Source organism: Variovorax paradoxus (assembly GCF_024734665.1).
Taxonomy (GTDB): domain Bacteria; phylum Pseudomonadota; class Gammaproteobacteria; order Burkholderiales; family Burkholderiaceae_C; genus Variovorax.
Genome location: NZ_CP102931.1, coordinates 2,278,920 through 2,333,938 on the forward strand (window position 1 = coordinate 2,278,920; position 55,019 = coordinate 2,333,938).

The window sequence follows — 55,019 nt, forward strand, 5'->3', positions numbered from 1 at the left end:
GACGAACACGCTCTGGCCCAGCGTGCGCGAGAGCTCGGCGGCGGTCGAGCGCGCGACGATCTCGGAGCTGCCGCCAGGGGCGAAGGGCACGACGAAGCGGATCGACTTGCTGGGCCAGGTGTCCTGGGCGGAGGCCAGCGAGGGCAGCAGCCCGCCGAGGGTGAGGGCGCCGCCAGCCTGCAGCCAGTGGCGGCGGTTCAGGCGGGCGTCGTTCGGGGAAAAGAAGTCGGACATGGTGCTTGTGTCTCCAGCGCTTTTGGATTGAAAGCGCGCATCGTGCCCGGTGGATGCTGTCGGAAAGCTGTCAGTCAGACGGTCAGATCAGATTGCGCATCGCCTGCGCCGTCTCCCGCAGCACAGGCAGTACCCGAGCAACCGCATCTTCCGAGCTCTCGTGCCCCATCGGCATCGTGATGTTCAGCGCGCCCACCAGCGTGCCGTGCCGGTCGCGCAGCGGCACCGCAATGCCGCGTGAGTTCAGGTCGAGCTGCTGCTCCGACAGCGCCCAGCCCTGCGCCCGGATACGCGCGAGCTCGAGCTTCATGCGCTCCATGCTCGCGATGGTGTGCGAAGTGAAAACCGTCAGCTGCCGGGTAGTGAGCCATTCGCTCAGCTCGGCGTCGCTGCGCAGCGCCAGCATCAGCATGCCCGAGGCCGTGACCTGCGCCGGCACGCGCGCGCCGAGCACATAGCCGGTGCTCATGCTGCGGTTGGGGCCGTTGCGCGCGATGTAGACCACCTCGTCGCCGTCCATCACGCTGAGGTACGCGATCTCGTTGGTGCCCGCCGCCACCCGCTGCAGAAAGGGCTGCACCACGCGCGGCAGCCGGGCCGACTCCAGGTACGACTGGCCCAGCCGCAGCACGCGCGGCGTGAGCCAGAAGAGCTTGCCGTCGCTCGCCACATAGCCCATGTGTTGCAAGGTCAGCAGATAGCGCCGCGCGGCGGTGCGGGTCATGTTCGTGCGCTGGCCGGCCTGGCTGGCGGTGAGGCGCGGGTTGGCGTCGTCGAAGGCTTCGATGATGCTCACACCGCGCTCCAGGCCGGCGATCCAGTCGCGCTTGTCCAGGCCGGGGGGCGGCGCCGGGTCGTCCTTGCTGTCCTTGCTCATGGGCGGAAGTGTGCCTGTGTGGATGGGTTCGGAGTTTGCATTTGATGACAGTGAAAACCCTTGAATTGAACGATCAGTGATTTTTTCAGTTCGATAATCGAACGTTTTAAGCTGTCGAAGGCTGCGTGATTCAGGCGAAGCGACTATAAAGCTCGGCATCCGCCCTCGAAAAGAGCGATTGACGAACGGAAGCACGCACATGAGCCATTCCATCCGCGGCAGTACCCAGGCTTACCTGATCCCCGGCGACCCGGTTCGCAATGTGCGGCTGCCGCGCATGTTCAACGCCGCCTTCGAGCGCTTCGGCATCGACGCCGTGTTGCTGCCCATGCAGGTGCCGGTGCGCGACTTCGCGGTGTTCTTCAAATCGGCCTTTCTCGCGCGCAACGTGCGCGGCATGGTGATCGCGCCGCCGCACAAGCCGCTGGTGGTCGACCTGCTCGACGGCTGCGGCCTCTTCGGCCGCGTGGCCGGCTCGGTCAACGTGGTGCGCCGCACCGAGGGCGACCAGCTCGAAGGCGACCTGTTCGACGGCGAAGGCCTGATCGGCGCGCTCGACCACTACAACATTCCCTTTCGTGGCAAGCGCGTGCTGATCTTGGGTGCGGGCGTGAGCGCGGCGGCCATCGGCGTTGCGCTCGCCGAGGGCGGCACCGTGAATGGCGCGGCGCACATCGCCTTCTACGACAGAGCCGCTGGCAAGGCGGCAGGCGTGGCGGCCAAGCTCGACGCCTTCTTCGACGCAACTGTGGTTGCCGTGGACAGCAACGCGCCCGAAGGCTACGACCTCGTCATCAACGCCACGCAACTGGGGCTGGTCGAAGGCGATGCGTTGCCCCTCGACGTGTCGCGCATGGACGGCCATGCGGCACTGTTCGACATTCTTCTGCGCAACCAGCCCACGCCGCTGGTGCAGGCAGCGCGAGCGCGCGGACTCAACGCGCAGGCGGGCTTCGAGATGCTCATCCAGCAGATGCCGCACTACTTCCGCTATTTCGGCCATCTGGACGCTGCCGCCGCGATGCAGGCCGACGCCGATTTCCTGCGCGAAATCATCTACCCACCGGCCATGCAAGCCGAAATTGCGCAGCCCCTGCGCTACCACTCGCCCAGCGTCGCCTGAGCCCCGATTTTTCAAAGAAACAACCGACATGATTTCCGGCAAGACCACGCTCATCGCCCACATCGGCTATCCCACCGAGGCCTTCAAGGCCCCGATGATCTACAACCCCTGGTTCGACAAGCACGGCATCGACGCTGTGGTGGTGCCCATGGGCGTGAAGCCCGAGGACTACGCGGCCTCGCTGCCGCAGATCTTCAGGTTCAGCAACCTGCGCGGCGCGCTCGTGACCATGCCGCACAAGGTGACGACGATGTCGTTGGTCGACGAGGTGACGCCCACGGCGCGCGTCGCGGGCGCCTGCAACGCGATCCTCAAGCGGCCCGACGGCACGTTGCTGGGCGACCAGTTCGACGGCGCGGGCTTCGTGCGCGGCGTAGAGCGCAAGGGGCGCCTGTTCAAGGGCGCGCGCGTGCTGGTGTCGGGCACGGGTGGCGTTGGCTCGGCCATTGCCGCATCGATTGCTGCCGCCGGAGCCGCGGAGTTGATGCTGTTCGACATGAGCGAGGCCTCGGCCGGCGCATTGGCCGCGCGGCTGCGCGAGCACTATCCGCAGATGAAGGTGAGCACGGGCTCGAAGGACCCGGCCGGCTACGACGTGGTCGTCAACGCCACGCCGCTCGGCATGAAGGAGGGCGATCCGCTTCCCTTCGACGTGGACCGCATCGACCCCGGCACTTTCGTCGGCGAGGTGGTCATGAAGACCGAATACACGCCACTGCTGCAGGCTGCAAAAGCCAAGGGCTGCCAGGTGCAGGTCGGCACCGACATGCTGTTCGAAATGATCCCTGCGTACCTCGAGTTCTTCGGATTCGGCACAGCCTCCCCGGAGGAATTGCGTGCCGTGGCCCAATTGAAATATTGAAAGGCTAGGTCATCGCATGAGTATTTTTGAAGGCTTCCTCTCCACGTCCGAAACGCTAGGCGCCTTCAGCGACCGCGCCTTCGTCGACGCCATGCTTCGCTTCGAAGCGGCACTCGCGCGCGCACAGGTGGCCGAAGGGCTGATCCCCGAGAGCGCTGCGCATTCGATCGTCAGCAGCTGCAAGGTCGAGCTGTTCGACGTTGCCAAGATCGTGCGCGAGAGCGGCCGCGCGGGCAGCGTCGCGATTCCGCTGGTGAAGGCGTTGCGCGAGGCCGTCGGCCTCTTCAATGCCGACGCCGCGCCCTTCGTGCACTTCGGCAGCACCAGCCAGGACGTGATCGACAGCGCAATGGCGCTGGTCACGCGTGAAGCGGTCGCGCTCATCGAGACCGACCTTGCCAAGGCGGCCGACGCGCTGCTGCGCCTGGCCGTCACGCATGCCGAAACGCCGATGCTCGCGCGCACGCTGATGCAGCCGGCCTCGGTCACCAGCTTCGGCTTCAAGTGCGCGGGCTGGGCCGCGCCGCTGGTGCGCAGCCGCATTCGCCTGCGCGACGCCGCGAAGCACGCGCTGCAATTGCAGCTCGGCGGCGCCGTCGGCACGCTGGCGCAGATGAAGGGGCAGGGCGCTGCCGTGCGCAAGCGCATGGCCAAGGAGCTCGGCCTGGGCGACCCCGGCGCAACGTGGCACACGCAGCGCGACGAATGGGTGGCGCTTGGCTGCGAACTGGGCCTAATCACCGGCAGCCTCGGAAAGATCGCGGTCGACATCGCGCTGCTCGGGCAGTACGAAGTGGTCGAAGTCGCGGAGCCCAGCGAGCCGGGCCGCGGCGGCTCGTCGGCAATGCCGCACAAGCGCAACCCGGTGGCTTCGATGGTCGCCATCGCCGCCGCGCACCGTGCGCCACAGCGCGTGGCCGCCTTGCTCGGCGCCATGCCGCAACAACACGAACGCGCGCTCGGCGCCTGGCAGGCCGAGCTGGCCGAATGGCCGCAGCTGCTGATGTCGGCGCACGGCAGCGTGCGCGCAATGGCGGGCGCATTGCCAGGCCTGCAGGTCGACGCCGCGCGCATGCGCGCCAACATCGACCGGCTGCGCGCCGAACTCCCACGCGACGCGGCCGACGAATGGTTCGACCCCGCGCTCGCTCACAACGCCGGACAGACTGCCCTCGCCGAAGTGAAGGCGCTGCAGGCCCGGCTCACAGACAAGGAACTTGCTCAATGACCGCCCCCGAAACCCCGGCCGACGACTACGAATCCGGCCTCGTCAACCGCCGCCGCGTGCTCGGCGATGCCTGGGTCGACAAATCGCTCGCCAACCGCAACGGCTTCAACGCCGAGTTCCAGGAACTCATCACGCGCCACGCGTGGAACGACATCTGGGGCCGCCCCGCACTGGGCGACAAGACGCGCCGCTACATGGTGCTGTCGATGATGCTGGGCATCCACGCGTATGAAGAATTCGCCATGCACGTACGCGCCGCACTCGACGGCCCGCCCGAGTCGCGCCTCACGCCGGACGACATCAAGGAAGTGATCATGATGGCCGCCATCTACTGCGGCGTGCCGGTGGCCAACCATGCCTTCGGCATCGCAACCGGCATCCTGCGCGAAAAAGGCCTGCTGCCTGCGCTGCCCCAGTGACCGCGCCGGTCGCCCGCAAGAAGGGCCGGTTCGACGTCTCCTTCGCCTTGCTGCTGCCGCTACTGCTAGCGGCGCAGCCGGTGGCCACCGACAGTTATCTCCCCGCGCTTCCCGCCATTGCGAAGGAGCTCGGTTCGGCCAGCACCAGCCTCACGCTGTTCGTGCTGGCCTTCGGCTTTGCGCAACTGCTGTGCGGCCCGCTGGCCGATCGCTTCGGTCGCAGGCCGGTGCTGCTGGCGGGGCTCGGCTGCTATGCCATTGCCGCGCTGGGCGGCGCGTTCGCGGGCAGCGTGGCGCTGCTCGCAGGCTGGCGCACGCTGCAGGGCTTTTCGATGGCGGCGATTCTCGTGTGCTCGCGCGCGGCGGTGCGCGACCTGTATCCGGCGCACGAAGGCCCGCATGTCATGGCGCGCGGCCTCACCGGGCTGGGCGTGGTCGGCCTGATGGCGCCGCTGCTCGGCGCATGGCTGGTGCAGGGCGCGGGCTGGCGCTGGGTGATGGTCGCGATGGCGGTGTATGCCACGCTGCTGTTTGCACTGTGCTGGCGCTCGTTCGGTGAAACGCGCAAGCCGTTGCTGAGCGAGGGGGAATCGTCTGCGCCGCGCGGCAGCACGCGCGCCGTGTTCGCGAGCCGGTCGTTCCGCGCCTGGGCCTCGGTGGCCGCGACGACCTACGGCGGACTGTTCTGCTTCCTGCTGCTGTCGCCGATGGTCTACATCGGCTATCTGGGCTGGTCGCCCGCGTGGTACGGCTGGATCCCGGCCGGCGGCTCGCTGGTCTACATCTTCAGCACCACCATGTGCCGCACGCTGTTGCGGCGCTACGGGCCGGTGCGCACCGTGCGGCTCGGTGCTTCGCTGAGCCTGACCGGTGCGGTCATCCAGGCGCTCGGCTGCTGGCTGATGCCGCTGAGCGCCGTGCCGCTGCTGTTCGGCCATGCCGTGTACTGCCTCGGCCATGGCATCCACCAGCCCTGCGGGCAGGCGGGCGCGGTGGGCGACTTGCCGCATCTGGCGGGCCGGGCCGTGTCCTGGTCGGGCTTCGGCATGATGATGGTCGCGTTCTGCGTGGGGCAGCTGGCAGCAAGATTTGTCGATGCCGATTTTTCCAACGGCGCCTGGCCGATGGTCGTGCCGATGCTGCTGGCCGGCTGCGTGCTGATGGCCATCGCGTTCCTCTGGCTGCCGCGTCTTCAACATCCGAAAAAGGAAACCACACCATGACCCGTTTGAATGTCGTTCGCGAGGGCGAAGGCCCGATCGTCGTGCTCAGCCATGCGCTCGGTTGCGACCTGAGCATGTGGGACGGCGTGGCCGCGCAGCTCTCGCGCGCCCACACGGTGCTGCGCTACGACCACCGCAACCACGGCGCGTCGGAGGTGGTGCCCGGCGCGCTGCGCGTCGAGACGTTGGCACAGGACGTGGCCGAACTCATCCAGCGCGAGGCGGACGGCGAGCCCGTGCATTTCGTCGGCCTGTCGATGGGCGGCATGACCGCGCAGGCGCTGGCTGTACGGCACCCCGAGCTGCTGAAGACGATGGTGATCGCCAATTCGGCTGCCTACTACCCCGACCAGGCCCCCTGGCGTGCACGCGTCGAGACGGTGGCTGCGAGAGGCGTGGCCGCCATCGCCCCGGGCGCCGTGGCGCGCTGGCTCACGCCGGCCTACGTGGGTACGCCAGAAGGCGCAGTCGCCGCGAAGACGCTGCACGACGTGCTGGTGCGAACTGACGCGCAGGGCTACATCGAGAGCTGCAACGCCGTCGCGGCCATCGATTTTCGCGAGAGCAACCACCGCATTGCTGTGCCCACGCTGGTGATCGGCGGGCTGCAGGACGAGGCCACGCCAATGGCCATGTCGCAAGCCATGGTGGGCGCCATTCCGGGTGCACGCCTGGCCACCATCGATGCCGCGCACCTGAGCGCGGTCGAACGGCCGGTGGAGTTCACACAGCTGCTGATCGATTTCTGGCGCAGCCTTTGAGGGCTGTTGGCCTGGCAAGCGGCCTAGGTGTATCCCGTATTTCGTGCGAATACTGCACGTATGTGATCGATCATCGATCATTTGCCTTCTGAATTGATTGTGGCGAGGGCCGGGTGTTCCTAAAGTCCACCCCCATGCATCGCTCCATTGCCACCGTCTCGCTCAGCGGCACGCTCCGCCAGAAGCTCGAAGCCGTCGCCGCCGCCGGTTTCGATGGCATCGAGCTGTTCGAGGCCGACTTCATCAACTTCAAGGGCACGGCCTGCGAGCTGCGCCGCATCGCGGGCGACCTTGGCCTGACCATCGACCTGTACCAGCCGTTCCGCGATTTCGAAGGCATGCCCGAGCCGCAGTTCCGCCGCAGCCTGGAGCGCGCCGAGCGCAAGTTCGACCTGATGGAGGCCATGGGCGCGCCGATGGTGCTCTGCTGCTCCAACACTTCGCCGCTGTCGGTGAACGACCCGGCACTGGCCGCCGCGCAACTGCACGAGCTGGCCGAGCGCGCTGCGCGCCGCAACCTGCGCGTGGGCTTCGAGGCACTCGCCTGGGGCCGCCACACCTCGCTGTACGGCCAGGCCTGGGAGATCGTGAAGCAGGCGAACCACGCGCACCTGGGCCTGATCCTCGACAGCTTCCACACGCTGTCGCTGAAGGACGATCCGGCTGGCATCGCCAAGATTCCGGGCGACAAGATCTTCTTCTTGCAGATGGCCGATGCGCCGCTGCTGTCGATGGACGTGCTGCAGTGGGCGCGCCACCACCGCTCGTTTCCGGGACAGGGCGACTTCGACGTGGTCGGCTTCTTCGAGCAGGTGCTGCGCGCGGGCTACACCGGGCCGCTGTCGCTGGAGATCTTCAACGACATCTTTCGCGAGACGCCGAACCGCCGCACCGCGGTGGATGCGATGCGCTCGCTGCTGTACCTTGAAAGCGAAGCGCGGCAGCGGCTGGACGACGTTGAGCCCGTGCAGCTGTTCAACCCGCCGCCGTTGCCGGCGCTCTCCGGCCTGTCGTTCATCGAGTTCGCGGCCGACGAGGCATCTGCCGTCACGTTGGCCACGCTGGTGAAGCAACTCGGCTTCCGCCGCATCGGCAAGCACCGCTCGAAGGCCGTGACGCTGTACCGCCAGGGCGAGATCAACCTGATCGTCAACGCCCAGCCCGATTCGTTTGCGCGCGGCCGCTTCGAGGCGCACGGCACCTCGGTGTGCGCGCTGGGCGTGCGCTGCGACGATCCCATCGCGGCCGTGGGCCGAGCCACCGCCATGCGTTCGCAGCGGCATGACAGCCCGGTCGGCCCCAACGAACTGCGCGTGCCGGCCATCGTTGCGCCGGGCGGCAATCTCATTCACTTCGTGCCCGAAGCGCTGGGCGACAACGGTTTGTACGAAGCCGACTTCATCCTGGAAGACGATGGCACCGGCGCTAACGACGCCGGCCTGCAGCGCATCGACCACGTGGCGCTGGGCCTGGCCGTCGACCAGCTCGACACCTGGGTGCTGTTCACGCGCGCCGTGCTCGGCCTGGAGCCTGGCGAGAGCCTGGAGCTCGCCGACCCCTTCGGCCTGATCCGCAGCCGCGGCGTCGCCAACGCCGACCGCAGCCTGCGCCTGGTGCTCAACGTGTCGCTGAGCCAGCGCACCCGCACCGCGCGCACGCTGAGCGTGACGGGCGGTGGCGCGGTGCACCACATTGCGCTGAGCTGCACGGATATCTTCGACACGGCCGCCAGGCTGCGTGCAAACGGCACGCGCTTCGTGCCCATCTCCGACAACTACTACGACGACCTGGCCACGCGCATCGACATCGCGCCCGAACTGCTGGCGCGCATGCGCGAAGCAGGCGTGCTGTTCGACCGTTCGCCGGCCGGCGACTACCTGCATATCTATACCGAGAGTTTCGAGGGCGGACTGTTTTTCGAGGTCGCACAGCGCGTGGGCAACTACGACGCCTACGGTGCCCTCAACGCACCGGCGCGCATGGCTTCGCAGGCGCAGGATTGATTTGATTTCTTGATCTGATTTTTTTCGTCAACACTGGAGACAACACATGGCAACCAACACAGCCCATGAGCCGCAAGGCAGGCACCAGTCGAAGAAGGCCGCAGCAAGCGGCTGGATCGGCTCGGCGCTGGAGTACTACGACTTCTTCATCTACGCCACCGCGGCGGCGCTGATCTTTCCGCAGATCTTCTTTCCGAAGGGCGACCCCCAGACCGCCATCATCGCGTCGCTCGCGACCTACGGCGTGGGCTATGTCGCGCGCCCCATCGGCGCCTTTGTGCTCGGCCACTGGGGCGACACGCACGGGCGCAAGCAGGTGCTGGTGCTGTGCATGTTCCTGATGGGCTTCTCGACCGTGGCCGTCGGCCTGCTGCCTACCTATGACCAGGTCGGCCTGCTGGCACCGGCGCTGCTGGTTCTGCTGCGCCTGGTGCAAGGCTTTGCTGTGGCCGGCGAAATCTCGGGCGCGAGCTCGATGATTCTTGAGCACGCACCGTTCGGCCGCCGCGGCTTCTTCGCGAGCTTCACGCTGCAGGGTGTGCAGGCCGGCCAGATTCTGGCGGCCGCCGTGTTCCTGCCGCTGGCGCACTACATGCCCGAGGATGCCTTCAACTCGTGGGGCTGGCGCATTCCGTTCCTGCTGAGCTTCCTGGTCATCGTGGCGGGCTACATCATCCGTCGCGAGGTCGACGAGACGCCGGCCTTCGCCGAAGTCGACAAGAAGGGCGAAGTGGCCAAGGCGCCGATCGTCCAGGCCTTTACCGACAGCTGGGGCGACATGCTGCGCGTGGTCTGCATGGCGCTGATGAACGTCATTCCGGTGGTGGCCACCGTGTTCGGCGCGGCCTATGCCGTGCAGGCCGCCTACGGCATCGGCTTCCAGAAAGACGTGTACCTGTGGATTCCCGTGCTCGGCAACATCCTCGCCGTGATCGTGATTCCGTTCGTGGGCAACCTCTCGGACCGCATCGGCCGCCGCCCACCGATCGTCGTCGGCGCGCTGCTCTCTGGCCTGCTGTCGTTCGTGTACCTGTATGCCATCAGCATCCGCAACGTGCCGCTGGCCATCGCCATGTCGCTGCTGATGTGGGGCATCGTGTACCAGGGCTACAACGCGACCTTCCCCAGCTTCTATCCGGAGCTGTTCCGCACCCGCAACCGCGTGTCGGCCATGGCCATCTCGCAGAACATCGGCACCACCATCACCGCGCTGCTGCCCGCGCTGTTCGCCGCCGTTGCGCCTCCCGGCTCGACCAACGTGTGGTTCACCGTGGGTGCCATCACCTTCGCGGTGACGGTGCTGGCGGCCCTGGCCGCGCTCAGCGCACGGGAGACCTACCGCATCCGGATGAACGACCTCGGCAAGCCCGACGCTGTGCCGGTCGACAAGCAGGAGTACGACCGCCTGCGCGAGAAGACGCTGCACGACGCACGCCTGGCCAAGGCCGCGGCCTGAAAACCTTTCGTGCACCAAGGGTTGTGGCGCCGTGAAGAATGGCGCCATGACTACCCCTACCTCTTCCCACCTCAAGATCGACTTCGTCTCCGATGTGTCCTGTCCCTGGTGCGCCGTAGGCCTGAGTGCGCTCGAGGCGGCGCTCAGGAAGGTGGCGCCCGACGTCACTGCGGAGCTGCACTTCCAGCCCTTCGAGCTGAACCCGCAGATGTCGCCCGAAGGGCAGGACACCTTCGAGCACCTGAACCAGAAGTACGGCTCCACGCGCGAGCAGCAGGCAGAGGCGCGCGAAATGATCCGCCAGCGCGGCGCGGCAGTGGGCTTCGAGTTCAGCCCCGGAGGCCGTCCGCGTGTCTACAACACCTTCAACGCACACCGCCTGCTGCATTGGGCCGAGCTGGAAAGTCCGGCCAAGCAGGCGGCGCTGAAGAAGCTGCTGCTGAAGGCCTACTTCACCGACAGCCAGAACCCCTCGGACTCCGAAGTGCTGGTGCGCGCGGCGACCGAAGCCGGGCTCGACGCAGCCCGTGCCCGCGAGATCCTGAACAGCGACGAGTTCGCACAGGAAACCCGCGAACGCGAGCGCATGTACACCGACGCTGGCATCCACTCGGTGCCCGCGATCATCATCAACGACCAGCACCTCATTTCGGGCGGCCAACCCGTCGAGGTGTTCGAGCGCGCCCTGCGGCAGATTGCAGGCGCTGCGCCGTCCAGCCTGTCTGCAGCCTGACTTAGCTGGCGCTTAGGCGCCACCTTTGCGCTGCGTTACGAGGGTAAAGAGCGTCAACGCGGAGCGGGTCCGGATGGTTGAGGAGGCGTCCTTGACTCACCATCACTCCCAGGAGCTCCGAAGATGAAGAAGAAAAGCCTAATTGCCGCACTCGCCCTCATGGCTGCGGCTTCGTTGCCCGCATTGGCCGACGAATACGGCAAGCATCCGTTCTACCTCCACGCCCTGTCCGACCTGCAAGCGGCCGCCTGGAAGGTGGAGCACCGCCGCCCCGAAGACGGGCTGATCTCGCGCGACGAGCAGGTGGTGGTCGACGAGATCCACGCCGCCATCGGCGACCTGCAGCGCGCGGCATGGCTAGACGGCAAGCCCCTCGAATGGCGCGAGCCCACCGATGCGTGGCTGCCGCGCGAAGGCCGCCTGCATGCCGCGGTCGACCTGCTGCGCAAGGTGCGCTCCGATGTGGCGCGCGAAGAAGACGACCCGCGCTCGAGGCCGTTCCAGCAGCGCGGCCTGGCGCACGTAGACCTGGCGCTCAATACTGCACAGCACGCCATCGGCGACGTGCGCCATCACGACATGCGCATGGAATGATCGTGATGCCGGTCACTGCGTCGATCTTTTCGGTGCGCCGCGCGTCAATGGCGCTCGGTGCGTGTGCGCTGGCCTTGCTCGCGGCCTGCGCAAGCGCACCGGGCGATCAGCGGCCCGTGGTGTCGGTGTCATTGCCTTCAGCACCGCTCAATGACGCCGCCCGCCTGCGCTGGCTAGACCGCGTGAGCTGGGGCGCCAACGCGAGCAGCGATGCGCAGCTTGCAAAGCGCGGCCTGTCGCTGTGGATGCGCGACCAGCTCAACCCGCGCCCCGTGCCGCTGCCACCCGCGGCGCAGGCGCAGATCGACGCGATGAGCATTTCGCGCACGCCGCTCGACCAGCTCGTCACCGAACTCGACGCGCAACGCAAGGCGGCCGATGCGCTACCCGACGAAGACCAGAAGAAAGCCGCGCGACAGGCCTACCAGCAGCGGTTGAACGACCTGGTACGCGAAGCACAACAACGCTTCGTGCTGCGCGCGCTGTACTCGCCCAACCAGCTGCAGGAGCAGATGACGTGGTTCTGGATGAACCACTTCAACGTCAACCTGCGCAAGGACAACATTCGCGCGATGGTGGGCGACTATGAAGAGAACGCGATTCGCCCGCACGCACTCGGCAAGTTTCGCGACCTGCTCGGCGCCACGCTGCACCACCCGGCAATGCTGCGCTACCTCGACAACGCGCAGAACGCCGCCAACCGCATCAACGAGAACTACGCACGCGAGCTGATGGAGCTGCACACGCTAGGCGTGGGCGGCGGCTATTCGCAGGGCGACGTGCAGGAGCTGGCGCGCGTGCTCACCGGCGTGGGCGTGAGCAACCAGCCACTCGACGCGCCGCCGCCGAACGTGCGGCCGGCCGTGCGCGCCGACTACGTGCGCAAGGGCCTGTTCGAGTTCAACCCCAACCGTCACGACTACGGCCCGAAGACGCTGTTGGGCCAACCCATCAAGAGCAGCGGCCTGGCCGAGGCCGACGAAGCGCTCGACCGCCTGGCGCGCGCGCCGGCTACCGCGCGCTTCATCTCGCGCAAGCTCGCCGTGTACTTCGTCTCCGACGATCCGCCGCAGGCATTGGTCGACCGCATGGCCGCTGCCTTCACCCGCAGCGACGGCGACATCGCCATCACGCTGAAGGCGCTGTTCGAGTCGCCCGAGTTCACTGCATCGCTGGGCCGCAAGTTCCGCGACCCGGTGCACTACGTGATGGCCGGCGTGCGGCTCGCCTACGACGACCGCGTGGTGTCGAACGTGAACCCGATGCTCGGCTGGATCAACCGCATGGGCGAACAGCTGTACGGCCACGAGACGCCCGATGGCTATCCGCTCAACGAGGCAGCCTGGGCGAGCGCAGGGCAGATGAACACGCGCTTCGAGATTGCGCGCGCCATCGGCGCGAATGGCGCAGTGCTGTTTCGTACGGACGACAAGGCGCCGCTGGAGAAGCCGGCCTTCCCGCAGCTGGCCGATTCGCACGCGGTGCGCGCGATGCAGGTTGGCATGAGCACGGACACGCGCGAGGCGCTGGCGCAGGCGAAGAACCCGCAGGAGTGGAACACCTTCCTGTTGGCATCGCCGGAGTTGATGCGCCGCTGAGGTTTTGGTTTTTCTCCCTCCCCCTTTGGGGGAAGGGGCAAGACAGAAGAAAGGACAACCGTCATGCAACGTCGAGAACTCTTGAAGCTCATGGCCGCCGCCCCGTTCGCGGGCGCCGCTGGCCAGTTGATGGCCGCGCCCGCGGCCGAAGGCGCCAAGCTGCTGGTCGTGTTCCTGCGCGGCGCGTACGACTGCAGCAACCTGCTCGTGCCCACGAGCAGCGACTTCTACTACGCCTCGCGCCCCAACATCGCCATCGCGCGCCCCGGCACGCCCAACGGCGCGCTGCCGCTCGACAACAACTGGGGCCTGCACCCCGCGCTGGCGCAGAGCGTGATGCCGATGTTCCAGCAGAAGCAGGCCTCCTTCATTGCCTTCGCAGGCACCGACGACCTCACGCGCAGCCACTTCGAAACACAGGACTCCATCGAGCTAGGCCAGGCGCTGGACAAGCGCCGCGACTACCGATCGGGCTTCCTCAACCGGCTGGCCGGTGTGCTCGGCGCAGGGCCCGTTACCGACGTGTCGCCCATCGCCTTCACCGATCAGTTGCCCATTTCGATGCGCGGCAGCGCCAAGGCGGCCAACATGGCAATCGCGGGCAACGCACGCTCGGGCATCGATGCGCGGCAGAGCCAGATCATCACGGGCATGTACCGCAACACCGCGCTGGCCCAGCCGGTCGCCGAGGGCTTCCAGGTGCGCGACGAGGTAACTCGCGCGGTGCAGGCCGAGATGGACGCCGCCAGCCGCAACGCCATGACCGCCAAGGGCTTCGAGCTGGTGGCGCGCCGCATGGCGCTGCTGATGCGCGACCGCTTCGACCTGGGCTTCGTCGACGTTGGCGGCTGGGACACGCACGTGGGGCAGGGCGGTGCCACCGGCTACCTCGCCAATCGCTTTGAAGAACTGGGCCGCGGGGTAGCCGGCTTCGCGCAGGAGATGGGCGACGACGCATGGCGCCAGACCGTGGTGGTCGTCATCAGCGAGTTCGGCCGCACCTTCCGCGAGAACGGCAACCGCGGCACCGATCACGGGCACGGCACCGTCTACTGGGTGCTCGGCGGCGGCCTCTCGGCGCAGGCCGGCGGGCGCGTCGTGGGCGAGCAGCAGGCGCTGACGCAGGCCACGCTTTTCCAGAACCGCGACTATCCAGTGCTCAATGAATACCGGGCGGTGTTCGGCGGGCTGTTCAAGCGGATGTATGGGTTGTCGCCCGCGCAGCTTGCACGGGTGTTCGATGGCGTGGCGCCGAAAGACCTGCAACTGGTCTAGCGCGCGAAGGCCAAGGCCGAAGCCGAAGTACGGTCAGGCGATCATCGATTCGAGGTCCGCGGCAAGCTCACGCGGCGCCGGCATTTCCTGGACCATGTCCTCGGTGATACCGACGGCCAGCGCCGACTGGCTCGGCCAGAAGCCGCCGATATTGCTCAGGTCTACGCCCTGGCGCTCCAGTGCCACGCGCCACACGGCCAGATGAAGAACGCCGCCGAGCGCATCGGCATGTTCCGACTTTGCCGGGCTCACGAAGCTCGAAAGCCCACCGACCAGGTCGGGAGCGAAGCCCCAGCGCTGCGCCAGAGAAGCACTCACGTCGCCGTAGTGATATCCGAACTCGACAAGCTCGAGTTGTGCGCGCCCCAGCGCATCCAAGGGGTGGACGGCATTCAGCGCGGCCATGCGATCGGGCATTGCCTGCGCCATGATCAGGTGGCCGATGGCATGCATGCTGCCCGCGGTGAACGCCAGGTTGGGGTCGACGTGCCGGGTCTTGGAAGCCAGGTACCTCGAGACCGACGCCACGCGCAGGCTGTGGGCCCAGAACGCCGGAAGGTTGACTCCGTCCACCTTCCTGAAGGCGCCCGACAGACCCGAACTCACCACGAACGACCGGATGGCGGAGAGGCCGAGCATCAGGATCGCGCCCTGGATCGAGGAAATCTTTCGCCGAAGGCCGAAGAACGGCGAGTTGACCATCTGCAGCACCCTGGCCGCGAGCACCTGGTCAAGCTCGATCCGATGCGCGATGGCCGCGAAAGGCACGTCGTCGTCGCGCAGCATCTCAATCAGGTCGGACACCACCTTCGGCACGGTGGGGAGCGACTCGTCATTGGCAAAGAGTTCGTCGAGTGTCATGGCGTTATGGGCGTATTGCCTTTGTATGCAATGGATTTTCCTCCAGCGCAGGGCCTGCCAGAGCCTCTATCGGCGCGAATGTGTAATTTCTACGGATTCCGGTGGGGTCGAGAATCGGCGCATGCCCCACGCCCTCTCCCTCCTTCGCGCCGCCCGCCTGGCGCGAAGCGCCAAGCCTTTTCTCGCCCGTGGTGGCTTCAAGCGCGAGCGCTGCGCGGGCTGCCGCCTGGTGCCCAGTCATTGCATGTGCGCCGTGCGCCCTTCGGTGGCAACGCGCGCGGGGGTGTGCCTGCTCATGGCCGACATCGAGCCGCTCAAGCCCACCAACACCGGTTGGCTGGTCGCCGACGTGGTGGCCGATACCTTCGCCTTCGGCTGGGCCCGTACCGAAACCGATCCCGCGCTGCTGGCACTGCTGAACGACCCGCAATGGCAACCCTACGTGGTGTTCCCGGGGCAGTATGCGGCGCCCGAGCGCGTGGTACTGACCGTTCCGTCGCCTGAGGCGACCAGCAGCGGCACCGCGAAACGCCCGCTCTTCATCCTGTTCGACGCGACATGGGCCGAGGCACGCAAGATGTTTCGCAGGAGCCCCTACCTCGACCGGCTACCTGTGCTGAGCCTGCAGCCGGAACAGATCACGCAATACAAGCTGCGCAACTCCGGCCGCGATGACCATTTCTGCACCAGCGAGGTGGCCGCGATGTGCATGAACCTGGCAGGCGAGCATGCCGCCGAGCAAACGCTGGATGCCTACCTGGTGGTGTTCACGCACCACTATCTGAGCGCGAAGAACCAGCAGCCCGTGGCTTGGGATGGTGCGGCGCATCAGCGCCTGCGCGAAGTGTCCGCCTCGCGGCCCTGAAGACTCTGCCCGCCGCCGCGGCGCCGCGCGGGTGGGCGCCGCCGTGCCTCGCTCCGCCATCTACCTAGTTCCGGCGATGGCGAAGAAACAAATAGTTAACAAGAATCAACGATCTGAAACCGCCGGTAGCACTTCGGCGCGGAGCGCGGGTTTCTTTTCGTGAATCGACAAAACCAAAGAGGGCAGTGGATGTTTTCCAGTCAAGTGAGTTTTTACGGGCGCTGCGGCGTCGTGGCCAGTGCGATCGTGTTGCTGGCTTCCTGCGGCGGTGGTGGTGGTGGCGGCTCGGGCTTTGTGCCGATTGCTGCGCCGGTGCAGACGCCACCGCCCCCCGTCGTCGTGACGCATACGGTCGGCGGCACCGTCACCGGTCTCACTGGCAGCCTGGTGCTCCAGAACAATGCGGGCGACGACCTGAAGCTCACGGCCGACGGCAAGTTCACTTTTGCCACCGCGCTCACCGAAGGCTCGGCCTACGAGGTCAGCATACGCACCCAGCCCCTGTGGCAGTTCTGCACCGTGACCAAGGGCAGCGGCAAGGCCTCGGCCGACGTCGGCGACGTGGCGGTCGCCTGCTCGGCGGAAGTGGCGCAGGTGTCCACGTTCGCTGGGTCCGGCGCTATCGGCTCGGTCAATGCCAACGGCAGCGCGGCGTCGTTCTACCTCCCGTACAGCGTGGTCGTCGACAAGAGCGGCAACCTGCTCGTGTCGGATACGGCAACGAACCTTGTGCGAAAGATCTCGCCCGCTGGCGATGTCACGACATTTGCGGGCGGTGGCAGCAGCGGTACTTCGCAAGACGGCAACGGCACGGCAGCTTCGTTCTCGGGCCTGTCCGGCCTTGCGCTGGACTCCACGGGCAATGCCTATGCTGCGGAATTCGGCGGCAACCGCATCCGCAAGATCACGCCCGCAGCCGACGTGACCACGCTCGCAGGCAGTGGCGCCATCGGCTCGCTCGATGGCCACGGCACCTCTGCCACGTTCAATACCCCTTCATCGGTGGCCACGGACGCCGACGGCAACATCTACGTGCTCGAATTCATCGGCGCCGTTGTCCGCAAGATCACGCCTGCCGGCGACGTCACCACGCTGGCCGGTTCGGGCACTGCAGGCTTCGCCGACGGCACGGGGACTGCGGCATCTTTCGGGCAGGCCTATGGCATTGCGACTGACGTGGCCGGCAACGTCTACGTTGCCGACAGCGGCAACAACCGGATCCGCAAGATCACGCCCGGCGGCGTGGTCACGACGCTGGCCGGTTCAGGCCAGATTGGCGCGACCGACGGGGCCGGCAGTTCGGCATCTTTCAGCATGCCAGGCGGCCTGACGGTGGACAGCGACGGCAATGTCTACGTGGCCGACACAGGCAACAGCCTGCTGCGCAGGATCACGCCGGCAGGCGTCGTCTCCACGATCGCCGGCCAGCGCGGCGTGCTGGGCGCGCAGAACGGCATCGGCGCGGCCGCCACGTTCAAGCAGCCTTACGGGGTGACTGTGGACGCCGGCGGCACCCTGTACGTGGCCGACACCTTCGGCAACCTGATCCGCAAGGTCACGCCGGTTCGCGCACCCTGAGGTCGCCGCAGACGCAGGGTCCACCGTCGGTAACGGAATGAAAAGGCTGCATCCGGAGCATCGGCATATGTCTCCTGGAGTGCGGGCGCGCAGAATCGCGCTCGCACTCCCGAGGACTTGACCATGACGATTCCGTACTTTGTCTTGACGCCCGACCGGCGTGAACTTCCTCTGAACGTGCTCGGCACGAAGGTGACGGTGCTGGCATCGAACGCGGCGACGCAGAGCTATGGCATCACCCTGCAGCGGGGTGACGAAGGAACCGGGCCGCCGCCGCACAGCCACGACTGGGACGAATCTTTCTACGTGCTCGGTGGCGAGGTCGAGTTTCTCTGCGACGGTGCTGCCCACATGTGCCGGCCCGGCACGCTCGTGCATGTACCGCGCGGCACGGTGCACGGCTTTCACTATGGCAAGGGTGGCGGGCAGATGCTCGAGATCACCGGGCAGAACGCGCTGGCCGCCCAGATGTTCGCCGCCGTCGACCACGAGATCCCGGCCGGGCCGCCCGATATTCCAAAGCTGCTGGCGGTGCTCGAGCGCAACGGCGTTACCGTCGCGACCTGACATCGCGCCGGTCGCCGACAGGCGTGTGGCGTGCCATCAGCTCGACGACCCAATCGATGAACACCCGCAGCTTGGCGCTGACATGCCGGTTCGGCGGGAACGCCACGTACAAGGGCATCGGATCGAGTTGCCAGTCCTCGAACAGGGGCACCAGCTCGCCGCTCGGCAGGTGCGGCTCGGCCATGTAGTCCGGCAGCCAAAGCACTCCCATGCCTGCCAGCCCGGCCGCGAGGTAGGCGTTGCCGTCATCAACTGACAGCACATAGCGGCCTTGCACTTCGATGCTCTCGTCGCCGAGGCGCATGGCGTACGGAAAGGTCTTGCCGCTGCGCGACCACAGGAAGCCCACGATGCGGTGATGCGTGTCTTCCAGCTCCCGCGGGTGTGAAGGCATGCCCGCGCGTTCCAGATAGCTCGGCGCCGCGTAAACCCCCAGCTGCAGGTCGCCCACGCGGCGCGCCATCAGCGACTGGTCGGTGAGCTCGCCGCCGCGCACCACGCAATCGACGTTCTCGCCGATCACGTCCACCATGCGATCGCTCACGCCCATGTCGAGCTGGATGTCGGGGTAGCGGGCATGGAACGCCGGCATTGCCGGCACCAGGATCATGCGAGCCAGCGGGCTCGGCACATCAACCCGCAGCCGTCCGCGGGGCAACGCCGAGGCGCTCGACAGACTGGTCTCCGCATCGTCCATGTCGGCCAGCAGGCGCACCACGCGCTCGTAGTAGGCCGCCCCGTCGGCCGTGACGTTCACCTTGCGCGTCGTGCGGTTGAGCAGCTTCACGCGCAGCCTTGCCTCCAGTTGCTGCACCAGCTGCGTCACGCTGGTCTTGCTCATGTGCAGTGTCTCGGCCGCCTTGGTGAAGCTGCCGGCTTCCACCACGCGGGCGAATGCCTGCATCGCATCGAAACGGTCCATGTCTGCTGTTCCTGGTTCGAGGATTGTTTGGGTTCTGCAAACAGTGATTGTTGGCTTTGCCCGTTTATCGGGAAAGCACGGCTGCCTAAAGTCCCTTCATCGTCATCAAAGAAGGAAGAAGCAACTCATGGCCAAACGCGACGTCGTTTTCCCGCCCGGGCGCCAGGCGCTCTATGAAAAGAACCGCTACTCGCCGGCAGTCCGCTCCAACGGCTTCCTGTTCGTTTCAGGGCAGGTCGGCAGCCGCGAAGACGGCTCTCCTGAGCCCGAACTTGAGGCGCAGGTACGGCTCGCGTTCGAAAACCTGAACGGAATCCTCGGGGCTGCGGGCTGCACCTTCGACGACGTGGTCGACGTGACCGTCTTCATCGTCGACCCGGAGTCGAACTTCGACACGGTCTGGAAGGTGCTGCCGGACTATTGGGGCAGCGCGCCGCACCCGACGCTGACCGGCATCGGCGTGACGTGGCTCTACGGCTTCAAGTTCGAGATCAAGGTGATTGCGAAGCTCCCATAGAAGCCGCTGAGCGGCTACTCCTCGTCGAGTCGATCCCGTCGCATGGCACGCCAGAGCGCAAGGTCGTAGGAAATCTTGAGCAACCCGCATGCGACGAGCGGCAACGAGATCCATCCGGCTGCGAACAGCGCGCCGCTGAGCGTCGGGCTGATGGCTGCGGCCAGACTCCGCGGCACGGCGGTGAAGCTCGCCGCGGCGCTGCGTTCCGCTGGCGTCACGACCGCCATCACGTAGGCCGTTCGCGTGGGCACATCCATCGACGACAGCGCGCTGCGGATCATCAGCAGGCCCAGCGCGACAGGCAGGCTTGGCGCCACCGCTGCCAGCACCAGACAGACGTTGGCCGGCAGGTGCGTGAAGACCATCGTGTTCAGCAACCCGATGCGTCGAGCGACCAATGGTGCAGCGAGTTGCGACGCCGCGCTGAGCAGGCCGGTCCAGAAGAAGAACACGCCGGCCTGGGTCAGCGAGAAGCCGAATCGCTCCAGCAGCCACAGCGACATCAGCGCGTTGACCGTCAGTCCGCCGGCAAACGCGTCGACGCTGAAGAGTGCGGCCAATCGCACCACGACGCGGCGCGACGGCCCCAGGGGTGTTGGCGCGACAGGCAGGCTGTCCGCGTTGTTGGCGCCAGCGTAGGCCGGCAGATTCCGATAGAGCCAGAAGACGATCAGCCCGATTGCCGCGTAGACCACGAACATCCCGCGCAGCGCGTCGAGCCGCGCGAACTCGCTGTGCCGAACCAGCCAGTCCGGCACAGCGGCGGCGAGCGCACCCAAGGCTGCGCACAGGGCACCCAGAAGGCTGTAGCGTGCAAACAATGCGGTTCGTGCATGGCCTTGTGCCGCCGCTGCCAGGCGGGCGTGCTCAAGCGGAAGAAACACGCTGACGTCGCCGGAACTGGGGTTGAGCGTGCCGACCAGTGCGACCACCAACAACGGCCAGAACGAGGACAGGCCCGCAAAGCCCAGGCCCGTAGCGGCCATCAGCAAAGCAGCGCCGCGCAGCAGCCGACCGCCGGCAAAGCGGTATCCCCAAGCACCGACTGCGAGCGTGGCCAGCGCCGAGCCCAGCATCGTCGCGGTACTGACGATGCCTACCTCCAGCGTTCCGAGCCCGATCGACAGAAGGTAGGCCGGCAGCAGCACCGCCATGTACCCGTCCCCGAAGGCGCGAAGCCCCCGCGCCGCGAGCAAGGGCAAGGCGCCTGGATCGACTCCGGAAGGCAGCAGGCGCGCGAGGCCCATGCGTGGGCGAGATGCGGAAGTGGCGCTCATCGGGTTTTCACAGCCAGAAGCGCAGGGGCTTCGATGAAAGAGATGGGCTGGGGTGGCGCGGTAAGCGCAATGGGTGCGTCAGGAAAGGCGGTGTCCACGGATAGCTCCGTTGTGAGTCACCAGCGCTTGGACGGGACACCGTCTGACTTTGCAGAACGGGAGGCTGTTTTCCCGCGAGCGGCATCGTAGCAGACCCAAAACCACATTGCGTGGTTCTACGGCTTCCAGTTCGGGATCAGGGCCGCACCCACAAGGCAAAGACAGGCGAGCATCGCGAAAGCAGTTCTTGCCCCTTGAGTGAATGCAACGACATCGACGCCCGAGAGCCCCGAACCGCCATTCCCGAGAACCATGAGCTGCGAGCTGTACGGCAGCCCGGCCATCGCCACGCTCAACGCCAGGGCCGTTCCCATCATGATTCCGGTGTTCTGCAGCGTCGAGCGCACGCCGTTCGCAATGCCCCGGCGCTGCGGCATCACGCTTTGCAGAATCGACGCGTTGTTGGGCGTCACGAAACTGCCGATGCCCAGGCCCAGCATCCACAGGCATGCGGCCAGTTGCCCGGTGCCGATGGCCGGCTGCAGCATGGCCGCCAACAGCGACAGCGCGCCTCCGGCCAGGAGCATGCCCGCCACGCAGATGGCTTCGGGTGTGAAGCGCCGCATCAGGCTGCCGGCCGTAGGAGCGGCCATCAGCATCCCCAGTGCGACCGGCGCTATGCGCATGCCCGCCTCTGATGGCACCAGGCCCGCGCACGCCTGGAGATACAGGGCCACGAGCAGCAATGGTGCGGCCTGCGACATCGACAGGAGCAGGATGCCCGCGTACGCCGTGCGACGCCCTGAGTCCCGGAACAGCGCCGGATCGACCAAGGGGCTCGCCACGCGCTGCTGCACCCTGGTGAAGACGAGCAGCGCGCAGACACCGGCGAGCATGAAGGCCCACACCGGCGTGCTCGCCCAGCCGCGCGTTCCCACCATCGAGAGCGCATAGATCACGCCACCGATCCCGGCGAGCGACAGCAAGGCGCCAGCCAGGTCGAAGCGCTCGGCCTTGGCCGTTGCCGCGCTCTTCGGCAGAACCCGCCACGACCACGCCAGCACGCAAAGCCCGACAGGCATGTTCAGCATGAAGAGAACGCGCCAGCCCCACCACGACACGACAAAGCCGCCAGCCAGCGGCCCCACGACCTGCGCCAGCGCGGCCACCATGGCGAGCACGCCGAGCGCAAGGCCCACCTTCTTGCGGCCGAAGGCATCGCCCACCAAGGCACTAGAGTTGGCCATGACGCCAGCCGCACCCACCGCCTGGCAGATGCGAAAGAACAGCATGGCGCCGAAGCTCGTCGCGGCCGCGCAGGCTGCACACGCAACCAGAAAAAGCCCCAGTCCCGCAAGAAAGAGTCGCCGCCGCCCCCACAGATCGGCCAGCCTCCCGAAGCTGAGGATGCAGACCGTGCTGACCAGCATGTAAGACAGCAAGATCCAGCTTGCCTGCGATGGCGAAGCGTTCAGGCCGCGCGCAACCGAGGGCAGCGCCACGTTGAGCGCGCTGAGATTCAAGAAGCAGAGAAACGCACCGAGGCTTGCAACAACAAGCACCGCCCACGCGGCCCTTTCCTCGTCTTCCGCCGCCGCTTCACTCATCGCTCTTGAAGCCCGAGGCCTTGACGATGGGCCGCCAGTACTCGCGGTCTTCGTTCATGATGCGCGTCACTTCGGCGCCGGGCAGCCCGGTCGCGTCGAGCCCCATGCGTTCGAGCTGGCCGCGCACCTGCGGGCTGCGCATCGCTGCCAGGAAGGCTGCTTCAAGCTTCGCGACAACATCCTTCGGCGTGCCCGCCGGCACGAAGGCGGCATAAGACGCGTTGGCACGATCGAAGGCGTCGTAGCCCGCTTCCTTGAAGGTCGGAACATCGGGCAGCCAGCTCAGCCGCTTCGTGCCCGCCACGCCGAGGATGCGCAGCTTGCCCGAGCGATGCAGCTCCAGCTGGCTGGCCAACGCGTCGGCGCCCAGCGGCACGTGGTCGCCGATGATGTCTGTCGCCAGCGGCGCGCCGCCCCGGTAAGTAACGGCCGTGAGCGGCACGCCAATGGCCTTCGACAGCTGCAGCACGCTGAAGTGCAGGCCGCCGCCAAGGTTGGTCATACCCACGCTGCCTTGGGCGGGGTTCTTTTTGATCCACGCGACGTATTCGGGAATCGTCTTGTACGGCTGGTTCGCGCCGGTGGAAACGACACTGGGCACGTTGGCCAGATGCGCGATGGGAATGAAGTCTTTGTCGACGTCGTAGTTCAGCCGCGCATAGGTCATCGGAAACAGCACGAAGGGCGGCGTGCCACCGATGAGGATCGTGCGGCCGTCGGGCCGCGCGGCCTTCACCGCCTCGATAGAAATGCGCGTGGACGCACCGGGTCGGTTTTCCACCAGAACGGGCTCCTTGAGCGAGCTGCGCAATTCCTCGGCGATGGAGCGCGCCAGGTTGTCGAGCGCGCCGCCCGGCGGAAAACCGATGATGAGACGAACGGGCGCGTTGTCGGCGTGCGCGGCGACGCCGGCCAGGGCAATCGACGCGCCGAGCACGAGTGTCTTCAGGAACGAGGTCATGGTGGCTACCTGATGGTTGAAAAATCGGAAGAGAGAAAGGGCGGCGACTTCAGAAAGCCACGACCGGCAGCGGATTCGCCGGCCAGTGCGCAGCCTCGAACGAAGCGGCGGCCTGCAGCAGCAGCCCGTCTTCGCGGAAGCGGCCGACCAACTGCATGCCGATGGGCAGGCCCTCGCGGTCCGCGCCGCAGGGCAGGCTGATCGCGGGGTGGCCCGTGAGGTTGAACGGCATCGTCCAGGGGAACCAGTTCGCGCGCACCTCGGCGTACTCCTTGCCGTCGATCTCGATGCTGCCGAACAGGTCCTGGTCGATGGGCAGGGCCGTGCGCGAGAGCGTGGGCGTGAAGATGAAGTCGTGCGTTTCCAGCCGCGCCTGCACGTCGCGGAACAACGCAGTCCGCGCGAACATGGCCTGCTGGAACGCAATGCCGTCCACATGCTCGGCCAGCGCCAGCTGCTTCAGCAGCGACGGGCTCATCTGGTCGCCATGCGCCGCGGCCATGGGCGCGAAGCGGCCACGCCAGCTGGTGTGGTTGATCACGCGCCACACCGGCTCCACGTCGAAGCCCTCGCCGGACATCGGCTCCAGCACGGCACCCATCGACTCCAGCGTTGCCAGAGCGGCTTCGAAGGCAGATGCAACGTCCGCCGCAATCGGCCGCCCCGCCGGAGCGGCGCAGAAAAGAATGCGCTTGCCGCGAAGGTCGCCACCGGCTTGCAGGTCGTCGAAGTAGCGCTGGGCTGGCATGCCCAGCGACCACGGGTCGGACCCGTGCGCACCTGTCATGGCCTGCAGCATCAGTGCCGTGTCTGCCACGTTGCGCGTGGTGGGCGTCACGTAGGTGTAGTTGCCGAACGCGTCCTGCACCTGGCTGTGGGGCACCACGCCCAGGCTCTGCTTCAGGCCGACTACGCCGTTGCACGCGGCGGGAATGCGCGTGGAGCCGCCACCGTCGGTGGCAATGGCCAGCGGTGCGATGCCCGCCGCCATCGACGACGCCGCGCCGCCGCTGGAGCCGCCGCTCGTGCGCGACGCATTCCACGCGTTGCGCGTGCTTCCGAACAGCGGCGCATCGGTCAGGCACTTGGCGCCGAATTCAGAAGAGGTGGTCTTGCCGATGAGGATGGCGCCGGCCTCGCGCATTCGCGCCACGGCCACCGCGTCTTTCGTGGGCACATGGTCGCGGTGCAGCAAAGAGCCGTAGGTGGTGCGCACGTTCGCCGTGTCGACGATGTCCTTCACCGTGAAGGGCAGGCCATGCAGCAAGCCCAAAGCCTCGCCGCGCATCAGCGCCTGTTCGGCCTCCTTGGCCTGCTGCAGCGCCTGCTCATGGCACAGCGTAATGAAGCAGTTCAGGTGCGGCTGCAGCGCATCGGCCCGGCGCAGCACCTCTTCGACGATCTCCACCGGCGAGAGCTCGCGCTGCGCAACCAGCTTGCGCATGGTTGTTGCTGGCATCTCGCAGATATCGGACTTGGGAAGAAGGACGGGAGAGTTTTTCATGGCGCAAATGATTGATGCGCCGCAACAAGTCGTCCAATACTGTTTTCCAGAAAAGGCATATGCACAGCGTATGGCTACCCCAGACCTTCGAACCCTTCGCTATTTCGTGGCCGTTGCCGAGGAGCGCAGCGTCGGCAAGGCCGCGCGCCGCCTCAACATGGCGCAGCCGCCGCTGTCCGTTCACATCAAGAACCTGGAAGCGGCGGTGGGCACACCGCTCTTTCGCAGGGCCGCGCACGGCATGGAAATAACCGATGCGGGCAATGCACTGTTTCGGCGCGCGAAAGAGGCACTGCTGCTGGCCAACGAAGGCTTCGACGCCGCGCGCGCCGTCGGCTCGGGCAGCCGGGGCCGGCTCACCATCGGCACGATGGTCGTGCTGTCTTACCTCGTGCTGCCGCGGCTGGAAAACGAATTGCGGCGCAGGTTGCCCGAGGTGGAGATCCAGTATGCGGAGTTGAACGCCGTCAACAACGTATCGGCCCTCACCAACTCCGACGTGTCGGTGGCCATCTGCATTCCTCCCATTGCGCAGGCGGGCATTGCGGCAGAGCGCATCGGCAGCCAGCCGCTGATGCTTGCGGTGCGCGCCGATTCACCGCTGGCGCGACTGCCCAGCATTCCGCCGGCGCGCCTCTCGGGCCTGCCGCTCATTGGGCTGCCCGCGCCCGAGGGCGATGTAGACAAATCGGTCGTCGCGTCGCTGCTGCGACGGCACGACGTGAGCATGCCGATTGCGCAGCGGGTCGAGACGATGGTGTCGGCACTGGCGCTGGTGCTGGCGGGGAAGGGCGTGGCGATATTGCCTGCCTGCGCGCAGATCGGGCGGCCGCCCGGGGTGGTGTTCAGGGCTTTGCGCAATGTCGATGCGCGGATGGAGATTGCGGCTTGCTGGCGGAGTGATTGGGATAGTCCGTTGATTGAGCCGTTTTTGGTTTGTGCGCGGGCGGCGTTGCGGGAGTTAGCTTAAATGAATAAGAGAGTCTGTTCGGCGGACCGTCGTAAGTCGCGCTTAGACTTCCGAAGTCGGCCAAGACCGGCCCTCGAGGAAACGGCGGAATGAATTCAGTCAGAACTGAACCTTCAGCCTCACCGAAGCATTTCACCGAATGAACTCTTCCGCCGCTCCACTTGCAGCGATCCGAATCGCGATGATGCTTCCATTGACGTTGGCGTGTTCCGTTGCTCTTGCGACGACCCCGCTACACATGACTACCGATGTCTGGTTCAAAGAAAACAGTTCACTGCTAGAGCCAAATGCCGTCGTGGAACTGGAGAGACTAGTCTGCAAACTCAAGGGCGGCAGGGTTGATGTGTTGAGGTTGTACGCGCACGCCGCGAAAGGTGAGGGGAATCCGGAAAATCTTGCATTGGATCGTGCATTGGCCGTTCGGGCATTGATGCTTGCTTCGCCTGCTGCCATTGAGCACATCGTGATTAGGAATGGTTCTGACACAGAACCTGTCAAGAGCAACGCTACGGAGGCGGGGCGTGCCGCCAATCGGCATGTGGAGCTTGAGGTGTCCTTCGCAAAACCACCAATGGGGTGGGGTGAAGAATGCGGTCCACGAGGCCAACTTCCATAGCCTTTCGTCCGCGCCCGCACTGCGCAGACAGGGCAACTGTTCGCCATGGAGAGAAAACCGCCTCCACGCGATCGACCGCTTTCGAGCGGACCGCGTGTCGGCTTAGGGCCGAGGCTGTGTAGAAACGCGCAACCGTCCGTGCAAACGACGACGTGCGGGGATCACAGACTTCATTCGGTGCCGAGCCGCGTCTGAGATCGACTACGGGGCCTTCACGGCACCTCATCGAAGCGCGAATGAGAGCCTGAAGAGGCTCATGCCCCCACCAGCCGCATCGCCTTCATCGTTTTCGCAACCCCCAACACGCTCATCACCCGCTTGAGGTTGTAGGCCAGCACGTGAAGACTCATCTCCGTCCCAACGTGAGCCATCGTCTTCATCAGGAAGTGCGTCGAGCCCATCCAGTGTTTCAGCGTTCCGAACACATGCTCAATGGTCGAGCGCCGCAAAGTCATCGCATCAGGCTTGCGGTCCAAGCGCTGCTGCATGCGGTCGATCACGGCTTGGTGCTCCCAGCGCCGGATGCGCCGGACAGATGAGGTGGTGCACTGATCTCTCAGGGCGCAGTTTGGACAGGCACTGGGCCAGTAGAGACGCAATTCCAGGTCAATCAAATCAGCTCCTTCAGGCCTTACGGATTCGACCCGAACATGGTTCCAAATCTCATTGGGGCACTTGATCACCGGCACTGTTGGCGGTTGAGCACCGATGGCCTCGATCTTCTCTAAATAGTCGGCAAAACATGCACGCTCTAGAGCGGTGCGCAGACCATCCGTCCAGTTACCCATGTTGCGGAGAGCGAGATGCTCCTCTCCGGTTAGGTCGGAAAAGGTCGAGTCGACTTGAACCGGAACATTCAACCAGGGGAACACCACATTTTCAGCAAGCATATGTACCCTCCAAAGGTCTGCTCGTGCCTATGATTTTTGCCCCGCCTCCGACCGACCGCTTATGGCCGATCAACGACATCGCAGTCACTTCATGCGTTCGCATCCGCGCTGCAAAACGGACACCAGAGCGGGTCTGGAGAGCAGTCTCGCAACTGCACATTCTCGTTGAGCACCTGCACTGTCATCTTTCCGTGCAGTTCGCATTCGATCTCTACACCGACGCCATGTCGAGTCAACGTGGAGATCGAGAGGTCTTCCCAACCGCACCAAGGGCATGCGCAAAGTGCGGCATCTGTGGCGGCAAGAACCGAGAGGTTCCAGCCGCACTCGCCACATTGCAGACGGTGAAGCAATTTCGGTTCGGACGTGCTGACGACCTTGGGAAGTGACATACGACTCCTGAACGATACGGTGATGTCTGGCTAGACTACCCTGAACATACTCTTGCGAATGGCGGCTCCCGGCCGAATCTAGCCGAATCTAGCCGAAGCGCTAGCCGACAGCGTGGTGTTTCCCAGGAGCGTCAGCTGTCCCCCCCGCGAACGAGGAGGCTCGCCCATTGGGGGTGCTCCAACACTGGAACGAGGTCTTTCAGCGACTGGAAATTGGCCAAGTAGGGGCGCGCATGGGCCTCCAGTGCCGGCACAGCTGCCCGCGAGAGCGCGACGTCGAGGACCTTGCTATCTCTACAGGGAAAACGAGACGCGCCGCCGCCCACCCCGACCTTCGCATTGAGGCCAGCAGCCTGACCCGTGGGAACGCCCACGAAGTCTGGAAAGCGAGCCCACTGGTCGAGCCCGAGTAAAGGCGTACCGGGAAAGACCCATACCTCAAACTCGATACCACTCGACCGTCTCGAAAAGTGGATGAAGTGGAACAAGTCATCGTGTACCTGCCGATGGAAAGTGCAGCCACGCCCAGCACCAGTCGTAAAACCCCAGGGCGCTACGACCGGCTCAACGATGCGTCTCACAGATTTATCGAAATGATGCTCAAGCATTCATGCCCAAAATTTTCGGTTTCCCGCAGCGCGTGCCAACCTAGCGACGCCCAAGGTGGCCCCCTTGTGTCGGCACGCTAAATGACCGGTTGTGGCCGACTGTAGCCGGATGCACAGCCAGCGCGATCAGAGCTTCGTCTCAATCGAATGCGCAATTCATCGATTCATCTGGCGACCTCTCGGTATGACCTCGGCTCCCCAAGCTTGACGCCCGCCATTGACACCGCTTACATTGCCTTCGCCTCGTGATGAGCGAGGTCGGGATTGGCGTCCCGCTGACATCCTGCGACGAAAGCCGCAGTCACCGCACATGGTCTGCGGCTTTTTTGTTCATGCTTCCTTTTTTAGGCGGCTCGAACGGGAGGGCTCGCGCCCTGCCGGTTTCCGCAAGGATGTCCCGGTACGCCAACCTGTTCGAGCTGCCGCCCCTGATTGGCGTCGGGTGCGTCGGTTTCTGCAAATCGACATCCTTGGGAGGCCCATGGCCAATGCTTCTTCAAACGACGCAAGCACCAACGCCCGTTGTGCTTGCGCGTCCTATCGTCCCACCGTCCAATTCAAACCCTTCGAATGGATCCAGGGCGACCGACTCGATTCTTCCCAACAAAGCCAAGCCGCATTCTTGAACGACGCACGCGACGTAGTGCAAGGCGCGCAAACGCTGGTTCAGCTACTTGCCTGGGACGAAGACCGGCGCGATGCCGCTTCATCCGATGCAGACCCCGCGCCGCTCTTCGATGCATGCCAGCGCGGCTCGCTGCAGCGGCTTCTCTCGGCAACGCTGGGCCTGCTCCACGCCCGCATCGAAGTCCAGTGCGAGGCGCTGACGGGGTAGGGAAGGCCTTCGAGTTCAAGCCGCGCGTATCACCGACTTAGGCTCCAGATAAGCCTCCAGCCCGAAGGTGCCAAATTCACGGCCGATGCCCGATTGCTTGAAGCCGCCGAAGGGCGCCAGGGGCTCGTGGTGCAGGCCGTTGATCAGCACCCGGCCCGCCTGCAGGCGGGAGCCCACGGCAAGGGCGTGTTCGTCGCTGCCCGACAGCACCACCGCCTGCAGGCCGTAGACGGTGTCGTTGGCGATTGCGATGGCGTCTTCCTCGTCGCGGTAGGTAATGAGGCAGAGCACGGGCCCGAAGATTTCTTCACGCGCGATGACCATGTCGTTGCGTACTCCGGCGAACAGGGTGGGCCGCACGTAGAAGCCGGCATCGAGGCCAGCGGGGCGGCCTTCGCCACCAGCGATGAGTCGCGCGCCCTCGTCGATTCCCTTGCGGATGTAGCCCTGCACCCGCTCCCACTGCTTGCGGCTGACCATGGGGCCGATCTCGGTCGCGGCATCGCGCGGGTCGCCGACCTTCGTGGCCTCGACTGCCGCGCGGGCCAGCGCGATGGCCTCGTCCAGACGGTGTTCGGGCACCAGGATGCGCGTGCCGGCCAAGCAGGCCTGGCCGCTGTTCTGGAAGCCGGCCGTCACGGCCAGGGGAATGGCGGTGGCGAAGTCGGCGTCGTCCAGCACCACGGTGGGCGACTTGCCGCCCAGCTCCAGCGTTACGCGCTTGAGGGTGTCGGCCCCGGCGCGCTGGATGGCCTTGCCCACGGCGGTGCTGCCGGTAAACGAAATCTTGGCGATGTCGGGGTGGCTGCTGAGCTCCGCCCCCACCACGTCGCCCCGGCCGTTGACGATGTTGAACAGCCCCGGCGGCAGGCCCGCGGCGTGCAGCGCCTCGGTGACCACCTGGGTCTGGATGGCGCTCATCTCGCTGGGCTTGATGACCACGGTGCAGCCGGCGGCCAGCGCGGTGGCCAGCTTGTTGCAGATGAATCCGGCGTTGGAATTCCAGGGCGTGATGAGGCCGGCCACGCCGACCGGCTCCATCACGACCTGCGCGCTACCGATCTGGCGGGTGAGCGGGTATTGCTCCAGCGTCTTCGCCGCGAGCAGAAAGGCTTGTGCCGCATACGACGCAACCCAGTTGGCGCGGGACACCGGGCCACCGTATTCCTCGGTGGTGGCGGCATTGATGTCGTCGGCGCGGGCCAGCACCGCGGCATGCAGGCGCTGAAGCAGCGCGATGCGCTCGGCCTTGGTGGTGCGTGCATAGGCGGGCAAGGCGCGTTTTGCGGCGGCAATGGCTCGCAGTGTGTCTTCGCGGTCACCCAGGGTGACGTGGCCGATCACGGCCTCGGTGGCGGGGTTGATGAGTTCGGCCTGTTCGCGCCCGTGGGGGGTGACGAAGGCGCCGTCGATGTAGATCTGGTCGATGTTGCGCATGGCGGTGTTCCTGTTGATTCGCCGGAGAAAAATCCGGCCTGAACTAAATCTAGGGCTGTGGCATTGACTTGAGAAGCCGGCCAAATCACCATGCGTCATTCAGATAATCAGGACAATCCAACATGCACAGCAGCGGGTTGACAGAGCTGGAGGCGGTGCTGGCGGTGGCCCGGCACGGCGGCTTCAGGGCGGCGGCGGTCGACATGGGCATGTCGCGATCGGCCCTCAGCGCCACGGTGGCGGGGCTGGAGGCGCGGCTGGGCGTGCGCCTGTTCAACCGCACCACGCGCAGTGTGTCCACCACCGAGGCGGGCGAGCAGTTCATCGCGCGCATCGCGCCGGCACTGGCCGACATCCGCGGCGCCATGGAGGCGACTAACGAGTTGCGCGACACGCCCAGCGGTACCCTGCGGCTCAACAGTTCGGTCGGCGCGGCGCAGATGATCTTCGCGCCGGTGGTGCTGGAGTACCTGCGCCGCTACCCCGACATGAAGGTGGACATCGTGACCGAGCGCCGGATGATCGACATCGTGGCCGAGGGCTTCGACGCCGGCATCCGCCTGGCCGAGGCGGTGCCGCGCGACATGGTGGCCGTGCCCATGAGCGGCGAGCAGCGCATGGTGGTCGTCGCGTCGCCGCAATACCTGCAGAAGCATCCCGCGCCCCAGGTGCCCGACGACCTGATGGCGCACCGCTGCGTGCGCTGGCGCTTTTCGAGCGGCATCGTTTACCGCTGGGAGTTCGCGCGCCACGGCGAGGCGATGACGCTCGACGTGCCCGGCCCCATCACGCTCGACGAGCCCCTGCTGATGCTGGAGGCGGCGCGCGCAGGCGTGGGCATTGCCTACATGGGGATGTTCCATGTTGCAGACGACCTGGCCAGCGGCCGGCTGGTGCCGCTGCTGCAAGAGTGGTCGCCCAGCTACCCGGGCATCTGTCTGTATTACCCGAGCCGGCGCAACGTGCCGGCGGGGCTGAGAGCCTTCATCGAACTGGTGCGCGAAGTGATCGAGTTGCCGGGCCGGTAGCGGAGCTAGGAATGTCCTGTTTAATGGACATTAAGCCTATATACATTAATAATGTGGCGAATGAAGGACAAAATCAGACTACCCATCGAACTGGGCCAGGCAATCCAACGTGCGCGAAAAGATGGCCGCCTGAAGGCGACCGACATCGCCGCGCGCTCGGGCCGCGCGCGCAATGTTCTCTATCGACTGGAGCGGGGGGAAGACATCACGCTCGCCTCGCTTTTCGACATCCTGCGTGCCATGGATCTCACGATCAGCCTGGAGCGCCTGGGCATGCCGACGCTGGAGGAAGTTACGGAACGCTTTGGACAGGATGACGACGATGCTTCCTGAAAAGATCAGGCAGCTCGACGTTGGGATCGCCGGCGAGCCGGCCGGCCAGTTGCTCAAACACTCGGTCTACGAGTTCCGGTATCTCGACGGCCGCGTGGAGCAGCCCGCCGTCGCGTTGCTCATGCCGCCGACCCGGCCGACTTACCAGGACGGCGACCTCTTCGCCGTGATGGATCAAAACCTGCCCGAGGGTGACCTGTACCTGCGTCTGCGAGCGATGTTTCCCAAGCAACAGCTCACTCAGATGCACCTGCTCGCGGTGGTGGGATCCAACGGTATCGGTCGGTTGGGCTTTCGGTTGCCGGGGGCGCAGCCGCTTGCGATGCCTCGGGTCATCGACCGCAAGACCTTGCTCGGAACCCGCTACACGCCAGAGGTGTTCGACGAACTGGTGCGCGCATACCTGAGCACGGGCGCCGGCATTGCCGGCATGCAGCCGAAGATCATGGTGCCAGATCGGGTCAGCGTTCCAGTGCCCACGATCATCGTGAAGGCTGCGGCACCGTCCTACCCGGGCCTGTCGGCCAACGAGTTCATGTGCCTGACGGCTGCTGGCCACGCAGGCATCGAGACACCCACGTTCGACCTCTCGGACGACGGGCATCTGCTGCTGGTCGACCGATTCGACATCGCGTCGGATGGGTCCCGGATCGGTTTCGAGGACATTGCGGCGCTGATGAATCTTCGGGTGCGCGACATCCAATCCGACCGCAAGTACCACGGAAGCTACCAGCGCATCGCCGAACTGATGCAGTACCTTCAACTGCCCAGCGAGAACCTCGAGCGTTTTTTCGAGCAAGTGGCGTTCAGCATCATGGTGCGCAACGGCGATGGCCACCTCAAGAACTACGGCTTGCTCTATACCTCGACCGCTGACTGCCGCCTTGCGCCGATGTTCGATGTGGTGACAACCGCGCTCTATCGGTACACGCGCTATGAAGGCGGCCCCGAGCTCGAGGACCGCACACTGGCGCTCAAGCTCTTCGCCGGCAAGGGCCACACGAAGGCCTACCCGACGACCGAGGAACTGCTGCTGTTCGGCCGCAAGGTCTGCGGGGTCGCAAAGCCAGAACTCGTTCTCGCGCGAATCGCGCAGGGGATGCAGAAGACGCTGGGCCTGATGGCCAGTGACCAGCGAATCCCGAAGAGCCTGTTGGAGAGCATGCGAGACATCTGGACCGATGGGATGGGCTATGCAAAGGTGCCGTAGATCTCAGTTGAGCCAACGGGCAGGGCCGTCACATCGGCGGCATCTTGTCGAACTTGGGTAAGGCCGGGTCGAGAAAATCCCATCCATGCCCGCGCACGGTGTACGTGACCGCCTGCGGCTTGTACCGGCCGGGGTCGTCGAGGCTTGCCGCGTGCACGGTGAAGACGTCGGGCATCGCCGCAAAGGTCAGGTACACGGGCGAGCCGCAGTTCGGGCAGAACCCCCGGGTCTTGACGTTGCCGCTGTCGCCGACCATGTCCCACAGCGTGGCATTGCCGCTGTGCTTCACACCGCTGCGCGGGAAGGTGAGGTACGAGCCGTGGCCGGTGCCGCTCTTGCGTTGGCAGTCGCGGCACTGGCAGTCGTTCTGGAAGATCGGCTCGGCTGAAATTTCGTAGCGGATTGCGCCGCACGCGCAGCCGCCGGTGTAGGCGTGGGTCATTTGTCTTGTCCTTCCGAGGTCGTTGCGAAGTTGGTATGGCGGCCAATCTAGTCGCCAACGCGCACGGCAGGGAGTAACAAGTTCGTCGTGAATGGGCGCTGCCCTGGAGCTCAGGCTTCCACGGGCACGTAGAAATCGATCACGGCCCCTGGCTGGTCGGGTGCGAAATGGCCGTCGTACATCTCGAAGTCGGGGCTGTCGACGACCCGCAGGCCCGAGGCAGGAATCAGCTCGCCCCAGATGGTCGCCATGGCGCTCTTGACTTGCGGGTGCAGCGCTGACCCGTTCAGGGCGATGCGAAAAACGACATAGGTTGCCGCCGGAATCCCCTTCACGGTGAAACCCTTGGGGAGTTCGCCGTCGGTCACTACGCCCACGCCCGCCATGTACATGAAGCTCCCGGCCTCCCGGTCCGTGCTCCAGACCACGCCGTACGTTGCCCAGCTCGGGCTTTGGCCCTTCAGCGGCAAGGCGCCGACAAGTGCCGACCACAGCTGGGGAATCTCCGACCTCGTCGCGTCGTCGAAGCGTCGCGAAGGGCCCGCGACGCGGAACGCCTCGAGCTTGATCAATTCGGGCAATCGGGTCACTGCCGTGGAGGTGCTGCTGGGTGCATTCATGGGAAATTGTCCTTCGATGGGGGTGGGAGAGAAGCCGACACGAAAGCGGCCGGGCGACACGCCGAAGAGGCGCTTGAATGCGCGTGTGAAGGCCTCCTGCGATTCGAAGCCGCAATCCAAGGCCAGATCGACGAGCTTCACGTCGGGCTCGGTGCAGAGCCTGCGGGCGCCGCGCACGAGTCGACGCCCGCGCACATGCGCCATGACGCTGCGGCCCATGCGGGCGGTGAACATCCGGGAGAAGTGGTACGCCGAAAAACCCGCGCGTTGCGCGATCAGCTCGAGCGTGAGGGGCTCGTCGAGCCGCTCCTCGATCCAGGCCACAAGGGGGATGAAGATGTCGGGTTCGCGGGGCATCGGGTTGTCCATGCGGCGATCATGAAGTAGCGCAAACCGGCTGTCCTGACTGAACTTGCTGGCGCGCGCCCGAGAAACTGGTTTGGTGGAATCAGCTTGATGTAATGCGAAAGAATTGTTAATTCAGCGGCTTCTGCTTTGAAGTTCTTACAACTTCGGCCCCGTACATGCGGGTTTCAGACGGTAAAGTGCCCGTCTCCGGTTTCGGACTGTTTCCGACCCTTTTCCCGCCGCCTCCCGCTCCCCCGTTTCTGTTTCTTCTTCATGTCCAATCTCATCGTGCACGGCGGTACGCCGCTGCGTGGCCGCATCACCCCCTCCGCCAACAAGAACGCCGTGCTTCCGGTGCTCTGTGCCACTTTGCTCACCTGGGAGCCGCTGCGCCTGCTTGGCGTGCCCGACATCACCGACGTGCGCAAGATCCTCGACATCTTCCGCACCCTCGGCAGCGACGTGCACATGGACCACGAGACCGGCACGCTCGAGCTGCATCACCGCGAGACCACCTTCGACGCATCGCTGCACCGGCTGCCCGAGGAGATGCGTTCGTCGATCATGCTGGTGCCGCCGCTGCTGGCGCGCTTCGGCGTGGCGCGGCTTGAAGACAACGTGAAGGGTTGCACGCTGGGCGTGCGCGAGATCGATCCGCACGTGGAGGTGTTCCAGCGCTTCGGCGGCGAGGTCGAGCGCACCGAGGGCTCGCTGCTGGTTCGCAGCAAAGGCCGGCTCACACCGACTGATCACTGGCTCGACTACGCCTCAGTCACCACCACTGAAAACTTCGTGCTGTGCGCGGCCGCCGCGGGCGGCACCTCGACGCTGACCAATGCAGCGTCGGAGCCGCACGTGCAGGAGTTCTGCCGCTTCATGGCCATGATCGGCGTGCGCATCGAGGGCATGGGCACCTCGCGGCTCACGGTGCATGGCAACGGCGCGCTCAAGGGCGGCGAGTTTCGCTTCGACGAAGACTTCCACGAGATCACGACCTTCCTGGCGCTGGGCGCCATCACCGGCGGCGATGTGGTCGTGCGCAACAGCGCCCCCGAAAACTTTCCGCTGCTCGACCGCACCTTCGCCAAGTTCGGCGTGCAGATCGAGCATGCGGACGGCTGGTCGCGTGCCATCCGCACCGGTCCGCTGAAGGTGCAGACGCCTTTCACGAGCAACGTGCTCACCAAGGTCGAGGCGGCGCCGTGGCCGTACTTTCCGGTGGACCTGCTGCCGATCTTCATCGCGCTGGGCGTGCGCGCCCAGGGCAATGCGATGTTCTGGAACAAGGTGTACGACGGCGCGCTGGGCTGGACGGGCGAGCTCTCGAAGTTCGGCGCGCACGTGTTCTCTTCAGACCCGCACCGGCTCATTACCTTCGGCGGCAATCCACTGACGCCCGCGGTGGTCGAGAGCCCCTACATCATTCGCGTGGCGATTGCGCTGTTCATGGTGGCGGCGAGCATCGAGGGCAAGTCGGAGATCCGCAACGCCGCGCCTATTCGCCGGGCGCACCCGCGCTTCGTGGAAAACCTGCGCAGCCTGGGCGTGCAGGTGGAGTGGACGAGCGAGGAATAACTGGCGGGGTTGGTGCCGCAGCGCTCGCCCGTCAGAACGACGGAACGGGGTTGCGCCCTTCGGTCAGCACATAGGCGCCATTGCGCCAGGCATAGACCAGCGTGCTGTCGATGGTGAGCACGCGGCGGTTTTTGGTGCCGCTCGTTTTTTCGCCCTTGAACGCGATGCGCATCTCACCCGGCGCTTCGTCGGTGCCCAGCGTAAAGCTCGGCGTGCCGTTGACGTCGAAGCACGCGCCGCGTGGCGGCTCTTCCGGCTTGCCGGGCCTGGGCGCTTTCTCGCAGGACTCGTCGGCGCCTTCATTGGTGGCCGACAGCGCAATGCCCCTTGCCAGCACGCGCACCTTGCCCGCTTCGAGCCCATACACCGACAGCCACTGCCCGCAGTAGCCCTGCCAGCAACTGCCGTGGGCAATGGTCAGCGCAAAGCGCTGGGGCGCGATGCGCTCGACCTTGGTGGTGCCGAGGTTGCCCATGAAGCCGAGGTAGTCGACAGCGTCGCTGCGGCTCGCGAGCTTCCAGCCCTCGGCGCTCTGCTCGAAGAAGTAGGCGCCGAGCCATGCGCCGTTCACGTGGCCGTTCATCGGCTCGCCCCGGTCGTCGAGCGGCACAGTTTCGGTCAGCATGACGGCGTGCGTATCGTCCAGCCGCACCACTTCGCGCGGCGACACCTGAGCCTGTTGATCGGCCTCGCTGCCGGGCACTGTCTTGCCCTCATTGGCCCTCTCGGGCAGCGAGACGGTGTCGGGCTGTCGGGGCGAGGCGCCCGGGCCCTGGGAGTCGGGGAACACCAGCGCCATGAGTTCGGCTCGCTTGAGCGTGGCTGATGCGGTGGGGCGAGGCACTGGTGGTGCAGGTGATGCTGGCGGTGCCGCGGGGGCAACGGCCTCGGCGGTTGCCACGGCCACTGCCACTGCGGCTTCGTCCGGTTGCGCGTCGGCGGTGGTAGCAGGGGCTTCTTCTTTCTGCGGGCAGCCGCAGAGCATGACGAGGCTGGCGGTGGCAATGGCAGCAGCAATGGTGCGCTGCAGCGGCCGCGAGTGAGCGGGCCGCGTCGGGTTCAGGATGGGCATGCGCGCGATTGTGCCGAAGCCATTTGGCGATGATGACCCCGCCGCCGCCGCAACCTCCGGCTTGGCAGGAGAATGGCCGGCAACCGGCGACACACGAACAAGGAGCGCTCCAAATGACCACGCTGCAACAACTCATCGGAACGGACCTTCCGCTCATTCAGGCTCCCATGGCCGGCGTGCAGGGCAGCGCGCTGGCCATCGCTGTCAGCAATGCCGGTGGCCTGGGCTCGCTGCCTGGAGCCATGCTGAGCCCCGACGTCATGCGCAGCGAACTCGCCGCCATTCGCGCGAGCACCAGCAAGCCCTACAACGTCAATTTCTTCTGCCACACGCCGCCGGTGCCGAGCGCCGATCGCGAAGCGGCCTGGCGTGCCGCGCTGGCGCCGTACTACGCGGAGTTCGGCATCGACGCGGCGAACATTCCCACCGGCCCGGGGCGCAACCCTTTCAGCGCCGAAGTGGCCGATTTGCTGGCCGAATTCCGTCCGCCGGTGGTGAGCTTTCATTTCGGGTTGCCGTCCGAAGCGCTCATGGCGCAGGTGCACGGTTGGGGTGCGAAGGTGCTGGCATCGGCCACCACGGTCGAAGAGGCGCAGTGGCTCGAAGCGCGCGGCGTGGATGCAGTCATCGCGCAAGGGCTGGAGGCCGGTGGGCATCGCGGTCATTTCCTGTCGCACGACCTGACGCGGCAGCTCGGCACTTTCGCGCTGTTGCCGCAGCTGGTGCACGCCGTGAAGGTTCCGGTGATCGCGGCCGGTGGCATTGCCGATGCAGCCGGCGTGGCCGCGGCCATGGCGATGGGCGCGGCGGGCGTGCAGATTGGCACGGCCTACCTGCTGACGCCCGAGGCGACCACCAGCGCGCTCCATCGCGAGGCGCTCAAGAGCAGGGCCTCGCGGCACACGGCGCTGACCAATCTTTTTACCGGCCGGCCGGCGCGCGGCATCGTGAACCGCGTGATGCGCGAGCTGGGCCCCATCGGCGCGGCTGCGCCGGAGTTTCCGCTGGCCACTTCGGGCATCGCGCCCCTGCGCGCCAAGGCAGAGGCGCAGGGTAACGGCGATTTCTCTCCGCTATGGTCGGGGCAGAACGCCACCGGCTGCCGCGAGCTGCCTGCGGCCGAGGTCACGCGCGAGCTGGCGCAAGGATTTCATTGAGCTTCAAACCATGACCCAACTGCATCTGCCCCTGAAGTTTCTCGCGCATGGCGCGCAACCCGATGTTCGCGAACCCTGGCTGCTGGTGCTGATGCACGGCGTGGGCAGCAACGAGCAAGATCTGTTCGGCCTGGCGCGCATGATGCCGCCGCAGTTCAACGTGTTGAGCCTGCGCGCGCCCTACGTGCTGTCGCCAGATGCCTACGCGTGGTTCGAGTTCCAGATACTGCCCGATGGTGAACGCCGGATCGACGAAGAGCAGGAGCGCGAAAGCCGCTTCCTGGTCGGCGAGATGATCGCCTCGGCCGGCAAGCAACTCGGCGTGCCGGCGGAACGCGTGGTGGTCGGCGGCTTCAGCCAGGGCGGCATCATGGCGCTGTCGCTGCTGCTGACCAAGCCTGAGAGCGTGCGTGCCGCGATGGTGTGGCACAGCCGGCTGCTGTCTCAGGTGCTGCCGCACGTCGCGGTGCCCGAGGCCTTCGAGGGCAAGGCGCTGTGGGTGAGCCATGGCAGCGCCGACAACGTGATTCCGCCGAGCGCCGCGCAGGCTACGCGCGAGTTCGCGCGTACCTTGCCAGTGGCGCTGTCGGGTGCGGACTTTCCGGGTGCGCACGAGCTTCGTCCGGCAGAGTTGCAGGCCACGCTGGCGTGGCTGCAATCGCTCAGCGCGCCGACAAGTTCGTAGACAAGCGCGCCATGACCATCGCTTCCATCTCGGCCACCCATTCGTCGTTGTCCGCTTCGGGCTGCACCAGCAGGCGATAGCGGCGGCCGCCCCATGCGGCGGTCAGCAGCGCGTGGATGGTGGCGGGCGAGGGCGGCGGTTGCAGGTCTGTGCAGACGGCAAAGGCCTTGAGCCATCTGTCAGCCAGTTCGTCGTACACGCGGCGGTGATGCTTGGGCTCCGCCACGCGGTGTTCGAGCATCAGCATTTCGTGGTCGAAGGCCGGCAGCCCTTCGAGCCGCGTGTCGCAGGTGATGCGCACGAGGCGCTGCACGCGCGCTTGCCAGCCGATGTCCGAAGGCGCAATCACTTCTGCATCGAGCCGCGCGAGTAGCGCCTCGATGCAGTGGCGCACATAGCCCGAGAGCAGGGCTTCCTTGTCGGGGAAGTAGTCGTAGAGCGTGCCGACCGCGATGCCGGTTTCCAGCGCCACTGCGCGCGTGGTCACGCCCTCCCAGCCGTTCGCGGACCAAATCCGAACAAAGGCGTCGTAGATCGCCTGCACGGTGAACTTGCTGCGTGCCTGCGTGGGGCGTTTCAGGGGCTTGGAGCGGGGTGCGTCCGGCATCGACGGTTTTCCGAACCCGCCGTGAGACGGGCCGCCATACAGTTTGCGAATGAACAACGCATTCACTTTAACCCGCCTCGAAACGCGCAAGAACGCCCTTGGCACCACCCGTGTCGTGACCACGCAGGACACCGGCGAGCTGCAGCCCGGCGAGGTGCTGCTGAAGATCGGTCGCTTCTCGCTGACCACCAACAACATCACCTACGCGGCCTTCGGCGACGCGGTCATGAAGTACTGGCAGTTCTTTCCGACCGGTGATGCCGACTGGGGCCACATGCCGGCCTGGGGCTTTGCCGACGTGGCGGCCTCGAACGTGGAGGGCGTGGCGGTGGGCGAGCGCTTCTACGGCTACTTTCCGATAGCGAGCCATCTGCGCATGCAGCCGGTGCGCGTAACGGCGCGCGGCTTTTACGATGGCTCGCCGCACCGCAGCGAGCTGGTGTCGGCCTACAACCAGTACATGCGCTGCAGCAACGACGCGGGGTACGTCGCCGCGCTGGAGGACTACCAGATGCTGGTGCGCCCGCTGTTCATCACTTCGTTCATGCTGGCGGACTTCCTGGAAGACAACGCCTTCTTCGGCGCGAAGCAGGTCGTGGTGTCGAGCGCGTCGAGCAAGACTGCGTTCGGCACGGCCTTCTGCCTGCGCCAGCGCGAAGGGCTGAAGCTGATCGCGGCCACGTCCAACGCCAATCGCGCTTTCGTGGAGAGCCTGGGCTGCTACGACCGCACGCTGAGCTATGAAGAAGTGACGACGCTGCCGGCCGATGTGCCCACGCTGTACGTCGACTTCTCGGGCAACGACGAACTGCGCGCCACCATCCACCATCACTTCGGCGAAGCGCTGGTGTACGACTGCTATGCCGGCTCCGCGCAGAAGACCGAGTTTCTCGGCGATACCACCGCGCTGCCCGGCCCCACGCCTCAGCTCTACTTCGCTCCCGTGCAGATCCGCAAGCGCAACGCTGACTGGGGCCCGCAGGAGGTCAACCGCCGCTTCAACGAGGCGCAGGGCAGCTTCATCGCCGAACTCAGCCGGCCTGACAACCGATGGATGACGCTGGCGCAAGGCAAGGGCTTCGCGCATGCGCAGGCGGTGATTGCCGACCTGCACGCGGGCAGGGTCGATCCGCGGCAGGCGCACGTGGTGAGGCTCGCGGGCTGAGCACGTGAACTTCCGCGCGGCGGGCGCGTCACAGGGCGTTACGACGACGGGGCTGGTGCGCAGCCCGAATTGGTGCACCATAGCCGTTCGCTTCCCCGACATTCCCGCACAAGGAAACCGACCTCATGTCCGAGCCCGACAGCGACACGCGCGACGCCCCCGAGTTCAGACCCCGCCGCGAGATGCCCATAGGTGCCATCGTCGCCTTCGTGCTGGTATTGCTCGGGACTGCCTACGTTGGCTGGCGCTGGTATCAGCAGCAACAGCAAAAGCCGGCTGAGCCCGTGCCGGTGGCGGCGGCGCCCAACGATGCGCCCGCACCACCGCCGGTTGTCCAACCAACCGGCCCGCAGAACCCGATCGATGCGTTGGCACCGCCCGATGCCGCACTGCCCAAGCTGGCCGACTCCGATGCACGCGTGACGAAGGCACTGGCTGAATTGCTCGGCAGCAAGAACGTCGCGGAGTACCTGCGCTCCGACGGCATCGTGAGCCGCTTCGTCACCACCGTCGACAACCTCGCACGAGAACAGGCGCCGGCCAATGCCTGGCCGGTGCAGCCCACGGGCCAGCGTTTCATCACCGAAGGGCCGCAGGGCCAGGTGCAGACCATCGCCGCGAACAACGCCGCGCGCTACAACGCCATCGTGCTGCTGGCGGAATCGGTCGATCCGGCCAAGGCGGCAGCTGTGTATGCAAAGCTCTACCCGCTGTTCCAGCAGGCGTACGAAGAGCTGGGCTATCCGGGCCGCTATTTCAACGACCGGCTCATTGCCGTGATCGACCACTTGCTGCAGGCGCCCGAACCCAAGGGCCCGGTGCAGGTGCGGCTGATCGAGGTGAAGGGCGACGTGCCCTCGACCCGGCCGTGGGTGCGCTACGAATACGTCGATCCGCAACTGCAGTCGCTGTCTTCCGGCCAGAAGATCATGGTGCGCATGGGGCCGGAGAACGAGCGCAAGGTGAAGACCAGCCTGCGCGGCCTGCGCCAGCAGATCGCCACGGGCGACGTGGCGAAGAAGAAGCAACCCTGACGCGCACGGCGCTCGATGTACACGAGCGCCCGTGAGCATTCCTCCGGCGCGCTGTGTAGGCGCGAACCGATTGCATGCCGCACGGATGTCGCTGAGGCTTTGTTCTCAAGATCAAAATCTCGAGGACAAGCATATGAACCTGATGAGCGTCGATCTCTACCAGAGCGCTACTGACTCCGAGAAATTCCTCGCGCTTCCAGCGGGCACCGATCCTGCCGAACTCATGGGTCCGATGACCTTCGACCAGGACTATGCGCAGGTCAAGCGATACCAGGAGGCATTCCAGTTCAATCCATCGGAAGCCTATGCGGGCGTCAATGCCGCCAAGATCGCTGCGGACATCCTGACCGTGAAGTGGGCGACCTATCGTCGCGAATCCCCGCCGTAGAAGGGAATCGCTGCGATACGACGGCGCTCAGGCCTCTTCGGTTTCCTTGTAGTCGCCCACGGGCACGCAGCTGCAGAACAGGTTGCGGTCGCCGTACACATTGTCGACGCGGCCGATGGGCGGCCAGTACTTCGCGTTCTTGAGTTCGGCCAGCGGAAACGCGCCGAGTTCGCGCGAGTACGGGTGGCTCCACTCGGTGCCGAGCAGGCTCGCAGCCGTGTGCGGCGCGTGCTTGAGCGGGTTATCTTCCTTCGGCCACACGCCTTCTTCGATGCGGCGGATCTCGCCGCGAATGGCGATCATCGCGTCGATGAAGCGGTCGAGCTCGGCCAGCGGCTCGCTCTCGGTCGGCTCCACCATCAGCGTGCCGGGCACGGGGAAGCTCAGCGTGGGCGCGTGGAAGCCGTAGTCGATCAGGCGCTTGGCCACGTCTTCGGCGGTGACGCCGCTGGTGTCTTTCAGCGGGCGCAGGTCGAGGATGCACTCGTGCGCGACGTGCCCGTTGGGGCTCGCGTACAGCGTGGGGTAGTGGTCCTTCAGGCGCGCACTGATGTAGTTGGCGCTGAGAATGGCCGTTTCGGTCGCGGCCTGCAGGCCCTTGGCGCCCATCATGCGGCAGTACATCCAGCTGATCGGCAGCACGGCCGCATTGCCCAGCGGCGCGGCCGACACGGCACCCACGCCGTTCGACGGCATGCCTGCGGTCACGTGCCCAGGCAGGTACGGCACGAGGTCTTCGACCACGCACACCGGGCCCACGCCCGGGCCGCCGCCGCCGTGCGGAATGCAGAAGGTCTTGTGCAGGTTCAGGTGGCTCACGTCGCCGCCGAACTCGCCCGGCGCAGCCACACCGACCAGCGCGTTCATGTTGGCGCCGTCGACGTACACGCGGCCGCCGTGCTCGTGCACCAGCTCGCACAGTTCCTTCACGCGGGTTTCGAAAACGCCGTGCGTGCTGGGGTAGGTGATCATCACTGCGGCCAGCTTGTCGCTGTGCTTTTCGCAAGCGCGCTTCAGGTCGTCCATGTCGACGTTGCCCTGCGCGTCGCAGGCCGTCACCACCACCTGCAGGCCCACCATCTGCGCGCTCGCGGGGTTGGTGCCGTGCGCGGAAGACGGAATCAGGCAGATGTTGCGGTGCCCCTGGCCCTTGGCTTCATGGAAGGAGCGGATAGCCAGCAGGCCTGCGTACTCGCCCTGCGAACCCGCGTTGGGCTGCAGGCTGATGCCCGCGTAGCCGGTGGCTTCGCACAGCCAGGCGCGCAGTTGAGCGTCGAGCTGGGCATAGCCCTGCTGCTGCTCGGCGGGCGCGAAGGGGTGAATGTTGGCGAACTCGGGCCAGGTGATGGGGATCATCTCGCTCGTTGCGTTGAGCTTCATGGTGCAGCTGCCCAGCGGGATCATGCTGCGGTCGAGCGCCAGGTCTTTGTCCGACAGGCTGCGGATGTAGCGCAGCATCGCGGTCTCGCTCTTGTGGGTGTTGAACACCGGGTGCGTGAGAAAGGCGCTGGTGCGGCGCAGGTCTTCCGGGATCAGCGGCGTGGTGCTGCCCGAGAGGCCATCGAAGCGCGGCGCCTGCGTACCGGCGGGCGCGAACAGGCTCCACAGGGTTTCGACGTCGGCGCGCGTGCTGGTTTCGTCGAGCGAGATGCCCAGGTGCTGCTGCAGGCGCTGGCGCAGGTTGACGCCGGCGGCTTGCGCGCGCTCGATGATCGCCGGCGTGTCTTCGCCGGTGCGGATGGTCAGGGAGTCGAACGCGGTGGTGTTGACCAGCTCGCGGCCCATCTGCGTGAGGCCCTTGGCGAGGATGGCCGTGAGCGCCGCTACGCGCTGCGCGATGCGCGTGAGGCCGTCGGGCCCGTGGTACACGGCGTACATGCTGGCCACCACGGCCGGCAGCACCTGCGCGGTGCAGATGTTGGAGGTGGCCTTCTCGCGGCGGATGTGCTGCTCGCGCGTCTGCAGTGCGAGGCGGTAGGCGGGCTGGCCGTGCGTGTCGACGCTCACGCCGACCAGTCGGCCCGGCAGCGAGCGCTTGAATTCGTCGCGGCAGGCCAGGTAGGCGGCGTGCGGGCCGCCGTTGCACAGCGGCATGCCGAAGCGCTGCGTGGTGCCGCAGACGATGTCGGCATCGAACTCGCCGGGCGCGACGAGCAGCGTGAGCGCCAGCAGGTCGGCCGCGACGATGAGGGCGGCGTCGCACTGATGCGCGTGGCCCGCGAGCGGGCGCAGGTCATGTACGTGGCCGGTGGTGGCGGGGTACTGCGCGAGCGCGGCGAAGAACTCGCCGCTCACCATCAGGTGCGGCAGCGTTTCCGACACGGTGCTCACCTTCACTTCGATGCCCAGCGGCGCGGCGCGCGTCTTGATGACTTCGATGGTCTGCGGATGACAGTCGCCCGACACCAGGAACACGTTGCTCTTGGCTCTAACGCTGCGCTTGGCGAGCGTCATGGCCTCGGCTGCGGCCGTGGCTTCGTCGAGCATCGAGGCGTTGGCGATGGCCATGCCCGTGAGGTCGCACACCATCGTCTGGAAGTTGAGCAGGGCTTCCATGCGGCCCTGCGAGATTTCGGCCTGGTAGGGCGTGTAGGCGGTGTACCAGGCGGGGTTTTCGAGCACGTTGCGCAAGATGACGCCCGGCGTGTGCGTGCCGTAGTAGCCCTGGCCGATGAAGTTCTTGAACACCTTGTTCTTCGACGCCATTACCTTCAGCTCGGCCAGCGCATCGGCTTCGGTTGCCGGTGAGGGCAGGCGCATCGGCTTTGCGCGGCGGATGGCCGCGGGCACGATGCCGTCGATGAGTTCCGCGCGCGTTTCCGAGCCGATCACCGGCAGCATGCGCGCCTCGTCCGCCGCATCGATACCGATGTGGCGGGCGAGGAATTCTTCGGCGTTCTCTAGTTCTTGCAAAGAGGGAAGGGCGGGCGTCGGCATGGCGGTGAGGGCTCGGGGAGAAGAAGAAAGGTGGCTGAAGAACTCAGCGGATCAGGATTCGGCGGCGAACTTGTCGTAGGAGGCCGCGTCCAGCAGGGCGTCGAGCTGTGCAGGCTCGCTCAGCTTGACCTTGAAGAACCAGCCGGAGGCCAGCGGGTCGCTGTTGGCGAGCGACGGGTCGGCGCGCAGCGCCTCGTTCACTTCGGTGATCTCGCCCGACACGGGCATGAACACGTCGGCCGCGGCCTTGACCGACTCAACGACGCCGGCAACTTCGCCTTGCGCAAAGGTCTTGCCGACTTCGGGCAGGTCGACGAACACCACGTCGCCCAGCGCGTCCTGCGCATGCACGGTGATGCCGACGGTGGCTGCGTCGCCTTCGGCCGACACCCATTCGTGGTCCTTGGTGTACTTGATGCTCATGGAAAAACTCCTCGTGGAAAAAATGAATCGGGGTGCAGAGCCTAGCCGGGTCGACCAGGCTCAGCCGCGGTAGTAGCGGGTGGGCACGAAAGGCATCGTCGAAACCTCCATCGGCACCGGCTTGCCGCGCACGATGGCCTGCACGCGCGTGCCCGGCTCGGCGAAGGCGGTGGCCACGTAGCCCATGGCGATGCAGCGGTCGGCCGTCGGGCCGAGCAGGCCGCTGGTGACGACGCCGATGTCGTGGCCTTCGAAAGATTGCAGCACCGTGCCGTCACGCACAGGAATGCGCTCGAGGGCGACGAGGCCCACGCGCTTGCGCTTCAGCGTGTCGTGGTCGGTGTGGCCGGCGGCGCCTGCGGTCGCGACGGCGAGCTGCGCGAGGATCTTTGCCGCGCCAGGAAAGCCGCCTTCGCGCGCGCCGCCCGTGCGGCGCACCTTCTGCATCGCCCAGTTGAGCGAGGCCTCGACCGGCGTGGTGGTGGTGTCGATGTCGTTGCCGTAGAGGCAAAGCCCGGCTTCGAGCCGCAGCGAATTGCGCGCGCCCAGGCCGATGGGCTTGACCTCGGGCTGGGCCAGCAGCAGGCGGGCCAGCGCCTCGGCGTCCTTCGCGGCCACCGAGATCTCGAAGCCGTCTTCACCGGTGTAGCCGCTGCGGGTGACGAAGGCAGCAATGCCGCCGATCTGCACCGCGCCGCCGGTCATGAACACGAAGCGCTCGATGCCGGGCGACAGGCGCGCCAACGTGGCTGCGGCCTGCGGGCCCTGCAGCGCGAGCAGGGCATGGTCGGGCAGGGGCTGCACCTTGCAACGGCCGCCGATCTTCTGCTGGATGTGGGCGATGTCGGCCACCTTGCAGGCGCCGTTGACGATCACGAAGATCGAGCCGTTGCCCTCGTTGAAGAACATCAGGTCGTCGAGGATGCCGCCTTCGTCGTTCAGCAGCAGGCCGTAGCGCTGCTTGCCGGCGGGCAGGTCGATCACGTCGACGGGCATCAGGGTTTCGAAAGCCGCCGCCGCATCGGGCCCGACGAGGCGCAGCTGGCCCATATGGGAGATGTCGAACAGGCCGGCCGCGTCGCGCGTGTGCTTGTGCTCGGCCATCAGGCCGGCGGGGTACTGCACCGGCATCGAATAGCCGGCAAAGGGCACCATGCGGGCACCGAGCTCCACGTGGAGGTCGTACAGCGGCGTCTTGAGAAGTTCGGTAGCGGGGGCGGAAGAAGCAGCCACGGGGCACTCCAAAGGGGCAGACGAAATCCATGACGCAAGCCATGGGCCACCCCTGCTGTCCGCTTTACCTGAGAGATTCGCCCCACGATCGGGGTTTGCTCCTTCGGTGGGCCGATGGGCAGTTTTCACTGCAACGGCCTCTCTCCAGCAAGGAAACGCCGGTGTTCACCGGCGCCTTGTCAGTCCTTTTGCCTGAGCGTTCGGGAAACCCCTGCGCCTTCGGCGGCCCCGGCACGCGGGGCTCTCTCCTGACCCTGGCGAGTGTAGTGGATCGCGCGGGGCCGGGGTTTGGCGTCAGTGGATGATTTCGGCCGGGGGCAGCAGCTTGTCGATACGCTCGCGCAGCGATTCGGCGCGTTCGGGGCCGGCGGTCTTCTCGATTTCGGAGAGCATCAGCGCGGCGATGGTCAACATCGCCTGCCGGTCACGGGCCTCGCGCAGGGCGTCACGCATCTGCAGCGCGAACTTCGGGTCGCGCCGCACGAACATGCGCTCGCAGATGTCGAACAGGAACATGCGCGTGGTGGCCAGCGAGCGCTTGCCGTCGAAGGTGTCGGCCGAGGTGGTGGCGACCTGGATCGGCTCGGCGGCGGCGATTGGCGCGGGCTGGGCCGCTGCCGGTGCCGCAGCAGCCTGCGGGGCCTGCAGGTAGCCCCGCTGCACCAGCGCCAGGATCGCCTGTTCGGCTTCAATCCGGTTGGCGAACAGCGGACTGAAGTCGGTCAGCGAGCGCCGGCCGTCGGCCATCAGCAGCAGGGCGCGTTCACGCTGGCTGAGCGTGCGCTGTCCGCCCTGGAGTTCGTCGCGCGCCTTGTCGGTCTTGGTGGGAAACATGGCAGCCACAGCTTTCGGGAATCGAGGGCTGCAGCATCGTTGCAAGTGGTGACATCTTCATGAACCGTTTGCCTTACAGGGGCAATCGCGACTGGCCTTCAGCCCGCGCTTTCCTTGCGTATGAGCCACTGCTCGCCTACGCGCTGCAGTTCCAGCGTCTTGCGGCTCTTCTCGCGCAGCTTGTCGGCGCTGTAGGTCTGCTGAAAGCTCGCGCTGGCCGCCTGTCCCTGGACGCTGATGACGAGGCTGTCGATGCTCACGCTGATGGCCGCCTTGTCGGTAATGCGCGCGCGGCGGTCCGCCTCCCAGGCCTTGCGGTCCTGGCCGCGGGGCGGCGTGAAATCGGGTGCATAGGCGGCCAGGTAGCGCGCCACGTCCCGGGCTGACCAGGCTGCAGCCCAGGCGCGCACGGCGGCTTCGACTTCGCGGATGCTGGCGGCTGGATCGGCCGGCGCTGCTGCCGATACGGGGGCTGGTGCTGCGGCGGGCATTGCGGGCGGGGCGCCGAAGGCAGCCGGAGCCAGCAAGGCACCGCCCAGCAGGCAACTCAGGAATCGATTCATGACGCAGTCCCCTCCTTGTCGGTTGTCGGCCCTTGGCCCGTCGCCCGATTCTGGCAGTGAACATTCACCGGGCCGATCAGGCCCCGGAGCCCAGGCCGCTACTTGAACCCGAGCACGTGCGGCAGCCACGTGCTCAGCGCCGGCACGAAGGTCAGGATGACCAGCACAGCCCCGTGCGCCCAAAGGAACGGCACCAGTTCCTTCACCAGCGCCGACATCGGCACCTTCGACACGTTGCACGTCACGAACAGCAGCCCGCCCACCGGCGGCGTGATCATGCCCAGCGTGAGGTTGAAGATCACGATCATCGCGAAGTGCACCGGGTCCACGCCCAGCTTGATGGCCACCGGCGCGAGGATCGGCGCCAGCACCATCACGCCCGGCAGCGGCTCGATGAAGATGCCGAACAGCAGCAGGAACACGTTGACGATGATCAGGAACATCCACGGCGAGAGGTTCATGCTGATCAGCCATTCGGCCATCTGCTGCGGAATGCCCTCGATGGTCAGCACCCACGCGAACGAGGCCGACAGCCCGATGATGATCAGCACCGAAGCCGACAGCAGCGCTGAGCGCGAAAGAATGTCCGGCAGCATCTTCCACTCGAGCGTGCGGTAGACGAACTTGCCGCACACCAGCGCATAGAACACCGCGACCACCGAGGCCTCGGTCGGCGTGAACCAGCCGGCGCGCATGCCGCCCAGGATCACCACCGGCAGCAGGATCGCGGGAATCGCCTTCCAAGTGGTGACAAGGATCTCGCGCAGCGGAGGCGTCTGCCCATCGCCCTTGTAGTTGCGCTTTTTCGAGACGTAGAAGTTCACGACGCACATCGCCACCGCGATCAGGATGCCCGGCATGATGCCGGCCGCGAACAGCGTGCCGACCGACACGCTCTCGTCCTGCAGCGCGTAGATGATCATGATGATCGAGGGCGGAATGATCGGCCCCACGATGGCGGTCGAGGCCGTGAGCGCCGCCGCATACGAGCGGTCGTAGCCGGCCTTGTCCATCATCTTGATGAGCATCGACCCCGGCCCTGCCGCGTCGGCCAGCGCCGAGCCCGAGATGCCGGAGAAGAAGGTCAGCGACACCACGTTGGTATAGCCCAGCCCGCCGCGCCGGTGGCCCACGAACTGGCCCGCGAAGCGCAGCAGCACCTCGGTGAGCGAGCCGCCGCTCATGAGCTCGGCCGCAAGAATGAAGAAGGGCACCGCCATCAGCGGAAAGCTGTCGATGCCGGTGAAGGTTTCCTTCAGCAGCACCATCAGCGGGTAGTTCTCCGCGAGGATGAGCGTGGTAACGGTGGAAAGGCCCAGCGCAAAGGCCACGGGCACGCCGATGGCCAGGAAAATGCAGGCGGAAACGATCAGAACGATGCTGGCATCCATGGTCGTTCTCCTTACAGCGACGCCGAGGCGTTGGCGTCGAAGTGCGCGTCGGACGCGAACTCCCTGCGCAGCACGTAGCCGCGCACCACCAGCAGCCAGTGCACGATCAGCAGCACGCCGCCGAACAGCATCGCGCTGTAGATGTAGGCGAACGGAATTTGCGTCACGGCAGTGAGCTGGAACATCGTGCGTTCCATGTACAGCCAGCCGTACCAGACCATGAAGCCGAAGAATGCGAACAGCAGCCCGGCGACGACGATGCGCACCGCGACGGCCGCATTGCGGGGCAATGCGTCTTGCAGGTTCTCGACCGCGATGTGTCCGCCGTAGCGCAGCACCGGCCCGGCCCCCAGGAAGGTGAGCCAGATCATCATGTGGCGCGACACCTCTTCCGCCCATTCGAGCGACTGGTTCGTGGTGTAGCGCAGCACGACGTTGGTGAAGATGATGACCGACATGGCGGCCAGCAGAAGAATCAGCGCCCAGCGGTTGGCGGCGAGAAAGTAGCGCTCGAAGGCTTGCACTTTGTGTTGTTCTCTGTTCTGTCTGAAAAACGAAGCGCCCGGCGCACGCATGCGTGCCGGGCGCGTTGCCGGAAAGCCGGCCGTGGCGGCTCAGGGCTTACTTGACGTCCGTGATCTTCTTGATGTTGTCGGCGCCGAATTCCTTGGCGTAGCTCACGTAGGCGGGCTTCAGCGCCTCGCGGAAGGCGGCGCCGTCGACGGTGCGCGTGACCTTCATGCCGTCTTTCTCGAGCTGGGCGATGCCGTTGTTCTCGTCGTCGTTGACCTTCTTGCGCTGGGCGATGGAGGCCTTCTTCGCGGCTTCGGTGAACACCTTCTTGTCGGCGTCAGAGAGCTTGTTCCACACCTTCGGCGACAGCAGCAGCAGCGCCGGCGAGTACACGTGGCCCGTGAGCGAGAGGTGCTTTTGCACCTGCGAGAACTTCGACGACAGGATCACCGGAATCGGATTCTCCTGCCCGTCGACCGTGCCTTGCTGCAGCGCGCCGAACAGTTCGGGGAAAGCCATGGGCGTGGGCAGGATGCCGAAGGTGCGGTAGCCGTCCATGTGCACCTTGTTTTCCATGGTGCGCATCTTCAGGCCGGCCGCATCGCTGGGCTTGACGATGTCGCGCTTGCTGTTCGTCATGTGGCGGAAGCCGTTCTCCGTCCAGGCGAGCGCGATGATGCCCTTGCTCGGGAACTTGGTCAGGATGTCCTGGCCGATGGGGCCGTCCATGACCTTGCGCGCATGGTCGTAGTCGCGGAACAGGAACGGGATGTCGACGATCTTGACCTCGGGCACGAAGTTGCCCACCGGGCCCGTCGAGGTGTTGACCAGGTCCTGCGTGCCGAGCTGGATGGCCTCGATCTGCTCGCGCTCGCCGCCGAGCGCCGAGTTGGCGAAGTGCTGGCACTTGTAGCGGCCTTGCGTGCCCTTCTCGATTTCTTCGCAGAACACCGTGGAGCCCACGCCGTAGTGCGACTCCTTGGAGGTCGCGTAGCCGATCTTCAGAACGGTCGGTTGCTGGGCGAAGGCGGAAGTGCCCAGGGCGAGCGAAAGGCAGGCGGCGGCGATGTGGCCGAGTTTCATGATGTCTCCGGGGTTGGGGTCAGGTGCGCGTCAGGCGCAACGGACTATGCAACACCGGGAAGCTTTACCGCGTCGGGATTTTCACGGACGTACTCGCGAATGACGGCCTCGAAGCTTTCGTCAGGCATGAGCCCCAGCGCCCTCGCGCGCACGGTCTCGATGTGGCCCGGCCAGGTTTTCACGATGCGCTGGATCGTCGGGTCGGGCGTGCGGTCAAGCAGGGCGGTGGCGGCCTTGCCGGCCACGTGCTCCAGCGCCGCGGCCATCTCGCCGACCGTGGTGGCGAGCGAGGGCAGGTTGAGCGCGGTGCGCGGGCCCCATTGCGCATCGCTGGCCTCGGCGGCGCGGATGATGCCTTCGATGGTGCGCGCCGGTGACGCAATGGCGACAGGCGTTGCGTCGGGCACGGGGCAGGCGGCGGGCAACCCGGCCAGCGGCTCGCGGATCATGCCGCTGAAGAAGCCCGAGGCCGCGCCGTTGGGCTTGCCCGGGCGCACGCTTACCGTCATGAGCCGCACGCTGCGCCCGCGCACGAAACCCTTGCGCGTGAAATCGGCCATCAGCTGTTCACCAATGAATTTCTGGATGCCGTAGCTGGTCTGCGGAGTGGGCAGCGTGTGGTCTTCGATGACCTTCGGCAGCGGTTGCTCGGGAGAATCGCCGAACACCGCTAGCGAACTGGCGAACACCAGCACGGGTTTCGTGCCGAGCGTGCGTACTTTTTCGAGCAGGGCATGCGTGGCTGCGAAATTGCTGCGCATGCCGAGGTCGAAGTCGGCCTCGCATTCGCCGCTCACCGCGGCGGCCAGGTGGAAGATGGCATCGGCTTCGCGCCAGACGGTGGCGTCCGCCTCGGCGGCGAGCTGTGCGTTCAGGTCGCCGGTCACGGCGGTGATGCGCGCATCGGCAGCGAGGTCAGCGGGAGCGCCCGCGCGGTCGACCAGCGTGATGCGCTCGATGGGCCGGGCCGGTGCGCCGGCCAGAGAAAGGCTGCCTTGCTTCAACAGCGTGCGCGCGAGGCGCGCGCCCAGAAAACCGGCGCCGCCGGTGATGACGATCTGCATGGGTTTTTGTCTCCTGTGAGCCGCAAGAATAAGCGAGGCTCACCGGATCAGGATCACAGGAAGCTCACCAGAGCTTGGCGCAGGCGCCGCTCAACACCACATCGGCACTGGGGGCCGCAGGCGAGGTGCTGCGCTCGCGCGTCACGACGAGGCGCGAGACCTTCGACAGCAGCTTCTCGGAGGTGTCGGGCAGCGTGAGGATGCCAGCGCCGCTCGCCGGCACCGTGCCGATGGCGAAGGGCGCCGCGTCGGCGGGCAAGGCCCACAGCACGAGCCGTTCGCCGCCCGAAACGGGCAGCGCCGTCGCACCCAGCACCTTCAGCGTGACCGTGCGGCCATGTCGCAGCGAACTGACCAGCAATCGCCCCCGGCCCTCGGTGTCGGAGAGCACACCCACATAGCTTTGCGGCAGCCGCTCGCCCGTACGCATCGCGAGCTGGTCGCTCGTGATGAAGGCTCCAGGCATTGCAAGGAACAGCGCGCTTGCGGCGATGGCCCCTGCCACGAGCCCGCCGAAGCCGAAGCCCGCGGGCCGCAGCCAGCCGGTCCAGCGAGAGGCCCGCGCCTGTCGTGCTTGCTGTGCCTGGGTGGGCTGGGTGCGCGCGGCGATCGCGCGCCAGAGATCGGGCGAAGGCTTGCGCTGCGGCACCGACAGGGCCAACTGCCCGAGCCTCTGCTCCCATTGCGCCACCACGGCGCGCACGTCCGCGCGATCGCGCATCAGCCGCTCGAAGCGCCGCCGCGCGCCGCCTTCGAGCGTGCCGAGTGCGTAGGCCGATGCCAGTGCATCGAGCAGGCGGGCGTCGGTGTATCTCATGACGCCACCCCTTGCGCGCTCAGGCAGGCGCGCAGCTTGTCGAGCCCGCGTCGTATCCAGGCCTTGACCGTGCCGAGCGGCGCATTCATCTGCGCCGCCACCTCGGTGTGCGACAGGCCCTGGTAGTAGGCAAGCGCCAGGCTCTGGCGGAAGCTGCCGTCGAGCACAGACATGCAGCCCTCGATGCGAAGCGCATGCATGGCCTGGTCGAACAGCTGCGCTGCGCCGGGGGCCGGGTCGGCTGCCGTGTCGGCCTCGGTTTCTGCCTCGCCGTCCGGGCCGGTGGCCAGCGGTTGTTCGTGGGCATTGCGTCGCTTGCGCGCGCGCAGCGAGTCCAGCGCCTTGTTGCGCACGATCGCGATCAGCCAGGTGATGGGCTGGATCTCTTGCCCGTCGACGCTGGAGCGATAGCCGCTCGCGTTTTTCCAGATGCTCACATAGGCCTCTTGCAGCACGTCTTCGGCTGCCTGTTCATTGCCCAACATACGAGCCGCGACGCCGAACAGATGCAGGTGCGTGCGTTCGTAGATCTGGGCAAAGCACGCGTGGTCGCCGCGCGCCGCGCCAGCGATCAGGTCTTGCAGGCTCATCAGAATATTTCTATTCATGCGGGCGAGTATTGCATCCGTTCCTGCGTGCGTGTCGTTTCTGGAGAAGGGCCGGATGATCCGGTCCGCACTCGTTCGTTTATCTTTTCTTCTTGAAACCGGGAAATGCCATGACATTGAAATCGACGCGAATCCTTCCCCTGGGTGCAGCCCTGCTGGGCGTCGCCTTGCTTGCCGCCTGCGCATCGCCAGCCGCCATCAAGGCGCCTGATGGCGAACGCACCGCCTTCACCTGGCACGCAGTGGGCGTGCAGATCTACGAATGCAAGGCCGGCGACAAGGGCGCGCTGGCCTGGCAGTTCGTGGCGCCTGAAGCGGAGCTGTACGGCCCCGGTGGTGCCAAGGTCGGCACGCACGGCGCTGGGCCCAATTGGACCGCGCTGGACGGCAGCAAGACGCTCGGCACCGTGAAGGCTCGTGCCAACGGCCAGCGCGAGGCCGACATTCCGTGGCTGTTGCTGACCGCCAAGTCGGCGGGCGGCCCCGGAAAACTGGCCGGCGTTACCGGCGTGCAGCGCATCAACACCCTCGGCGGCAATGCGCCGGCAAAGGGGTGCGAGGCGCAGGCCGATGCAGGCAAGCGCATCCGGCAGGACTACAGCGCGGACTACGTCTTCCTGGTTGCCAGGTAGCCGCCTCATGCTCAGCTCTTCTTGGCGCCACCTGCCTTGAAGCTCTCGACGGAAGCCTTCAGGTCCTTGTACTCCGGGCAGGCCATGTTGCAGGCTTGGCCAAGTGCGGCGAGGCGCTGCTCGGCCTTGGGCAGATCGCCCATCGAGATGTACAGCTCACCCGAATATTCGAGCGCGCCGACGTGCTTCGGATCGATCTTCAGCGCGGCGTCGTAGTACTTCTCCGAGGCGGTCCACTTGCCGGCGCCGGACTTGCGCAGGGTGTAGCCCATGAGGTTGTTCCAGTCGGCGTTGCCGGTGTCGTTGACGCGTTCGAGTTCGCTGATGGCCGCGGTCCACTTGCTGTCGGCGATCAGCGCGCGGGCGGCGGACAGCTTGTTGGCAGGCGTAGCCTTGGCGACCGGTGCGGGGGCAGGTGCCGGGTC

The 55,019-nt window shown here is 66.0% G+C and carries 55 protein-coding genes, 1 pseudogene and 2 riboswitches (2 of these 58 cut by a window edge); of the genes and pseudogenes, 29 read left to right on the forward strand and 27 right to left on the reverse strand.

All coding sequences use genetic code 11. The features are described 5' to 3' along the window. Both NWF24_RS10670 and NWF24_RS10675 read right to left on the reverse strand, forming a co-directional pair. A protein-coding gene (locus NWF24_RS10670; protein WP_258354138.1) for a Bug family tripartite tricarboxylate transporter substrate binding protein crosses the window boundary here: on the reverse strand, positions 1–234 show its start. The gene continues 777 nt to the left of window position 1, outside the view; the window shows 234 of its 1,011 coding nt (coding positions 1–234); it begins with the start codon at positions 232–234; its stop codon lies off the left edge, out of view. An 82-nt stretch (positions 235–316) separates the two neighbouring features. Then, the gene (locus tag NWF24_RS10675; protein WP_258354139.1) at positions 317–1,111 is read right to left on the reverse strand and encodes an IclR family transcriptional regulator domain-containing protein; all 795 of its coding nucleotides are present in this window, start codon (positions 1,109–1,111) and stop codon (positions 317–319) included. 199 nt (positions 1,112–1,310) lie between these two features. Between NWF24_RS10675 and NWF24_RS10680 the strand changes: the two genes are divergently transcribed. The 12 genes from NWF24_RS10680 (at position 1,311) to NWF24_RS10735 (ending at position 14,386) form a co-directional block, all read left to right on the forward strand. Further along, the gene (locus tag NWF24_RS10680; protein ID WP_258354140.1) at positions 1,311–2,234 is read left to right on the forward strand and encodes a shikimate dehydrogenase family protein; all 924 of its coding nucleotides are present in this window, start codon (positions 1,311–1,313) and stop codon (positions 2,232–2,234) included. A gap of 28 nt (positions 2,235–2,262) precedes the next feature. Then, a complete protein-coding gene (locus NWF24_RS10685; RefSeq protein ID WP_258354141.1) occupies positions 2,263–3,096 on the forward strand; it encodes a shikimate dehydrogenase family protein in 834 nt (277 codons plus the stop codon). Positions 3,097–3,112: 16 nt separating this feature from the next. After that, entirely contained in the window at positions 3,113–4,324 is a 1,212-nt protein-coding gene (gene pcaB / locus NWF24_RS10690; protein ID WP_258354142.1) for a 3-carboxy-cis,cis-muconate cycloisomerase, read from the forward strand. Continuing rightward, complete coding sequence (locus NWF24_RS10695; RefSeq protein WP_258354143.1) at positions 4,321–4,743, forward strand: carboxymuconolactone decarboxylase family protein; 423 nt, start codon at positions 4,321–4,323, stop codon at positions 4,741–4,743. Before pcaB ends, NWF24_RS10695 begins: the two co-directional genes overlap by 4 nt. Next, entirely contained in the window at positions 4,740–5,966 is a 1,227-nt protein-coding gene (locus NWF24_RS10700) for a multidrug effflux MFS transporter (protein WP_258354144.1), read from the forward strand. Before NWF24_RS10695 ends, NWF24_RS10700 begins: the two co-directional genes overlap by 4 nt. Further along, entirely contained in the window at positions 5,963–6,727 is a 765-nt protein-coding gene (locus NWF24_RS10705; RefSeq protein WP_258354145.1) for an alpha/beta fold hydrolase, read from the forward strand. The genes NWF24_RS10700 and NWF24_RS10705 overlap by 4 nt, the downstream gene beginning before the upstream one ends. A gap of 134 nt (positions 6,728–6,861) precedes the next feature. Further along, positions 6,862–8,730 (forward strand): bifunctional sugar phosphate isomerase/epimerase/4-hydroxyphenylpyruvate dioxygenase family protein, encoded by a 1,869-nt coding sequence (locus tag NWF24_RS10710; RefSeq protein ID WP_258354146.1) that lies wholly within the window; start codon positions 6,862–6,864, stop codon positions 8,728–8,730. Between the two features lie 46 nt (positions 8,731–8,776). Beyond that, positions 8,777–10,186, forward strand: coding sequence for an MFS transporter (locus NWF24_RS10715; RefSeq protein WP_258354147.1), 1,410 nt, complete (start codon positions 8,777–8,779; stop codon positions 10,184–10,186). A 46-nt stretch (positions 10,187–10,232) separates the two neighbouring features. Then, on the forward strand, positions 10,233–10,919 hold the full coding sequence (locus tag NWF24_RS10720) for a DsbA family oxidoreductase (protein ID WP_258354148.1): 687 nt from the start codon (positions 10,233–10,235) through the stop codon (positions 10,917–10,919). Positions 10,920–11,042: 123 nt separating this feature from the next. After that, positions 11,043–11,513, forward strand: coding sequence for a hypothetical protein (locus NWF24_RS10725; protein WP_258354149.1), 471 nt, complete (start codon positions 11,043–11,045; stop codon positions 11,511–11,513). Then, positions 11,510–13,111, forward strand: coding sequence for a DUF1800 domain-containing protein (locus NWF24_RS10730; protein ID WP_258354150.1), 1,602 nt, complete (start codon positions 11,510–11,512; stop codon positions 13,109–13,111). Before NWF24_RS10725 ends, NWF24_RS10730 begins: the two co-directional genes overlap by 4 nt. 63 nt (positions 13,112–13,174) lie before the next feature. Next, on the forward strand, positions 13,175–14,386 hold the full coding sequence (locus tag NWF24_RS10735) for a DUF1501 domain-containing protein (RefSeq protein ID WP_258354151.1): 1,212 nt from the start codon (positions 13,175–13,177) through the stop codon (positions 14,384–14,386). Positions 14,387–14,419: 33 nt separating this feature from the next. Here NWF24_RS10735 and NWF24_RS10740 read toward each other — a convergent pair whose 3' ends face one another. Beyond that, a complete protein-coding gene (locus tag NWF24_RS10740) occupies positions 14,420–15,247 on the reverse strand; it encodes an HDOD domain-containing protein (protein ID WP_093179481.1) in 828 nt (275 codons plus the stop codon). 121 nt (positions 15,248–15,368) lie between these two features. Between NWF24_RS10740 and NWF24_RS10745 the strand changes: the two genes are divergently transcribed. The 3 genes from NWF24_RS10745 (at position 15,369) to NWF24_RS10755 (ending at position 18,257) form a co-directional block, all read left to right on the forward strand. After that, positions 15,369–16,112 (forward strand): tRNA-uridine aminocarboxypropyltransferase, encoded by a 744-nt coding sequence (locus NWF24_RS10745; protein ID WP_258354152.1) that lies wholly within the window; start codon positions 15,369–15,371, stop codon positions 16,110–16,112. 189 nt (positions 16,113–16,301) lie between these two features. Further along, positions 16,302–17,690, forward strand: a complete 1,389-nt coding sequence (locus tag NWF24_RS10750) for an NHL repeat-containing protein (protein ID WP_258354153.1) — start codon at positions 16,302–16,304, stop codon at positions 17,688–17,690. Between the two features lie 123 nt (positions 17,691–17,813). Then, entirely contained in the window at positions 17,814–18,257 is a 444-nt protein-coding gene (locus NWF24_RS10755; RefSeq protein WP_258354154.1) for a cupin domain-containing protein, read from the forward strand. On the opposite strand, the gene NWF24_RS10760 is transcribed toward NWF24_RS10755, so the two are convergent. After that, the gene (locus NWF24_RS10760; protein ID WP_258354155.1) at positions 18,241–19,179 is read right to left on the reverse strand and encodes a LysR family transcriptional regulator; all 939 of its coding nucleotides are present in this window, start codon (positions 19,177–19,179) and stop codon (positions 18,241–18,243) included. The genes NWF24_RS10755 and NWF24_RS10760 overlap by 17 nt on opposite strands. Positions 19,180–19,306: 127 nt before the next feature. Between NWF24_RS10760 and NWF24_RS10765 the strand changes: the two genes are divergently transcribed. Then, the gene (locus NWF24_RS10765; RefSeq protein WP_258354156.1) at positions 19,307–19,696 is read left to right on the forward strand and encodes a RidA family protein; all 390 of its coding nucleotides are present in this window, start codon (positions 19,307–19,309) and stop codon (positions 19,694–19,696) included. 14 nt (positions 19,697–19,710) lie between these two features. On the opposite strand, the gene NWF24_RS10770 is transcribed toward NWF24_RS10765, so the two are convergent. From NWF24_RS10770 to NWF24_RS10785, 4 genes are all read right to left on the reverse strand, one after another. Next, positions 19,711–20,973 (reverse strand): MFS transporter, encoded by a 1,263-nt coding sequence (locus tag NWF24_RS10770; protein ID WP_258354157.1) that lies wholly within the window; start codon positions 20,971–20,973, stop codon positions 19,711–19,713. A gap of 215 nt (positions 20,974–21,188) precedes the next feature. Continuing rightward, entirely contained in the window at positions 21,189–22,619 is a 1,431-nt protein-coding gene (locus tag NWF24_RS10775; protein WP_258354158.1) for an MFS transporter, read from the reverse strand. Continuing rightward, the gene (locus NWF24_RS10780; RefSeq protein ID WP_258354159.1) at positions 22,612–23,580 is read right to left on the reverse strand and encodes a Bug family tripartite tricarboxylate transporter substrate binding protein; all 969 of its coding nucleotides are present in this window, start codon (positions 23,578–23,580) and stop codon (positions 22,612–22,614) included. Before NWF24_RS10780 ends, NWF24_RS10775 begins: the two co-directional genes overlap by 8 nt. A 49-nt stretch (positions 23,581–23,629) precedes the next feature. Then, complete coding sequence (locus tag NWF24_RS10785; protein WP_258354160.1) at positions 23,630–25,039, reverse strand: amidase; 1,410 nt, start codon at positions 25,037–25,039, stop codon at positions 23,630–23,632. A gap of 43 nt (positions 25,040–25,082) precedes the next feature. Between NWF24_RS10785 and NWF24_RS10790 the strand changes: the two genes are divergently transcribed. Continuing rightward, positions 25,083–26,054: a LysR family transcriptional regulator gene (locus NWF24_RS10790; RefSeq protein WP_258354161.1), complete on the forward strand. Its 972-nt coding sequence runs from the start codon at positions 25,083–25,085 to the stop codon at positions 26,052–26,054. A gap of 238 nt (positions 26,055–26,292) precedes the next feature. Further along, the gene (locus NWF24_RS10795; protein WP_258354162.1) at positions 26,293–26,670 is read left to right on the forward strand and encodes an OmpA family protein; all 378 of its coding nucleotides are present in this window, start codon (positions 26,293–26,295) and stop codon (positions 26,668–26,670) included. Between the two features lie 254 nt (positions 26,671–26,924). Here the strand turns inward: NWF24_RS10795 and NWF24_RS10800 are convergent. Then, positions 26,925–27,275 (reverse strand): annotated as a pseudogene (locus tag NWF24_RS10800) (transposase); the annotation flags it as partial. 374 nt (positions 27,276–27,649) lie between these two features. After that, positions 27,650–27,952, reverse strand: a complete 303-nt coding sequence (locus NWF24_RS10805) for a hypothetical protein (protein WP_258354163.1) — start codon at positions 27,950–27,952, stop codon at positions 27,650–27,652. A 1,230-nt stretch (positions 27,953–29,182) separates the two neighbouring features. On the opposite strand from NWF24_RS10805, the gene NWF24_RS10810 reads away from it, so the two are divergent. Further along, positions 29,183–29,395, forward strand: coding sequence for a hypothetical protein (locus NWF24_RS10810; RefSeq protein WP_258354164.1), 213 nt, complete (start codon positions 29,183–29,185; stop codon positions 29,393–29,395). 15 nt (positions 29,396–29,410) lie between these two features. On the opposite strand, the gene NWF24_RS10815 is transcribed toward NWF24_RS10810, so the two are convergent. Beyond that, a complete protein-coding gene (locus NWF24_RS10815; protein WP_258354165.1) occupies positions 29,411–30,832 on the reverse strand; it encodes an aldehyde dehydrogenase family protein in 1,422 nt (473 codons plus the stop codon). A gap of 122 nt (positions 30,833–30,954) precedes the next feature. Between NWF24_RS10815 and NWF24_RS10820 the strand changes: the two genes are divergently transcribed. From NWF24_RS10820 to NWF24_RS10830, 3 genes are read left to right on the forward strand one after another with little or no spacing between them, the layout of a single operon-like run. Further along, positions 30,955–31,860, forward strand: coding sequence for a LysR family transcriptional regulator (locus NWF24_RS10820; RefSeq protein WP_258354166.1), 906 nt, complete (start codon positions 30,955–30,957; stop codon positions 31,858–31,860). A 60-nt stretch (positions 31,861–31,920) separates the two neighbouring features. Continuing rightward, positions 31,921–32,193 carry a helix-turn-helix domain-containing protein gene (locus NWF24_RS10825; RefSeq protein ID WP_256216607.1) on the forward strand — a complete coding sequence of 91 codons (273 nt, stop codon included), beginning with the start codon at positions 31,921–31,923 and terminating at the stop codon, positions 32,191–32,193. After that, a complete protein-coding gene (locus NWF24_RS10830) occupies positions 32,174–33,403 on the forward strand; it encodes a type II toxin-antitoxin system HipA family toxin (RefSeq protein ID WP_258354167.1) in 1,230 nt (409 codons plus the stop codon). Before NWF24_RS10825 ends, NWF24_RS10830 begins: the two co-directional genes overlap by 20 nt. Positions 33,404–33,431: 28 nt before the next feature. Here the strand turns inward: NWF24_RS10830 and NWF24_RS10835 are convergent, their stop codons facing one another. Both NWF24_RS10835 and NWF24_RS10840 read right to left on the reverse strand, forming a co-directional pair. Then, a complete protein-coding gene (locus NWF24_RS10835; RefSeq protein WP_258354168.1) occupies positions 33,432–33,845 on the reverse strand; it encodes a GFA family protein in 414 nt (137 codons plus the stop codon). A gap of 110 nt (positions 33,846–33,955) precedes the next feature. Further along, entirely contained in the window at positions 33,956–34,822 is an 867-nt protein-coding gene (locus NWF24_RS10840) for an AraC family transcriptional regulator (RefSeq protein WP_258354169.1), read from the reverse strand. Positions 34,823–35,086: 264 nt separating this feature from the next. On the opposite strand from NWF24_RS10840, the gene NWF24_RS10845 reads away from it, so the two are divergent. Beyond that, positions 35,087–36,388: a UDP-N-acetylglucosamine 1-carboxyvinyltransferase gene (locus tag NWF24_RS10845; RefSeq protein WP_258354170.1), complete on the forward strand. Its 1,302-nt coding sequence runs from the start codon at positions 35,087–35,089 to the stop codon at positions 36,386–36,388. Positions 36,389–36,419: 31 nt separating this feature from the next. Here the strand turns inward: NWF24_RS10845 and NWF24_RS10850 are convergent, their stop codons facing one another. Then, positions 36,420–37,460 (reverse strand): hypothetical protein, encoded by a 1,041-nt coding sequence (locus NWF24_RS10850; protein ID WP_258354171.1) that lies wholly within the window; start codon positions 37,458–37,460, stop codon positions 36,420–36,422. A gap of 113 nt (positions 37,461–37,573) precedes the next feature. On the opposite strand from NWF24_RS10850, the gene NWF24_RS10855 reads away from it, so the two are divergent. Together NWF24_RS10855 and NWF24_RS10860 are read left to right on the forward strand one after the other, a co-directional pair. Then, the gene (locus NWF24_RS10855; protein ID WP_258354172.1) at positions 37,574–38,617 is read left to right on the forward strand and encodes an NAD(P)H-dependent flavin oxidoreductase; all 1,044 of its coding nucleotides are present in this window, start codon (positions 37,574–37,576) and stop codon (positions 38,615–38,617) included. A gap of 10 nt (positions 38,618–38,627) precedes the next feature. After that, positions 38,628–39,302 (forward strand): alpha/beta hydrolase, encoded by a 675-nt coding sequence (locus NWF24_RS10860; RefSeq protein WP_258354173.1) that lies wholly within the window; start codon positions 38,628–38,630, stop codon positions 39,300–39,302. Here NWF24_RS10860 and NWF24_RS10865 read toward each other — a convergent pair. Further along, positions 39,280–39,909 (reverse strand): TetR/AcrR family transcriptional regulator, encoded by a 630-nt coding sequence (locus NWF24_RS10865; RefSeq protein WP_258354174.1) that lies wholly within the window; start codon positions 39,907–39,909, stop codon positions 39,280–39,282. The genes NWF24_RS10860 and NWF24_RS10865 overlap by 23 nt on opposite strands. Positions 39,910–39,958: 49 nt before the next feature. On the opposite strand from NWF24_RS10865, the gene NWF24_RS10870 reads away from it, so the two are divergent. From NWF24_RS10870 to NWF24_RS10880, 3 genes are all read left to right on the forward strand, one after another. Continuing rightward, positions 39,959–41,074 (forward strand): DUF2855 family protein, encoded by a 1,116-nt coding sequence (locus NWF24_RS10870; RefSeq protein ID WP_258354175.1) that lies wholly within the window; start codon positions 39,959–39,961, stop codon positions 41,072–41,074. 125 nt (positions 41,075–41,199) lie between these two features. Continuing rightward, complete coding sequence (locus NWF24_RS10875) at positions 41,200–42,108, forward strand: DUF3014 domain-containing protein (protein ID WP_258354176.1); 909 nt, start codon at positions 41,200–41,202, stop codon at positions 42,106–42,108. 133 nt (positions 42,109–42,241) lie between these two features. Next, entirely contained in the window at positions 42,242–42,496 is a 255-nt protein-coding gene (locus tag NWF24_RS10880; RefSeq protein WP_258354177.1) for a hypothetical protein, read from the forward strand. A gap of 27 nt (positions 42,497–42,523) precedes the next feature. Here the strand turns inward: NWF24_RS10880 and gcvP are convergent, their stop codons facing one another. From gcvP to NWF24_RS10935, 11 genes are all read right to left on the reverse strand, one after another. Beyond that, a complete protein-coding gene (gene gcvP / locus NWF24_RS10885) occupies positions 42,524–45,433 on the reverse strand; it encodes an aminomethyl-transferring glycine dehydrogenase (RefSeq protein ID WP_258354178.1) in 2,910 nt (969 codons plus the stop codon). 51 nt (positions 45,434–45,484) lie between these two features. Then, a complete protein-coding gene (gcvH, locus tag NWF24_RS10890; RefSeq protein WP_176658246.1) occupies positions 45,485–45,856 on the reverse strand; it encodes a glycine cleavage system protein GcvH in 372 nt (123 codons plus the stop codon). 60 nt (positions 45,857–45,916) lie between these two features. Further along, on the reverse strand, positions 45,917–47,089 hold the full coding sequence (gcvT, locus tag NWF24_RS10895) for a glycine cleavage system aminomethyltransferase GcvT (protein WP_258354179.1): 1,173 nt from the start codon (positions 47,087–47,089) through the stop codon (positions 45,917–45,919). Between the two features lie 45 nt (positions 47,090–47,134). Further along, a riboswitch (glycine riboswitch) is annotated at positions 47,135–47,247 on the reverse strand. Between the two features lie 12 nt (positions 47,248–47,259). Further along, a riboswitch (glycine riboswitch) is annotated at positions 47,260–47,350 on the reverse strand. Positions 47,351–47,383: 33 nt separating this feature from the next. Continuing rightward, positions 47,384–47,923: a hypothetical protein gene (locus NWF24_RS10900; RefSeq protein WP_258354180.1), complete on the reverse strand. Its 540-nt coding sequence runs from the start codon at positions 47,921–47,923 to the stop codon at positions 47,384–47,386. A 98-nt stretch (positions 47,924–48,021) separates the two neighbouring features. Then, on the reverse strand, positions 48,022–48,486 hold the full coding sequence (locus NWF24_RS10905) for a L,D-transpeptidase Cds6 family protein (RefSeq protein ID WP_258354181.1): 465 nt from the start codon (positions 48,484–48,486) through the stop codon (positions 48,022–48,024). A 98-nt stretch (positions 48,487–48,584) separates the two neighbouring features. After that, the gene (locus NWF24_RS10910) at positions 48,585–49,877 is read right to left on the reverse strand and encodes a TRAP transporter large permease (protein WP_093055563.1); all 1,293 of its coding nucleotides are present in this window, start codon (positions 49,875–49,877) and stop codon (positions 48,585–48,587) included. Positions 49,878–49,888: 11 nt separating this feature from the next. Beyond that, positions 49,889–50,401, reverse strand: a complete 513-nt coding sequence (locus NWF24_RS10915; RefSeq protein WP_258354182.1) for a TRAP transporter small permease — start codon at positions 50,399–50,401, stop codon at positions 49,889–49,891. Positions 50,402–50,498: 97 nt separating this feature from the next. Beyond that, positions 50,499–51,473: a TRAP transporter substrate-binding protein gene (locus tag NWF24_RS10920; protein WP_258354183.1), complete on the reverse strand. Its 975-nt coding sequence runs from the start codon at positions 51,471–51,473 to the stop codon at positions 50,499–50,501. A 44-nt stretch (positions 51,474–51,517) separates the two neighbouring features. After that, positions 51,518–52,537, reverse strand: coding sequence for a D-erythronate dehydrogenase (denD, locus tag NWF24_RS10925; RefSeq protein ID WP_258354184.1), 1,020 nt, complete (start codon positions 52,535–52,537; stop codon positions 51,518–51,520). Between the two features lie 64 nt (positions 52,538–52,601). Continuing rightward, a complete protein-coding gene (locus NWF24_RS10930) occupies positions 52,602–53,354 on the reverse strand; it encodes an anti-sigma factor (protein WP_258354185.1) in 753 nt (250 codons plus the stop codon). Beyond that, entirely contained in the window at positions 53,351–53,944 is a 594-nt protein-coding gene (locus NWF24_RS10935; RefSeq protein WP_258354186.1) for an RNA polymerase sigma factor, read from the reverse strand. The genes NWF24_RS10930 and NWF24_RS10935 overlap by 4 nt, the downstream gene beginning before the upstream one ends. Positions 53,945–54,072: 128 nt before the next feature. Here NWF24_RS10935 and NWF24_RS10940 point away from each other — a divergent pair, with 128 nt between their 5' ends. Continuing rightward, complete coding sequence (locus tag NWF24_RS10940) at positions 54,073–54,594, forward strand: DUF3455 domain-containing protein (RefSeq protein ID WP_258354187.1); 522 nt, start codon at positions 54,073–54,075, stop codon at positions 54,592–54,594. Positions 54,595–54,605: 11 nt separating this feature from the next. Here the strand turns inward: NWF24_RS10940 and NWF24_RS10945 are convergent, their stop codons facing one another. Continuing rightward, positions 54,606–55,019: the 3' portion of a tetratricopeptide repeat protein gene (locus NWF24_RS10945; RefSeq protein ID WP_258354188.1), read on the reverse strand. It continues 72 nt past the right edge of the window; the window shows 414 of its 486 coding nt (coding positions 73–486); the start codon falls outside the window, past its right edge — the gene reads right to left on this strand; it ends in the stop codon at positions 54,606–54,608.

Excerpts from the sequence above, each read along its gene's own strand:
- NWF24_RS10680 (WP_258354140.1), top strand. The coding sequence starts at position 1,311 with ATGAGCCATTCCATCCGCGGCAGTACCCAGGCTTACCTGATCCCCGGC.
- NWF24_RS10710 (WP_258354146.1), top strand. The coding sequence starts at position 6,862 with ATGCATCGCTCCATTGCCACCGTCTCGCTCAGCGGCACGCTCCGCCAG.
- denD (WP_258354184.1), bottom strand. The coding sequence starts at position 52,537 with ATGCAGATCGTCATCACCGGCGGCGCCGGTTTTCTGGGCGCGCGCCTC.
- NWF24_RS10775 (WP_258354158.1), bottom strand. The coding sequence starts at position 22,619 with ATGAGTGAAGCGGCGGCGGAAGACGAGGAAAGGGCCGCGTGGGCGGTG.
- NWF24_RS10860 (WP_258354173.1), top strand. The coding sequence starts at position 38,628 with ATGACCCAACTGCATCTGCCCCTGAAGTTTCTCGCGCATGGCGCGCAA.
- NWF24_RS10745 (WP_258354152.1), top strand. The coding sequence starts at position 15,369 with ATGCCCCACGCCCTCTCCCTCCTTCGCGCCGCCCGCCTGGCGCGAAGC.
- NWF24_RS10875 (WP_258354176.1), top strand. The coding sequence starts at position 41,200 with ATGTCCGAGCCCGACAGCGACACGCGCGACGCCCCCGAGTTCAGACCC.
- NWF24_RS10825 (WP_256216607.1), top strand. The coding sequence starts at position 31,921 with ATGAAGGACAAAATCAGACTACCCATCGAACTGGGCCAGGCAATCCAA.
- NWF24_RS10715 (WP_258354147.1), top strand. The coding sequence starts at position 8,777 with ATGGCAACCAACACAGCCCATGAGCCGCAAGGCAGGCACCAGTCGAAG.
- NWF24_RS10750 (WP_258354153.1), top strand. The coding sequence starts at position 16,302 with ATGTTTTCCAGTCAAGTGAGTTTTTACGGGCGCTGCGGCGTCGTGGCC.
- NWF24_RS10840 (WP_258354169.1), bottom strand. The coding sequence starts at position 34,822 with ATGCCCCGCGAACCCGACATCTTCATCCCCCTTGTGGCCTGGATCGAG.
- NWF24_RS10870 (WP_258354175.1), top strand. The coding sequence starts at position 39,959 with ATGAACAACGCATTCACTTTAACCCGCCTCGAAACGCGCAAGAACGCC.
- NWF24_RS10910 (WP_093055563.1), bottom strand. The coding sequence starts at position 49,877 with ATGGATGCCAGCATCGTTCTGATCGTTTCCGCCTGCATTTTCCTGGCC.
- NWF24_RS10675 (WP_258354139.1), bottom strand. The coding sequence starts at position 1,111 with ATGAGCAAGGACAGCAAGGACGACCCGGCGCCGCCCCCCGGCCTGGAC.
- NWF24_RS10920 (WP_258354183.1), bottom strand. The coding sequence starts at position 51,473 with ATGAAACTCGGCCACATCGCCGCCGCCTGCCTTTCGCTCGCCCTGGGC.
- NWF24_RS10815 (WP_258354165.1), bottom strand. The coding sequence starts at position 30,832 with ATGCGCAACATCGACCAGATCTACATCGACGGCGCCTTCGTCACCCCC.
- NWF24_RS10900 (WP_258354180.1), bottom strand. The coding sequence starts at position 47,923 with ATGTTTCCCACCAAGACCGACAAGGCGCGCGACGAACTCCAGGGCGGA.
- NWF24_RS10805 (WP_258354163.1), bottom strand. The coding sequence starts at position 27,952 with ATGTCACTTCCCAAGGTCGTCAGCACGTCCGAACCGAAATTGCTTCAC.
- NWF24_RS10845 (WP_258354170.1), top strand. The coding sequence starts at position 35,087 with ATGTCCAATCTCATCGTGCACGGCGGTACGCCGCTGCGTGGCCGCATC.
- NWF24_RS10780 (WP_258354159.1), bottom strand. The coding sequence starts at position 23,580 with ATGACCTCGTTCCTGAAGACACTCGTGCTCGGCGCGTCGATTGCCCTG.
- NWF24_RS10785 (WP_258354160.1), bottom strand. The coding sequence starts at position 25,039 with ATGCCAGCAACAACCATGCGCAAGCTGGTTGCGCAGCGCGAGCTCTCG.
- NWF24_RS10935 (WP_258354186.1), bottom strand. The coding sequence starts at position 53,944 with ATGAGCCTGCAAGACCTGATCGCTGGCGCGGCGCGCGGCGACCACGCG.
- NWF24_RS10770 (WP_258354157.1), bottom strand. The coding sequence starts at position 20,973 with ATGAGCGCCACTTCCGCATCTCGCCCACGCATGGGCCTCGCGCGCCTG.
- NWF24_RS10740 (WP_093179481.1), bottom strand. The coding sequence starts at position 15,247 with ATGACACTCGACGAACTCTTTGCCAATGACGAGTCGCTCCCCACCGTG.
- pcaB (WP_258354142.1), top strand. The coding sequence starts at position 3,113 with ATGAGTATTTTTGAAGGCTTCCTCTCCACGTCCGAAACGCTAGGCGCC.
- NWF24_RS10685 (WP_258354141.1), top strand. The coding sequence starts at position 2,263 with ATGATTTCCGGCAAGACCACGCTCATCGCCCACATCGGCTATCCCACC.
- NWF24_RS10905 (WP_258354181.1), bottom strand. The coding sequence starts at position 48,486 with ATGAATCGATTCCTGAGTTGCCTGCTGGGCGGTGCCTTGCTGGCTCCG.
- NWF24_RS10880 (WP_258354177.1), top strand. The coding sequence starts at position 42,242 with ATGAACCTGATGAGCGTCGATCTCTACCAGAGCGCTACTGACTCCGAG.
- NWF24_RS10755 (WP_258354154.1), top strand. The coding sequence starts at position 17,814 with ATGACGATTCCGTACTTTGTCTTGACGCCCGACCGGCGTGAACTTCCT.
- NWF24_RS10790 (WP_258354161.1), top strand. The coding sequence starts at position 25,083 with ATGGCGCAAATGATTGATGCGCCGCAACAAGTCGTCCAATACTGTTTT.
- NWF24_RS10850 (WP_258354171.1), bottom strand. The coding sequence starts at position 37,460 with ATGCCCATCCTGAACCCGACGCGGCCCGCTCACTCGCGGCCGCTGCAG.
- NWF24_RS10765 (WP_258354156.1), top strand. The coding sequence starts at position 19,307 with ATGGCCAAACGCGACGTCGTTTTCCCGCCCGGGCGCCAGGCGCTCTAT.
- NWF24_RS10865 (WP_258354174.1), bottom strand. The coding sequence starts at position 39,909 with ATGCCGGACGCACCCCGCTCCAAGCCCCTGAAACGCCCCACGCAGGCA.
- NWF24_RS10855 (WP_258354172.1), top strand. The coding sequence starts at position 37,574 with ATGACCACGCTGCAACAACTCATCGGAACGGACCTTCCGCTCATTCAG.
- NWF24_RS10705 (WP_258354145.1), top strand. The coding sequence starts at position 5,963 with ATGACCCGTTTGAATGTCGTTCGCGAGGGCGAAGGCCCGATCGTCGTG.
- NWF24_RS10820 (WP_258354166.1), top strand. The coding sequence starts at position 30,955 with ATGCACAGCAGCGGGTTGACAGAGCTGGAGGCGGTGCTGGCGGTGGCC.
- NWF24_RS10760 (WP_258354155.1), bottom strand. The coding sequence starts at position 19,179 with ATGGACCGTTTCGATGCGATGCAGGCATTCGCCCGCGTGGTGGAAGCC.
- gcvH (WP_176658246.1), bottom strand. The coding sequence starts at position 45,856 with ATGAGCATCAAGTACACCAAGGACCACGAATGGGTGTCGGCCGAAGGC.
- NWF24_RS10830 (WP_258354167.1), top strand. The coding sequence starts at position 32,174 with ATGACGACGATGCTTCCTGAAAAGATCAGGCAGCTCGACGTTGGGATC.
- NWF24_RS10720 (WP_258354148.1), top strand. The coding sequence starts at position 10,233 with ATGACTACCCCTACCTCTTCCCACCTCAAGATCGACTTCGTCTCCGAT.
- NWF24_RS10835 (WP_258354168.1), bottom strand. The coding sequence starts at position 33,845 with ATGACCCACGCCTACACCGGCGGCTGCGCGTGCGGCGCAATCCGCTAC.
- NWF24_RS10695 (WP_258354143.1), top strand. The coding sequence starts at position 4,321 with ATGACCGCCCCCGAAACCCCGGCCGACGACTACGAATCCGGCCTCGTC.
- NWF24_RS10930 (WP_258354185.1), bottom strand. The coding sequence starts at position 53,354 with ATGAGATACACCGACGCCCGCCTGCTCGATGCACTGGCATCGGCCTAC.
- NWF24_RS10735 (WP_258354151.1), top strand. The coding sequence starts at position 13,175 with ATGCAACGTCGAGAACTCTTGAAGCTCATGGCCGCCGCCCCGTTCGCG.
- NWF24_RS10730 (WP_258354150.1), top strand. The coding sequence starts at position 11,510 with ATGATCGTGATGCCGGTCACTGCGTCGATCTTTTCGGTGCGCCGCGCG.
- NWF24_RS10795 (WP_258354162.1), top strand. The coding sequence starts at position 26,293 with ATGACTACCGATGTCTGGTTCAAAGAAAACAGTTCACTGCTAGAGCCA.
- gcvP (WP_258354178.1), bottom strand. The coding sequence starts at position 45,433 with ATGCCGACGCCCGCCCTTCCCTCTTTGCAAGAACTAGAGAACGCCGAA.
- NWF24_RS10940 (WP_258354187.1), top strand. The coding sequence starts at position 54,073 with ATGACATTGAAATCGACGCGAATCCTTCCCCTGGGTGCAGCCCTGCTG.
- NWF24_RS10725 (WP_258354149.1), top strand. The coding sequence starts at position 11,043 with ATGAAGAAGAAAAGCCTAATTGCCGCACTCGCCCTCATGGCTGCGGCT.